The 55564-nt window shown below is 65.8% G+C and carries 54 protein-coding genes (2 of these 54 running past the window's edge); 28 read left to right on the top strand and 26 right to left on the bottom strand.

The window, feature by feature from the left end:
* Together H3005_RS07870 and H3005_RS07865 are read left to right on the top strand one after the other, a co-directional pair.
* On the top strand, positions 1-1281 hold the 3' portion of the coding sequence (locus H3005_RS07870) for an oligopeptide:H+ symporter (RefSeq protein WP_191077864.1). It extends 285 nt beyond the left edge of the window; 1281 of the gene's 1566 nt are visible here — the last part of the coding sequence; its start codon lies off the left edge, out of view; it ends in the stop codon at positions 1279-1281.
* A 7-nt stretch (positions 1282-1288) separates the two neighbouring features.
* The gene (locus tag H3005_RS07865) at positions 1289-1915 is read left to right on the top strand and encodes a rhomboid family intramembrane serine protease (protein ID WP_025876742.1); all 627 of its coding nucleotides are present in this window, start codon (positions 1289-1291) and stop codon (positions 1913-1915) included.
* A gap of 58 nt (positions 1916-1973) precedes the next feature.
* On the opposite strand, the gene H3005_RS07860 is transcribed toward H3005_RS07865, so the two are convergent.
* The gene (locus H3005_RS07860) at positions 1974-2135 is read right to left on the bottom strand and encodes a hypothetical protein (RefSeq protein ID WP_165780990.1); all 162 of its coding nucleotides are present in this window, start codon (positions 2133-2135) and stop codon (positions 1974-1976) included.
* 208 nt (positions 2136-2343) lie between these two features.
* Between H3005_RS07860 and H3005_RS07855 the strand changes: the two genes are divergently transcribed.
* From H3005_RS07855 to cfa, 3 genes are read left to right on the top strand one after another with little or no spacing between them, the layout of a single operon-like run.
* Positions 2344-2646 carry a GNAT family N-acetyltransferase gene (locus tag H3005_RS07855; protein ID WP_089236171.1) on the top strand — a complete coding sequence of 101 codons (303 nt, stop codon included), beginning with the start codon at positions 2344-2346 and terminating at the stop codon, positions 2644-2646.
* 36 nt (positions 2647-2682) lie between these two features.
* Entirely contained in the window at positions 2683-3564 is an 882-nt protein-coding gene (locus H3005_RS07850) for a DUF3298 and DUF4163 domain-containing protein (protein WP_191077863.1), read from the top strand.
* Positions 3565-3583: 19 nt separating this feature from the next.
* A complete protein-coding gene (gene cfa, locus H3005_RS07845; RefSeq protein ID WP_191077862.1) occupies positions 3584-4702 on the top strand; it encodes a cyclopropane fatty acyl phospholipid synthase in 1119 nt (372 codons plus the stop codon).
* A 139-nt stretch (positions 4703-4841) separates the two neighbouring features.
* Here cfa and H3005_RS07840 read toward each other — a convergent pair whose 3' ends face one another.
* Positions 4842-7007 carry a M3 family metallopeptidase gene (locus tag H3005_RS07840; RefSeq protein ID WP_191077861.1) on the bottom strand — a complete coding sequence of 722 codons (2166 nt, stop codon included), beginning with the start codon at positions 7005-7007 and terminating at the stop codon, positions 4842-4844.
* Between the two features lie 162 nt (positions 7008-7169).
* Between H3005_RS07840 and H3005_RS07835 the strand changes: the two genes are divergently transcribed.
* Complete coding sequence (locus H3005_RS07835; protein ID WP_191077860.1) at positions 7170-7649, top strand: glutathione peroxidase; 480 nt, start codon at positions 7170-7172, stop codon at positions 7647-7649.
* 111 nt (positions 7650-7760) lie between these two features.
* Here the strand turns inward: H3005_RS07835 and H3005_RS07830 are convergent, their stop codons facing one another.
* From H3005_RS07830 to H3005_RS07815, 4 genes are all read right to left on the bottom strand, one after another.
* On the bottom strand, positions 7761-8540 hold the full coding sequence (locus tag H3005_RS07830; RefSeq protein ID WP_100552998.1) for a ferredoxin--NADP reductase: 780 nt from the start codon (positions 8538-8540) through the stop codon (positions 7761-7763).
* Positions 8541-8619: 79 nt separating this feature from the next.
* The gene (locus H3005_RS07825) at positions 8620-10491 is read right to left on the bottom strand and encodes an ABC transporter ATP-binding protein (RefSeq protein ID WP_191077859.1); all 1872 of its coding nucleotides are present in this window, start codon (positions 10489-10491) and stop codon (positions 8620-8622) included.
* A 244-nt stretch (positions 10492-10735) separates the two neighbouring features.
* On the bottom strand, positions 10736-11185 hold the full coding sequence (locus H3005_RS07820; RefSeq protein WP_100554153.1) for a carboxymuconolactone decarboxylase family protein: 450 nt from the start codon (positions 11183-11185) through the stop codon (positions 10736-10738).
* Positions 11186-11218: 33 nt separating this feature from the next.
* A complete protein-coding gene (locus H3005_RS07815; RefSeq protein WP_100552996.1) occupies positions 11219-12118 on the bottom strand; it encodes an RNA polymerase sigma-70 factor in 900 nt (299 codons plus the stop codon).
* Positions 12119-12266: 148 nt separating this feature from the next.
* Between H3005_RS07815 and H3005_RS07810 the strand changes: the two genes are divergently transcribed.
* The 4 genes from H3005_RS07810 to H3005_RS07795 all read left to right on the top strand — a co-directional run bounded on the left by H3005_RS07810 (position 12267) and on the right by H3005_RS07795 (position 15358).
* Entirely contained in the window at positions 12267-13784 is a 1518-nt protein-coding gene (locus H3005_RS07810; RefSeq protein ID WP_100552995.1) for a fumarate hydratase, read from the top strand.
* A gap of 109 nt (positions 13785-13893) precedes the next feature.
* Entirely contained in the window at positions 13894-14310 is a 417-nt protein-coding gene (locus H3005_RS07805) for a hypothetical protein (protein ID WP_133120086.1), read from the top strand.
* 14 nt (positions 14311-14324) lie between these two features.
* A complete protein-coding gene (locus tag H3005_RS07800) occupies positions 14325-14669 on the top strand; it encodes a hypothetical protein (protein ID WP_100552994.1) in 345 nt (114 codons plus the stop codon).
* Between the two features lie 53 nt (positions 14670-14722).
* Positions 14723-15358, top strand: coding sequence for a glutathione S-transferase family protein (locus H3005_RS07795; protein WP_191077858.1), 636 nt, complete (start codon positions 14723-14725; stop codon positions 15356-15358).
* Positions 15359-15446: 88 nt separating this feature from the next.
* Here H3005_RS07795 and arsC read toward each other — a convergent pair whose 3' ends face one another.
* From arsC to H3005_RS07780, 3 genes are all read right to left on the bottom strand, one after another.
* Complete coding sequence (arsC, locus tag H3005_RS07790) at positions 15447-15788, bottom strand: arsenate reductase (glutaredoxin) (protein ID WP_100552992.1); 342 nt, start codon at positions 15786-15788, stop codon at positions 15447-15449.
* Positions 15788-16942 (bottom strand): phospholipase A, encoded by a 1155-nt coding sequence (locus H3005_RS07785; protein WP_032978835.1) that lies wholly within the window; start codon positions 16940-16942, stop codon positions 15788-15790. Before H3005_RS07785 ends, arsC begins: the two co-directional genes overlap by 1 nt.
* 122 nt (positions 16943-17064) lie before the next feature.
* Positions 17065-17550: a DUF456 domain-containing protein gene (locus H3005_RS07780; protein WP_100552991.1), complete on the bottom strand. Its 486-nt coding sequence runs from the start codon at positions 17548-17550 to the stop codon at positions 17065-17067.
* 237 nt (positions 17551-17787) lie between these two features.
* Between H3005_RS07780 and H3005_RS07775 the strand changes: the two genes are divergently transcribed.
* Positions 17788-17997, top strand: a complete 210-nt coding sequence (locus tag H3005_RS07775; protein ID WP_025876765.1) for a cold-shock protein — start codon at positions 17788-17790, stop codon at positions 17995-17997.
* A gap of 88 nt (positions 17998-18085) precedes the next feature.
* On the opposite strand, the gene H3005_RS07770 is transcribed toward H3005_RS07775, so the two are convergent.
* Both H3005_RS07770 and H3005_RS07765 read right to left on the bottom strand, forming a co-directional pair.
* Entirely contained in the window at positions 18086-18583 is a 498-nt protein-coding gene (locus H3005_RS07770) for a glycine zipper 2TM domain-containing protein (protein WP_100552990.1), read from the bottom strand.
* A gap of 130 nt (positions 18584-18713) precedes the next feature.
* Complete coding sequence (locus H3005_RS07765; RefSeq protein ID WP_100552989.1) at positions 18714-19148, bottom strand: cytochrome c; 435 nt, start codon at positions 19146-19148, stop codon at positions 18714-18716.
* Between the two features lie 79 nt (positions 19149-19227).
* Between H3005_RS07765 and H3005_RS07760 the strand changes: the two genes are divergently transcribed.
* Positions 19228-20055, top strand: coding sequence for a tRNA threonylcarbamoyladenosine dehydratase (locus tag H3005_RS07760; protein ID WP_089236156.1), 828 nt, complete (start codon positions 19228-19230; stop codon positions 20053-20055).
* 79 nt (positions 20056-20134) lie between these two features.
* Here the strand turns inward: H3005_RS07760 and H3005_RS07755 are convergent, their stop codons facing one another.
* Together H3005_RS07755 and H3005_RS07750 are read right to left on the bottom strand one after the other, a co-directional pair.
* Positions 20135-20908 (bottom strand): TatD family hydrolase, encoded by a 774-nt coding sequence (locus tag H3005_RS07755; protein WP_191077857.1) that lies wholly within the window; start codon positions 20906-20908, stop codon positions 20135-20137.
* Positions 20905-21120, bottom strand: coding sequence for a DUF6116 family protein (locus H3005_RS07750; protein WP_100460497.1), 216 nt, complete (start codon positions 21118-21120; stop codon positions 20905-20907). The genes H3005_RS07755 and H3005_RS07750 overlap by 4 nt, the downstream gene beginning before the upstream one ends.
* Positions 21121-21283: 163 nt before the next feature.
* On the opposite strand from H3005_RS07750, the gene H3005_RS07745 reads away from it, so the two are divergent.
* The 11 genes from H3005_RS07745 (at position 21284) to H3005_RS07695 (ending at position 34906) form a co-directional block, all read left to right on the top strand.
* Complete coding sequence (locus tag H3005_RS07745) at positions 21284-22123, top strand: glycine zipper 2TM domain-containing protein (protein WP_089236153.1); 840 nt, start codon at positions 21284-21286, stop codon at positions 22121-22123.
* Positions 22124-22225: 102 nt separating this feature from the next.
* A complete protein-coding gene (locus H3005_RS07740; RefSeq protein ID WP_099821139.1) occupies positions 22226-22774 on the top strand; it encodes a GNAT family N-acetyltransferase in 549 nt (182 codons plus the stop codon).
* Between the two features lie 163 nt (positions 22775-22937).
* Positions 22938-23597, top strand: coding sequence for a glutathione S-transferase family protein (locus H3005_RS07735; protein ID WP_191077856.1), 660 nt, complete (start codon positions 22938-22940; stop codon positions 23595-23597).
* A 90-nt stretch (positions 23598-23687) separates the two neighbouring features.
* A complete protein-coding gene (locus tag H3005_RS07730) occupies positions 23688-25967 on the top strand; it encodes a thiamine pyrophosphate-dependent enzyme (protein WP_100552986.1) in 2280 nt (759 codons plus the stop codon).
* 3 nt (positions 25968-25970) lie between these two features.
* The gene (gene asnB, locus H3005_RS07725) at positions 25971-27914 is read left to right on the top strand and encodes an asparagine synthase (glutamine-hydrolyzing) (RefSeq protein ID WP_100552985.1); all 1944 of its coding nucleotides are present in this window, start codon (positions 25971-25973) and stop codon (positions 27912-27914) included.
* Between the two features lie 66 nt (positions 27915-27980).
* Positions 27981-28541, top strand: a complete 561-nt coding sequence (locus H3005_RS07720; RefSeq protein ID WP_100552984.1) for an NAD(P)H-dependent oxidoreductase — start codon at positions 27981-27983, stop codon at positions 28539-28541.
* Between the two features lie 213 nt (positions 28542-28754).
* Entirely contained in the window at positions 28755-30185 is a 1431-nt protein-coding gene (locus H3005_RS07715; RefSeq protein WP_100552983.1) for a replicative DNA helicase, read from the top strand.
* 201 nt (positions 30186-30386) lie between these two features.
* Positions 30387-32630, top strand: a complete 2244-nt coding sequence (locus H3005_RS07710) for a TonB-dependent receptor (RefSeq protein WP_100552982.1) — start codon at positions 30387-30389, stop codon at positions 32628-32630.
* Entirely contained in the window at positions 32630-34219 is a 1590-nt protein-coding gene (locus H3005_RS07705) for an alkaline phosphatase D family protein (protein WP_100552981.1), read from the top strand. The genes H3005_RS07710 and H3005_RS07705 overlap by 1 nt, the downstream gene beginning before the upstream one ends.
* 211 nt (positions 34220-34430) lie before the next feature.
* Complete coding sequence (locus H3005_RS07700; protein ID WP_100552980.1) at positions 34431-34649, top strand: hypothetical protein; 219 nt, start codon at positions 34431-34433, stop codon at positions 34647-34649.
* A complete protein-coding gene (locus H3005_RS07695; RefSeq protein ID WP_100552979.1) occupies positions 34646-34906 on the top strand; it encodes a hypothetical protein in 261 nt (86 codons plus the stop codon). Before H3005_RS07700 ends, H3005_RS07695 begins: the two co-directional genes overlap by 4 nt.
* Positions 34907-34945: 39 nt before the next feature.
* Here H3005_RS07695 and H3005_RS07690 read toward each other — a convergent pair whose 3' ends face one another.
* From H3005_RS07690 to purB, 7 genes are all read right to left on the bottom strand, one after another.
* Positions 34946-35182, bottom strand: coding sequence for a hypothetical protein (locus H3005_RS07690; RefSeq protein ID WP_100552978.1), 237 nt, complete (start codon positions 35180-35182; stop codon positions 34946-34948).
* A 277-nt stretch (positions 35183-35459) separates the two neighbouring features.
* The gene (gene lpdA / locus H3005_RS07685; RefSeq protein WP_100552977.1) at positions 35460-36896 is read right to left on the bottom strand and encodes a dihydrolipoyl dehydrogenase; all 1437 of its coding nucleotides are present in this window, start codon (positions 36894-36896) and stop codon (positions 35460-35462) included.
* 63 nt (positions 36897-36959) lie between these two features.
* Entirely contained in the window at positions 36960-38159 is a 1200-nt protein-coding gene (gene sucB, locus H3005_RS07680) for a dihydrolipoyllysine-residue succinyltransferase (protein ID WP_089236140.1), read from the bottom strand.
* Between the two features lie 39 nt (positions 38160-38198).
* A complete protein-coding gene (locus H3005_RS07675) occupies positions 38199-41030 on the bottom strand; it encodes a 2-oxoglutarate dehydrogenase E1 component (RefSeq protein ID WP_100552976.1) in 2832 nt (943 codons plus the stop codon).
* Between the two features lie 186 nt (positions 41031-41216).
* Positions 41217-42119: a GNAT family N-acetyltransferase gene (locus H3005_RS07670; protein WP_100552975.1), complete on the bottom strand. Its 903-nt coding sequence runs from the start codon at positions 42117-42119 to the stop codon at positions 41217-41219.
* Between the two features lie 3 nt (positions 42120-42122).
* The gene (locus H3005_RS07665; protein ID WP_100552974.1) at positions 42123-43520 is read right to left on the bottom strand and encodes a cupin domain-containing protein; all 1398 of its coding nucleotides are present in this window, start codon (positions 43518-43520) and stop codon (positions 42123-42125) included.
* 745 nt (positions 43521-44265) lie between these two features.
* Positions 44266-45633 carry an adenylosuccinate lyase gene (gene purB, locus H3005_RS07660; RefSeq protein ID WP_100552973.1) on the bottom strand — a complete coding sequence of 456 codons (1368 nt, stop codon included), beginning with the start codon at positions 45631-45633 and terminating at the stop codon, positions 44266-44268.
* Positions 45634-45928: 295 nt separating this feature from the next.
* Here purB and H3005_RS07655 point away from each other — a divergent pair, with 295 nt between their 5' ends.
* Positions 45929-47368, top strand: coding sequence for a class II fumarate hydratase (locus tag H3005_RS07655; RefSeq protein ID WP_191077855.1), 1440 nt, complete (start codon positions 45929-45931; stop codon positions 47366-47368).
* Positions 47369-47450: 82 nt separating this feature from the next.
* On the opposite strand, the gene H3005_RS07650 is transcribed toward H3005_RS07655, so the two are convergent.
* The 6 genes from H3005_RS07650 to H3005_RS07625 form a co-directional block, all read right to left on the bottom strand.
* Positions 47451-47876 (bottom strand): hypothetical protein, encoded by a 426-nt coding sequence (locus H3005_RS07650; protein ID WP_100552971.1) that lies wholly within the window; start codon positions 47874-47876, stop codon positions 47451-47453.
* Between the two features lie 106 nt (positions 47877-47982).
* Positions 47983-48585, bottom strand: a complete 603-nt coding sequence (locus H3005_RS07645; RefSeq protein ID WP_100552970.1) for a DUF2884 family protein — start codon at positions 48583-48585, stop codon at positions 47983-47985.
* Positions 48586-48615: 30 nt separating this feature from the next.
* Complete coding sequence (locus tag H3005_RS07640) at positions 48616-49500, bottom strand: DUF2807 domain-containing protein (protein WP_100552969.1); 885 nt, start codon at positions 49498-49500, stop codon at positions 48616-48618.
* Positions 49501-49523: 23 nt separating this feature from the next.
* Positions 49524-50546, bottom strand: a complete 1023-nt coding sequence (locus H3005_RS07635; protein ID WP_100552968.1) for a hypothetical protein — start codon at positions 50544-50546, stop codon at positions 49524-49526.
* The gene (locus H3005_RS07630) at positions 50543-51433 is read right to left on the bottom strand and encodes an ABC transporter ATP-binding protein (protein ID WP_191077854.1); all 891 of its coding nucleotides are present in this window, start codon (positions 51431-51433) and stop codon (positions 50543-50545) included. Before H3005_RS07630 ends, H3005_RS07635 begins: the two co-directional genes overlap by 4 nt.
* Positions 51433-51792, bottom strand: a complete 360-nt coding sequence (locus H3005_RS07625; protein WP_012511573.1) for a GntR family transcriptional regulator — start codon at positions 51790-51792, stop codon at positions 51433-51435. The genes H3005_RS07630 and H3005_RS07625 overlap by 1 nt, the downstream gene beginning before the upstream one ends.
* Before the next feature lie 624 nt (positions 51793-52416).
* Here H3005_RS07625 and H3005_RS07620 point away from each other — a divergent pair.
* From H3005_RS07620 to H3005_RS07605, 4 genes are all read left to right on the top strand, one after another.
* A complete protein-coding gene (locus H3005_RS07620; protein WP_100552965.1) occupies positions 52417-53004 on the top strand; it encodes a glutathione peroxidase in 588 nt (195 codons plus the stop codon).
* 96 nt (positions 53005-53100) lie between these two features.
* Positions 53101-54078 carry an FKBP-type peptidyl-prolyl cis-trans isomerase gene (locus H3005_RS07615; protein ID WP_100552964.1) on the top strand — a complete coding sequence of 326 codons (978 nt, stop codon included), beginning with the start codon at positions 53101-53103 and terminating at the stop codon, positions 54076-54078.
* Positions 54079-54101: 23 nt separating this feature from the next.
* On the top strand, positions 54102-55451 hold the full coding sequence (locus H3005_RS07610) for a UDP-glucose/GDP-mannose dehydrogenase family protein (RefSeq protein ID WP_191077853.1): 1350 nt from the start codon (positions 54102-54104) through the stop codon (positions 55449-55451).
* Positions 55444-55564, top strand: the 5' portion of a protein-coding gene (locus H3005_RS07605; protein WP_025876828.1) for a SlyX family protein. The gene runs 119 nt beyond the window's last position; only the first 121 of its 240 coding nucleotides appear in the window; it begins with the start codon at positions 55444-55446; the stop codon falls past the right edge of the window. The genes H3005_RS07610 and H3005_RS07605 overlap by 8 nt, the downstream gene beginning before the upstream one ends.

The following is a 55564-nucleotide window of genomic DNA, read 5'->3' as shown; positions in this document are numbered from 1 at the left end:
TGGTTCAGCCTGGTCTACTGCATGGGCCACTTGTGCCTTGCGTTGTTCGAGGGCAGCCGTGAGGGCTTCTTCCTCGGCCTGGGCCTGATCGCGCTGGGTGCCGGTGGCATCAAGCCGCTGGTGGCCTCGTTCATGGGCGACCAGTTCGACCAGAGCAACAAGCACTTGGCCAAGATCGTCTTCGACGCGTTCTACTGGATCATCAACTTCGGCTCGTTGTTCGCCTCGCTGCTGATCCCGCTGGTGCTGAAGAACTGGGGCCCGCAGTGGGCGTTCGGCATTCCGGGCATCCTGATGTTCATTGCCACCTTCGTGTTCTGGCTGGGCCGCAAGCGCTATGTGCTGGTGCCGCTGCCGCCGAAGGACCCGCATTCGTTCGCCAATGTGGTGCGCACCGCGCTGACCGCGCGCGTCGCCGGCCAGGGCCGTCCCGGCCTGGTCATTGCCGTGGTCGGGCTGGTGCTGGCCGTGGCCTCGTTCGGCCTGGTCGGCTCGCTTGGCATCGTGATCTGCCTGTGCCTGGCGCTGGTGTCGATCCTGGCAGGCATCGGTGGCGGCACCTGGCTGCAGCTGGACCGTGCGCGCGGCCAGCACCCGGCCGAAGCCGTGGAAGGCGTGCGCTCGGTGCTGCGGGTGCTGGTGATCTTCGCGCTGACCACCCCGTTCTTCTCGCTGTTCGACCAGAAGGCCTCGACCTGGGTGCTGCAGGGCCAGCAGATGCAGATGCCGAGCTGGTTCACCGCCTCGCAGATGCAGGCGCTGAATCCGCTGCTGGTGATGATCCTGATTCCGTTCAACAACCTGGTGCTGTACCCGGCCCTGCGCCGTTTCGGCTTCGAGCCGACCGCGCTGCGCCGCATGACCGTTGGCATCGCCTTCAGCGGCCTGGCCTGGATCGTGGTGGGTGGCATCCAGGTGGTGATGGACGGTGGCAACGCGATGTCGATCTTCTGGCAGATGCTGCCGTACGCGCTGCTGACCTTCGGTGAAGTGCTGGTCTCGGCCACCGGCCTGGAGTTCGCCTACAGCCAGGCACCGCAGGCCATGAAGGGCGTGGTGATGAGCTTCTGGAACCTGACCACCACCATCGGCAACCTGTGGGTGCTGCTGTCCAATGCCGCCGTGCGCAATGACACGGTCACCCACAGGATCGCCAGTACGGGCCTGAGCGAGGCGGCATTCCTGATGTTCTTCTTCGCCGGTTTTGCTTTCGTCGCGGCGTTGGCCTTCGGTTGGTATGCGAAACGCTATCGTATGGTCGACAACTACCGCACCGCCTGAGCCTGACATGACCCCCGTCAATCTGCTGTTGATCGCCATCACCGCCATCCTGTCGTGGATGGCGTTCAACAACCGCAAGCTGGCCGACCGCCTGATCCTGTGGCCGCCGGCGGTGGATCGCCACCGCCAGTACGACCGCCTGATCACCTACGGCTTCATCCACGCCGACTGGTCGCACCTGATCTTCAACATGATCACCCTGTTCTTCTTCGGGGGATTCATCGAGAGCGTGATGGTGCAGCTGACCGGCAGCTACCTGGTCTATCCGGCGTTCTACGTCGGTGCGCTGCTGGTCTCGATCCTGCCCAGCTACCTGAAGAACCAGAAGAACCCGAACTACCTCAGCCTCGGTGCGTCCGGGGCGGTGTCGGCGGTGCTGTTCGCCTTCATCCTGATCAAGCCGTGGTCGATCATCCTGGTGTTCTTCATCCCGGCGCCGGCGATCGTCTATGCCGCGTTCTACGTCGGCTACAGCATCTGGATGGACAAGCGCGGTGGCGATCGCATCAACCACAGCGCGCACCTGGCTGGTGCGGCGTTCGGCGTGATCTTCATGCTGGCCATGCAGCCGAGCATCTTCAGTCACTTCCTGCGCGAGCTGTCCAACCCGACCTTCCGCCTCGGCGGCGGCTGAGGGTGGCTGGGGTCGGATCCACGGGATCCGACCCCCGGGGCTGCGGCCCCGCTCCGGGTCAGGCCCGGGTTTCCTGACCGTAGGTATCGAGCAGGCGGGAGAACACTTCCTCGCCGATGCTCTGGAACGCCTGGTCTTCGGTCTGTCCCTCCACGGCCAGTTGCAGCAGGCCCTCCAGCAGGGCGTGATCGGTATCGGAATGGGAATCGCTGGGGTGCATCGCGGGCCTCCACGGCAGATCGCTTGGTCGACTGTCGCAAGGGGCATGCCAGCCTGGCGCACCCCTGCAGAGGGGTTAGCGGCCGGCCGGGCTGCAGCTTGAGGGCGATAACTGACGCAGCAGGCACAGACTTGTCCCTGTTCAGGCTTCACGCGATCATGGCGCCCGTCTGCGCACCATCCACGCAGTCGCCGCAGGAGACAGTCCCATGGCTTCGGTCACGCCCCCAGGTCTGGCTTACGAGGTCGAACACGATCAGGTCAACCACCGGTTCACCGCCCGCGTGCGCGGGCAGGTGGCACTGCTGGACTACCAGATCAAACGCAGGCGGATGGTCATCACCCATACCGAAGTGCCCGAGCCGATCGCCGGCCGTGGCATTGCCGGTGAGCTGACCCGGGTCGCACTGCGTTTCGCCCGGGAGCAGAAGTACAAGGTGGTGCCGGCATGTGCCTATGCGGAGGCCTTCCTGCAGCGGCACGAGGAGTATCACGATCTGCTTGTGGGCTGAATCCAGCGGGCCACGCTTCAGCCAGGGCAGGCGATGATGTATGAACATGAACAGGGGATCCCGATGAAGATTGGAAACAACCGGCCACTGCACGCCAGCGTGCTGGCCGGCGCTATGGGCGTGCTGTTGCTGGCCGGTTGCCAGCGCGAGAACGAGGCGGCACCGGCCACCGACGCCGCGCCTGCGGCCGAAGCCACTGGCACCGCCGAGACACCCGCAGCGGAAGCGCCGTTGGATCTGCGCGATGTGATCGAGAACAATGAACGTGAAGTGGTCGGCATCAGCTACCCGGCGGGCATCGATCGCTATCCGGGGCTGGCGCGCGCGCTGCAGGCCTATGCCACCTCCGCCCGCGGCGATCTGCAGCAGGCGCTGGACGGGCTGGGCAACGACAAGCCGACCATGCCCTATGAGCTGTCGCTGAGCTTCGAGAAGCTGCTGGAGACGCCGCAGCTGGTGGTGGTCAGTGCCGACGGCAGCCGCTACACCGGTGGCGCCCACGGCGAACCGCTGGTTGCGCGTTTCGTATGGCTGCCGGCGCAGCAGCAGATGCTGAGCGCCGACAAGCTGGTGACTGACGCCAAGGGCTGGAAAGCGATCAGCGATTTCGTCGCCGACCAGCTGCGTGAGCGCGTGGCCACCCGCCTCAGCGGCGAGGACATGGACCCGTCGCAGCTGCAGGAATCGCTGCGCAATGCCTCGCGGATGATCGCCGACGGCACCGGTCCGCAGGCCGATAATTTCAGCCAGTTCCAGCCGCTGACCGACGACAAGGGTCAGATCACCGCGCTGCGCTTCGTGTTCCCGCCCTACCAGGTGGGTCCATACTCGGATGGCACCCAGACCGCCGATGTACCGGCCTCGGTGGTGTTGCCGCACGTGGCCAAGGACTACGTGGAGCTGTTCGCGCGCGGGTAACCGCAGACGAGGAGGTGTCGTGGATACAGGGTTGCAGGAGCGGGTCACCGGCCTGCTCCACGAAGCCGGGGTCCAGATCGATGGAACCCGGCCGCAGGATATCCAGGTGCATGACCCGCGCTTCTTCGCGCGGGTCATGGCGCACGGCTCGCTCGGCCTGGGCGAGAGCTACATGGACGGCTGGTGGGATGGCAACGTCCTCGATGAATTCCTGTTCCACCTGATGCAGGCGCACCTGGACGAGCGGGTGCACGGCTGGCGCGAGGTGGCCGACTCCCTGAAAGCGCGCCTGTTCAACCTGCAGGCCGGGCAGCGCAGCTATGAAGTCGGCCGTCGCCACTACGACCTCGGCAATGACCTGTACCAGGCCATGCTCGGCCAGCGCCTGGTCTACAGCTGTGGTTATTGGCGCAACGCCAACGATCTGGATGCGGCGCAGGAAGCCAAGCTCGATCTGGTGTGCCGCAAGCTCGGGCTGCGCCCCGGGCAACGCGTGCTGGATATCGGCTGCGGTTGGGGCGAGGCGCTGAAGTTCGCGGCCGAGCGCTACGGTGTCAGTGGCGTGGGCATCACCATTTCGCAGGAGCAGGCCGACTACGCGCGTGAGCTGTGCGCTGGCCTGCCGATCGAGATCCGGCTGCAGGACTATCGCGAACTGGACGAGCCGTTCGATGCGATCTTCTCGATCGGCATGTTCGAGCACGTCGGCGACAAGAACTACCGCAGTTTCTTCGACGTGGCGCGACGCTGCCTGTCGCCGCGTGGCCTGCTGCTGTTGCACACCATTGGCAGCAACATCTCGCGCCATCGCACTGATCCATGGATCGCGCGCTACATCTTCCCCAACTCGATGCTGCCATCGGCGGCGCAGATCAGCCGCGCGTTTGAAGGGCGTTTCGTGCTGGAGGACTGGCACAACTTCGGTACCGACTATGACCTGACGCTGCAGGCGTGGCGACGCAATGTGGAAGCGGCATGGCCGACACTGGATGCGCGACGCTATGACGAGCGGTTCCGTCGCCTGTGGCGGTTCTACCTGGCCGGATCGATGGCGACGTTCCGCAGCCGGCATGCGCAGTTGTGGCAGCTGGTGCTGTCGCCGCAGGGCGTGCCGGGGGGATATGTGGCGCCGCGGTGATCTGGAAGAGCATCCACGCATGGCGTGGATCTACTGGGATCACGCAACCCTGCGGCAGATCCACGCCATGCGTGGATGACGCGTAAAAAAACCGCCCGGTCTCCCGGGCGGTTTTCATTTCACGCTACGGTGCCGGCGATCAGTTGCCGGTGCCGGTCAGGCCACGCTTTTCCAGCAGCGGTTCGATCTGCGGCTCGTGGCCGGCGAAATCGCGGAACAGCTGCATCGCGTCCACGCTGCCACCCTTGGACAGCAGGGTCGCGCGGAAGTGGTCGCCGTTCTTGCGGCTCAGACCGCCGTTGTCGCGGAACCACTTCTGGGTGTTGGCGTCCAGCACTTCCGACCAGATGTAGGCGTAGTAGCCGGCCGAGTAGCCGCCCATGATGTGGCTGAAGTACGGGGTCTTGTAGCGCGGCGGAACCGGCGCGTAGTAGATGCCGTCCTTCTCCAGCGCGGCGCGCTCGAAGGCCATCACGTCCTTGGCGGCCGGCACCTGGTCCGGGCCGATCTGGTGCCAGCGCTGGTCGAGCATGGCGGCACCGAGGTACTCGGTGGTGGCAAAGCCCTGGTTGAACTTGGCCGCGGCCAGCACCTTGTCCAGCAGCGCCTGCGGCATCGCCGAACCGTTCTGGTAGTGCTTGGCGTAGTTCTTCAGGATGGCCGGGTTGTCGGCCCACATCTCGTTGACCTGTGAGGGGAACTCGACGAAGTCGCGCGGCACCGCGGTGCCCGAGAAGTACGGATACTTCACGTTCGAGAACATGCCGTGCAGGGCGTGGCCGAATTCGTGGAAGGTGGTGCTCACTTCATCCCAGGTCAGCAGGGTCGGCTGGCCGGCCGGCGGCTTGGGGATGTTCAGGTGGTTGGCCACCACCGGCTTGAAGCCGGTCAGCTTGGACTGCGAGACGTACGAGTTCATCCATGCACCACCGCGCTTGGAGGCGCGTGCGTACGGGTCGAAGATGAAGATCGCCAGCTGGCTGCCGTCGGCATCGAACACGTCATAGACGGTGACGTCATCGTGGTACACCGGCAGGTCGGTGCGCTGCTTGAAGGTCAGGCCGAATTCCTGGTTGGCGGCGTAGAACACGCCGCTTTCCAGCACGTTCTTCATCTCGAAGTACGGCTTCAGCTGCGACTCGTCGAAGTTGTACTTGGCCTGGCGCACCTTCTCGCTGTAGAACGCCCAGTCCCACGGTTCCAGCTTGAAGGTCGGCTTGCCGGCGGCCTTCTGTTCCTGGTCGATCATCGCCTGCAGGTCGGTGGCTTCGCGCTTGGCATTGGCCACCGCGGCCGGGGCCAGCTTGCCCAGCATCGCGTTGACCGCTTCGGGGGTCTTGGCGGTCTGGTTGGTCAGGTTGTAGGCGGCGAAGTTGGCAAAGCCCATCAGCTTGGCCTTGTCGGCGCGCAGCTGCATGATGCGCGCGACCAGCGCGGTGTTGTCGAACTCACCGCCGCGGCTGCCGCGGGTGGTCGAGGCTTCGTAGATCTTCTGACGCAGGGCGCGGTTGGCCAGGTTGGTCAGCGGCGGCTGGCCGGTGGTGTTGAGCAGGGTGATCACGTACTTGCCGTCCAGGCCACGGGCCTTGGCGGCTTCGGCGGCGGCGGCGATCTGTTCCTTGGACAGGCCGTCCAGTTCCTTGACGTCGTTGACGGTGATCGCTGAGGCGTTCACCTCCGACTGCACGTTCTGGCTGAACTTGGTGCCCAGGTTGGCCAGCTCGGCGTTCATTTCCTTCAACTTGGTCTTGTCGGCCTCGGACAGCTTGGCGCCGGCGCGCACGTAGTTGTCGTAGTACTTCTCGACCAGGCGCACGCCTTCAGCGTCCAGGCCCAGGGTGGTGCGGCTGTCATACAGCGCCTGGATGCGCGCGAACAGCTTGCCGTTCAGCGCGATCGCATCGCTGTGCGCGGCGAACTTCGCCGAGTATTCGGCCTGCAGCTTCTTGCGGGTGTCGTTGGTATCGGCGCCGACCAGGCTGAAGAAGACGGTGGTCGCGCGGTCCAGGGTGTCACCGCTCTTTTCCAGGGCGATGATGGTGTTGTCGAAGGTCGGCTTGGCCTTGGTGTTGGCGATCGCCTCCACTTCCTTCAGCTGCTGCGCCATGCCGGCGTCGAACGCCGGGGCGAAGTCGCTGTCCTTGATCTTGTCGAACTGCGGGAAATGCAGCGGCAGCGGGCTGTCGGCGAAGAACGGATTGGCCTGCAGGGCGTTGGCGGCGGCCTGGGTGGCGGCGCTGGCCGAATAGGCGGGCAGGGCAAGGCCGAGGGTCATGGCCACGGCAAGGGCAAGGCGGGTGGTCAAGGTCGATACTCCGGTAAGGCAAACAAGGGCCCGAGGGTAACCCGGCCCGGCGCGCCTGCACTTGTGTCAAAAGGCATGTTGGCAACGCAGCCCTGCTGCAGAGTCACTCCATGGCTGGCTGCCCGGGTACCATGGAGAGCACCGCCCTCCAGGCCCTTTGCCATGACCACCGCCTACGATTTCAGCTTCCGCGACCTCGACGGCCAGCCGCAGGCGCTGGCGCAGTACCAGGGCCGTCCGCTGCTGCTGGTCAACGTGGCCAGCCGCTGTGGTTTCACCCCGCAGTACACCGGGCTGGAACAGCTGTGGCAGGACTACCGTGATCGCGGCCTGGTGGTGATCGGCTTTCCCTGCAACCAGTTCGGCGCGCAGGAACCGGGCGATGCCGCGCAGATCCGCCAGTTCTGTTCGATTGATTACCCGGTCAGCTTCCCGCTGTCGCAGAAGATCGAGGTCAACGGCGAGGGGGCCGACCCGCTGTGGGCGTGGCTGTCGCACGAGAAGCGCGGGTTGCTGGGCATCGCCCGCATCAAGTGGAACTTCAGCAAGTTCCTGGTCGATCGCGAGGGGCAGGTGGTGGATCGCTATGCGCCGACCACCAAGCCGGAGCAACTGCGCGGCGGCATTGAAGCGCTGCTGTAGCCGCTCTCTGTAGAGCCGAGCCCACGCTCGGCTTGCGCGCGCAGCGTGCGTGCCTGCCATGGTCGGCCGGCAGAGCAGCCGAGCGTGGGCTCGGCTCTACCACAGCCCGGCTTATTTCTCGACGAACGCGCGCTCGAACACGTAGTGGCCGGGCGTACCGATGCGCGGCGAGGTCTGGAAGCCGCGGCTGTCCAGCACGGTGCGCAGGTCGGCCAGCATCTGCGGGCTGCCGCAGATCATCGCGCGGTCGTTTTCCGGGCTCAGCTCCGGCAGGCCGAGGGTGCGCTGCATCTCGCCGCTTTCCATCAGCTGGGTCAGGCGGCCCTGGTTCGGGAACGGTTCGCGGGTCACCGCCGGGTAGTACAGCAGCTTGTCACCGACCATTTCGCCTAGGAACTCATGCTCGCGCAGTTCCTTTTCGAAGTAGTCGCGGTAGGCCAGATCCTTTTCGTAGCGCACGCCATGGCACAGGATCACCTTGTCGAATCGCTCGTAGGTTTCCGGGTCCTTGATGACCGACAGCCACGGCGCCATGCCGGTGCCGGTACCCAGCAGGTACAGGTTCTTGCCGGGGTGCAGGTCGCTGATCAGCAGGGTGCCGGTGGGCTTCTTGCCGACCAGCACCTTGTCGCCCGGCTTGATGTGCTGCAGGCGCGAGGTCAGCGGGCCGTCCTGCACCTTGATGCTGAAGAACTCCAGGTGCTCTTCCCAGTTGGCGCTGGCGATGGAGTACGCGCGCAGCAGCGGCCGCGCGTCGGTCTCCAGGCCGATCATCACGAACTGGCCGTTCTCGAAGCGGAAACCGCTGTCACGGGTGAGGGTGAAGCTGAAGTAGGCGTCGGTCCAGTGGCGGACCTCAAGCACCGTTTCGGCGCCGAAAGCGGAGGACATGGGCGTATCTATCGGAAGTCGTCGGGACAATTCTATCTCAAATGAGACAGGTTCTCATTAGGCGGAACGAGAGGCGTTCTCAGCGGTAACCTGCCGCCTGCAGTTCGAACAGCTCGGCATAGCGGCCGCCCTGTGCCATCAGCTCCTGGTGGGTGCCGCTGGCCTCGATCCGGCCATCGGCCAGTACCAGGATGCGGTCGGCCATGCGCACGGAGGAGAAACGGTGGGAAATCAGCACTGCGGTGCGATTATCCGCCAACTCCCTGAACCGCTGGAACACCTCGAACTCGGCGCGGGCATCCAGCGCCGCGGTGGGCTCATCCAGGATCATCACCTGTGCATCGCGCATCCACGCGCGGGCGATGGCGATCTTCTGCCACTGGCCACCGGACAGGTCCACGCCCTGCTTGAAGCGGCGGCCGATCTGCTGGTCGTAGCCGCCGGGCAGGGCAGCAATGACTTCCTCGGCCATTCCGCGGCGGGCGGCATCGGTGATCCGCGCACGGTCGTCCATCGCTTCCACCTGGCCGACACCGATGTTCTCGCCGGCACTGAGGTTGTAACGCACGAAGTCCTGGAAGATCACGCCGAGATTGGCGCGCAGGTCGTCCAGGTCGTAGTCGCGCAGGTCGCGGCCATCGAGCAGGATGCGGCCTTCGTCCGGTTCGTACAGGCGTGCCAGCAGCTTGACCAGGGTGGTCTTGCCCGCGCCGTTCTCACCGACCAGTGCCAGCACTTCGCCCGCGTGCAGCTGGAAATCGAGGTGACGCACGGCCCATTGCTCGGCATCGGGATAGCGGAAGCCCACGTCCTCGAACACGAAGCCTTCGCGGATCGGCTGCGGCACGCGCACCGCGTCCTTGCGCGAGTGGATTTCCGGTTCGATCTGGAAGAACGAATACAGGTCGTCGAGATACAACGCCTGGCTGGCCACCTGCGAGAAGCCGATCAGCAGGCCTTCCAGCAACTGGCGCAGGCGCAGGAAGCTGCCGGCGAGGAAGGTCAGATCACCGATCGAAAAATCGCCGCGCACCGTGCGCCAGGCGATATAGGCATACGCGGTGTAGTAGCCCAGCGTGCCCAGCGCGGCCAGCAGCGTGCCCCAGAACGCACGCCGCCGGGCGAGCGCGCGGTTGGCCAGGAACAGCGCCGCCGACAAGCTGCGGTAGCGGTCGACCAGGAACCGGTGCAGGTTGAAGATCTTTACTTCCTTGGCCGTTTCCACGCTGGCGCCGAGCTGGCGCAGGTAGTCCAGCTGGCGGCGTTCCGGCGTCCACAGGAAGTTGAGGCTGTAACCGGCCGCATTGAAGTGCGATTCGCCGATGAAGGCCGGCACCAGCGCCAGCGCCAGCAGCAGGATCAGCCACGGCGCATAGACCAGCAGGCCGACGGCCAGGCTGGCGACGGTGATCGCATCCTGCACCTGGCCGAACAGCTGGCTCATCAGGTTCATCCGGCCCATGGTCTGGCGCCGCGCACGGTCCAGCTTGTCCTGCAGGTCCGGATCCTCGAAGTCCTCCAGGTCCAGGGTGGCCGCGTGTTCCATCAGGCGCACGCTGGTGACGTTGGCGAACAGTTCCGACAACAGCGCATCGGCGTAGCTGACCAGACGGCCGAGCAGGTCCGAGGCGATGGCCAGGCCCAGTTCCAGCGCCAGCAGGCCGAGCAGCGGATTGAGCAGCCCACTGGACAGCGCCTCGCCCAGCGGCGGGAAGCCGGCATCGTGCTGGCTGAGGTGCAGCGCGGTATCGATGATCAGCTTGCCGACGTACAGCATCGCCACCGGCAGCAGCGCACGGATCAGGCGCAGGCCAAGGCTGGCCAGGGTCAGGGCGCGGCTGGTCTGCCACACCTGGCGCAGGAACGGCGGCAGGTTGCGCATCGCCTTGAAGCGTTGACGCAGGCTGGGTTTCTTGGCGCCGGCAGCGCCGGCAATGGGGGAAGCAGGCATGCCGCTATTGTGCGCGCCTGATACGTGCAGGTGGGGTCAGCGCAGCCGTGTGGCTGACACCGGGGTCAGATCCCTTTGCGCGGCAAAGGGCTCTGACCCCAGCGACCCACATCGGGTCAGAGCCCTTCGCAGTGCGAAGGGGGCCGACCCACCTCCATCCACGCATGGCGTGGATCTACTGTGTCGACCAAGGTCGACACCTACCAACAGCTGCAGGAACCTGACCCAGCCGGCTGGCCCCCTTTTACGGCAGCGGCGGCAGCAGCCCGGCGCCCAACCGGTTCCAGGCATTGATCACCGCGATACCCATGCTCAGGTCGCTGATGCCCTTCTCATCGAAGTGCGGCGCCAACGCATCGAACGTCGCCTGCGACGGCGCACCGTCGGTCAACCGGGTCAGCGCCTCGGCCCAGCCCAGCGCCGCGCGCTCGCGGTCGTCGAAGAAGCGGCTTTCGTGCCAGGCAGGCAGCGTATCCAGCTTGCGCGGTTCGATGCCGCCCTTGCGCAGCGTGGTGGCATGCATGTCCATGCAGTAGCCGCAGCCGTTGAGCTGCGAGACGCGCAGGAACACCAGTTCCATCAGGGTCGGATCGATCGAACTGTCATGCACCGCCTTGCTGGTGGCCAGCAGACCCTTGAAGGCTTCGGCTGCGAGGCGGGTGTAGGGAACGCGGGGAGAGGCATGGTTGGACATCTTCAGCTCCACGGCGGCCACCATGGCCGCCTTTCAGTACAAGGACGCCGCAGCATCGCTGCGCGTGACAACCGCAGGCAGTTTTTCTGGATTCAGCACGCTGTAGAGATTGGCGATGCGGCCATCGACCACCTCGATGGTGGTGATCGAGTGCAGGTGGTCGCCTTCGAAACGCAGGATCGCCGGCTCGCCGTTGACGTAGCCGAGCTGTGCCGGATGCGCTGCGCCGCGGCGGGCGATCGCCCAGTACAGGCGGCCAATGCGCTCGGCGCCCAGCAGCGGACGCACCGCCGCGGTAACCACGCCACCGCCATCGGAGACCAGCAGCGCATTGGCATGCAGCAGCGCCTGGATCGCTTCGCTGTCACCGCGCTGGGAGGCATCCATGAAGCGCGCCAACAGTTGCCGGTGCTGGCTGGCGTCGGCGTTGAAGCGTGGCCGCCCCGCCTGCAGGCGCTGCCGGGCACGGTGCACCAGCTGCCGGCAGTTGGCCTCGCTGTGGCCGATCAGATCGGCGATTTCGCGGTAGTCATGGTCGAAGGCTTCCTTCAGCAGGAACGCGGCGCGCTCTTCCGGGCCGAGCTGCTCGAGCAGGGTCAGGAAGGCCACCGAGACATCGTCGGCCAGCGCGTGCAGCTGCGCCGGGCCGGGCGCCGGATCAGGTTCGAGGGTGATCGCCAGAGGTTCAGCCAGCCACGGGCCCACGTAGTGCGCGCGTTCGCGCTTGGCCGTGCGCAGCCGGTCCAGGCCCAGGCGGGTGGTGGTGGTCACCAGCCAGGCCTCGGGGTCGACGATGGCCGCCGTATCGGTGCCTGACCAGCGCAGCCAGGCATCCTGGACCACGTCTTCGGCGTCGGTGCGGCTGCCCAGCAGGCGGTAGGCCAGCGCCATCAGGCGCGGGCGGTGGGTATGGAAGGCGGTTTCGGCGTTCATATGGGCAAGGACGCCGGGGCAGGCGCGGGTGTGACAGAGGGCAGGGCTCAGATCTTGCCGGCCGGCGGCCGGCACTGCCACCCCGCGGCCGAGGGAGGGGGTAAAATGGGCGGATTACCCCCGCCAGCCTTCAGCAAGCGAGCAATCCGTGACATCGATCAAGCAGGAAGACCTCATCCAGTCCGTCGCCGACGCGCTGCAGTACATCTCGTACTACCACCCGGTCGACTACATCAAGAACCTTGCCGCCGCCTACGAGCGCGAGGAGTCGCCGGCAGCGAAGGAGGCGATCGCGCAGATCCTGATCAACTCGCGGATGTGCGCCGAAGGCCACCGGCCGATCTGCCAGGACACCGGCATCGTCACTGTGTTCCTGGAAATCGGCATGGACGTGCGCTGGGATGACGCCACCATGGGCGTGGAGGACATGGCCAACGAGGGCATCCGTCGCGCCTACCTGTACCCGGACAACAAGCTGCGCGCTTCGGTGCTGGCCGATCCGGCCGGCAAGCGCATCAACACCAAGGACAACACCCCCGGCGTGGTCAACGTCAAGGTGGTGCCGGGCAACACCGTCGAGGTGATCGTCGCCGCCAAGGGCGGTGGTTCGGAAGCCAAGACCAAGTTCGCCATGCTCAACCCGTCCGACTCGATCGTCGACTGGGTGCTGAAAACCGTGCCGACCATGGGCGCAGGCTGGTGCCCGCCGGGCATGCTCGGCATCGGCATCGGTGGCACCGCCGAGAAGGCGATGCTGCTGGCCAAGGAAGCGCTGATGGAGCCGATCGATATCACCGAGCTGCAGGCCCGCGGTGCGTCCAACCGCATCGAAGAGCTGCGCCTGGAGCTGTACGAGAAGGTCAACGCGCTGGGCATCGGTGCGCAGGGCCTGGGTGGTTTGACCACGGTGCTCGACATCAAGATCAATGACTACCCGACCCACGCGGCCAACCTGCCGGTGGCGTTGATTCCGAACTGCGCCGCCACCCGCCACGCGCACTTCACGCTGGACGGCAGTGGCCCGGTGATGCTGGACCCGCCGTCGCTGGAAGACTGGCCGAAGCTGACCTATGACGCCTCCAAGGGCACCCGCGTGGACCTGGACACGATCACCCCGGAAGACGTGGCCAACTGGAAGCCGGGCCAGACCCTGCTGCTCAACGGCAAGCTGCTGACCGGCCGCGACGCCGCGCACAAGCGCATGGTCGACATGCTCAACAAGGGCGAGCAGCTGCCGGTCGATCTCAAGGGTCGCTTCATCTACTACGTCGGTCCGGTCGATCCGGTGCGCGACGAAGTGGTGGGCCCGGCCGGTCCGACCACCGCCACCCGCATGGACAAGTTCACCGAACAGGTGCTGAGCGAAACCGGCCTGCTGGGCATGGTCGGCAAGGCCGAGCGCGGCCCGGCCGCGATCGAAGCGATCAAGAAGCACAAGTCGGCCTACCTGATGGCCGTCGGTGGTTCGGCCTACCTGGTGTCCAAGGCGATCAAGGCGGCCAAGGTCGTCGGCTTCGCCGACCTGGGCATGGAAGCGATCTACGAGTTCACCGTGGAAGACATGCCGGTGACAGTGGCCGTCGATTCCACCGGCGAGTCGGTGCACAAGACCGGCCCGCGCGAATGGCAGGCCCGCATCGGCAAGATTCCTGTCGTGGTGGAGTGATCGGCGCGGCGTCGTCCACGCCTGTCCGATTGCAGAACGGCGCCCTGGTGGCGCCGTTTTTCGTTTAACGCATGCGCAGGCGCTGCTTTGCTAGGGTGTGCGCGTTGCCATGGAAGGGAAGCTGCTTGTGCGTCAAGGAACAAGTGCAGTTCTTGTTGTAGTTGCCATCCTGTTGCTGGCGGGCTGCGCGCCGCAGTACTACGTGGAGCAACCCACCAGCGAGGCAGGCCGCGTGTGTGCGGCAGGGTGCGCACAGCGGCATCTGCAATGTGCGGGTCAGGCGCGCTCGATGGCCGAAACGGCGCAGCAGAGCTGTCAGGCGGACAAAGCACGTGTCATCGACAAGTGCAGCGATATCGCTGACGAAAAGATGCGGCATCGTTGCGAGGGCGCACGTGGCGCCGGCGCGTACTGCGCCGTTGCAGCCGATACGCGCGCCTGTGATGCGACCCGGGCCCAGTGTGTACTCGATTGCGGCGGATCGGTAAGCGAAACCCGTTCTTCCGGCAGTCTTCCGGTCTATTGAACAAGGAGTGTCCTGTGAACCTGTTGCGCAGCCTTTGCTTTGTCGGCCTGCTGGTTCTTGCCGGATGCAGTACATCGTCTTTGTCGTATGACGGTGGGGGCGGCTTCAGCGCCGGTGCCCAGTGCCAGATGCAATGCCAGGCCAGCTATCGCAGCTGCATGGCCGAGGACCAGGGGATCGGCAGCCGCCAGTCCAGTTGCGAGCAGCAGGTGGCACCAACGCCGGACAAGCGCTGCAAGGACATCGAGCATCCGGAACTGCGACGTTCCTGCGAATTGAAAGCGCACGACTGCACGCTGCGGGCGCCGATGATGGGCTGCGGCGAGCGTCGTGATACCTGCATGAGCAGCTGCGGCTGACCACGCCGGTGACAGCGCGCATAATCAGCCGTTCCCCGCACAGGACCGGTCATATGCGCACCACCTTGTATGGTTCCACCAGCACCGCCTCGCTGGTGGTGCACTGGCTGCTGATCGAGCTGGGTATCGAGCACGAACTGGTGCTGCTCGATTTCGACACGCGCGAGCACAAGTCGGCCGACTACCTGGCCCTGAATCCGGCCGGCAAGGTGCCGACCCTGCTGATCGACGGCCAGGTGCTGACCGAGGCGGCCGCGATCGCGCTGTATCAGGCAGACCGTCATCCGCAGGCGGGGTTGTTGCCTGCCGTCGGCACGCCGGCACGCGGCGAGGCCTATCGTTGGATGTTCTGGTGTGCCAACACCGTGCAGCCGGCGTACCGCGCCTGGTTCTACGCGCATGAAGCGGCGGGTGGCGAGTGCATCGACGGCGTGCGTGCGATGGCGCGGCAGCAGCTGGAAGCGGCGTGGCAGCACGTTGCCACGCACCTGCAGAGCGGCGGCCCCTACCTGCTTGGCGATGCGCCGAGCGTTGTCGATTTCATGCTGGTGATGTTGATGCGCTGGTCGCGCAACATGCCCACGCCCAGCGACCACTGGCCGGTGTTGAAGGCGTATGCGGACCGCCTGAAGGCGCGCCCGGCGTTCGCCGAGGTCTATCGCCGCGAAGGCATCACCGACTGGCGGTAAATCGTTCTGTAGAGCCGAGCCATGCTCGACTGCATTTAGCACGCGGATCGCAGCCGAGCATGGCTCGGCTCTACCAAAGCGGGGCGGGTTACAGGATCTCCAGCACCGTTTCCGGGGGCCGGCACAGGCGGGTGCCCTTGGCGGTGCGTACTACCGGGCGGTTGATCAGCCGTGGGTGGGTGGCCATCGCGGCCAGCAGGGCGTCGTCGTCGCTTCCCTGCAGGCCCAGTGCGGCGAACTCGGGTTCCTTGCTGCGCACCAGTTCGGTCGCTGTCAGGCCGGATTCGGCCAGCACCTGGCGCAGCGTGGCCACGTCGGGTGGGTTGCCCAGATACTCGATCACCACCGGTTCGACACCCGCGTCGCGGATCAGTTTGAGCGCCCCGCGCGAGTTGCTGCACGCGGGGTTATGCCAGATGGTCACCTCCATCAGAACCATTCCAGCAGCGACACGCCCACGCCGACATAGGTCGCCTTGTGGTTGTAGTCGATCAGGCTTTCGCCATAGCCGTCGAAGATCTGCACATGGCCGCGCAGCAGGTTGCTGATCGGGAAGCCGTAGTCCAGCTGCAGGGCGCCGTGCGAGCGGTCACCGGTACGCAACGAGTGACGCGCCATCAACGAGACCTCGTGACCCTTGTGGTTCCAGGTCAGGGTCGCGTCGCCGCGGCCCATGTAGTCCTCGATGTCCGGGTTGTTGTCGTCGCTGCGGGTCTCGGGAATGCGGTACCAGGGACGCAGCACCAGTGCCCAGTTCTCGCGGTCCAGGCCGACATTCAGGATCACCCGGTTCCAGCTGCGCGACAGCGGATCGGCACGGCCGTTGGACTGGTGGTTGAGGCTGATGCCGGTCATCCGCCCACGCCAGCCACCGATCGAGTAGCCGTTGCGGAACACCATCATCACTTCCGGCTCGTAGTTGGTCTCGCGGAACGGGCGCGAGTCCTCGCCGTTGTAGGCCTGCCAGCGCGAACTCTGGGTGTAGCCGGCCCAGATGTCGCCGTTGTCGCCGAACAGGTTCTCGGCGATCTTGGTCTTGAAGCTGATCTGGAATTTCAGCTCGGCACTGTCCAGCACCTGCGGGGTGGTCACGCTGTTGGCCGGGTTCGGCGAGTGCGGCATGGTGTTGCGATCGCTGGTCCAGAAGGCCGGCAGCAGGTACACGGGCTTGTACGCACGCAGCTGGAACGGGCCCAACTTGGAGTCCTCGGCCAGTTCCCAGCGGCTGTCCAGCAGCGAACCACGGCCGGCATTGGCAAGGGCGCTGTCTGGAGCTTCGGAACGGAACAGATCGCTGACACGTTCGCGCAGTTTTTCTTCACCCTGGCTTACCCGCGTGGTGTCGCGCTGCTCGCGGCGTGCCTGTGCTGCGGCTTCGGCGGCCGCATCAGCTTCGGCGGTGGCCTGCGGCGTGCGCCCGAACTGGCGGTCGTAGCAGGCCAGACGTGCCGCATCGGTAGTGATGGCTGCGCAGGCGGCCGGCGACGCCTCGGCACTGGGCGCGAATTCCTGCGCTGCCAGTGGCGCGCTGGCCAGGGCCAACGCCAGCGGTGCAAGGCGGGGGAACAACGGAGAGAGGGTCATTGCAGCAGGCCCTTCGGAATGAATGCGGAAAGAGGGACAGTGTGGCGGCTGCATCCGGTAACGGCCAGCCCCACGGGTTTATGCCCGGCGTGTGCGTGCGCGCTGCGTGAAGGCCGCCTGCCTCACAGGAACCAGGCGAAGGCGAACAGGCCCAGCATCGCGATCACCAGCGCCAGCTTCAGCGCCAGGCCCAGCAGGATGCCGAACCACGTGGCCAGCCCGACCTTGGTCGAGCGGCCGAGCTCGCGGGTATGCCAGTACTCGCCCAGCAGGGCGCCGAGCAAGGGCCCGGCGAACAAGCCGATCGGCATGAAGAACAGGCCCACGATGCTGCCGATGAAGGTGCCCCACAGTGCTTTGCGGCTGGCGCCCACGCGCTTGGCGCCAACCACGGTCGCCAGCACGTCGACCAGCAGCGACAGCGCGGTCAGTACGCCGAGGATCAGCAGGGTCGGCCAGCCGACATGGACGAAGCCATCTGCCCACGCAGCAAGTACCAATCCGACGAAGACCAGCGGGATGCCCGGCAGGGCCGGCAGGACGATGCCTGCGATGCCGATCAGGACAAAAATGACCGCTAGCAGATACAAGATGAATGAGAGGTCCATGCTGTCCAGTATGGTTGTGTTTTTGGGGTTGACAGTGAAAGGTTTTTGCCAGTTGCTTTTTCGTTTTGGTCGGGTTAAGTTGCAGTCGCTGAGCTTGGCAAGGTCACCGTGGATCGTGGCCTGATGAAGCAAGATCGTTCCGATCCGCTGCATCGATGCACCTCGCTTCCCCCTTGCTTGTCAGCCGCCCAACAGGCGTATCCAACAACAAGTAGAGAGTCAAAGGGAGTTAGTGAGATGGCTGATCGTGAGAACGGTACCGTGAAGTGGTTCAATGATGCCAAGGGCTTCGGCTTCATCAGCCGGCAGAATGGCGAGGACGTGTTCGTGCACTTCCGTGCCATCGAGACCCAGGGCTTCAAGAGCCTCAAGGAAGGCCAGGCTGTGAGCTTTGAAGTCGTGCAGGGCCAGAAGGGTCTGCAGGCCGACAAGGTCCAGCCGGCGTAATACCTGCCGCTCGCCGGCATGAAAAAGGCCCGCGCAAGCGGGCCTTTTTTTGTTGCTCCGGTTCTGTTCGGCCGGGGCCCGCTTCGGTTCAGCGCAGGATGACCTTGCCGTTGACCACGCGGACATAGGTGTTTTCGCGGATGCCGCCGAGGTCGCGCTGGTTGACCACGATGGTGCGGCCGTCATCCATGCGCACGCTGATGTCATAGGTATCGCTGGTCACGTTCTTCTGGATCTGGTTGCCCGCCAGTGCACCACCCACGGCGCCGGCGGCGGCGGCGATGTTCTTGTTGCCGCGGCTGCCGCCGGTGTGGTCGGAGATCTCATGGCCGGCGACCGCGCCGACGATGCCGCCGAGGATCGCGCCGGTGGCGGAAGGCGCGGTACGGCCAGACTGCACGGCATTGATGCGGGTGACGATGCCGCAGTCGGCGCAACGGCCCTGGTTGTAACCGGAGTTGTTGCCGTAGCCGCCGTTGTTGTAGCCGTTGTTGTTGTAACCACCACCGCCATAGCCCGGCGAGGTGGCACAGCCGGCCAGGCCGACGGTTGCGATGACACTGGCGGCGATGAGCTGGATCTTCATGGGGCGTCTCCTGGCCGTGAAGGCGGGTGCGTTGGGTGGTACTGCGTCATGCAGCAGGGTGAGCGAATCCTCCTCTTTTCAACGTGAACAAGGCGCCAACCACATCGGCCTTCGCCCACTCGAAGATGAATCAGCGGAAATCCTGATGACAGGCCCGGCAATCGTCCTTCAGGGCCTGCACCTGCTGCGCCAACGCAGTGCAGTCGGTGGGAGGGCTGGCCAAAGCCGCATTGAGGTCGGCGCGGTACTTGCTGGCGTGCTGCTGGAACTGCCGGCTGTCCTTCAACCCGGGGAAGGCCAGGTCCAGGTCGTTGGACAGCAGTCGCAGCACCTGCAGGCGCGGGACGCTGTCGCCCAGGCTGCAGCGGTTCTGCTGCTGCGCCTGCAGCAGCAGATCCGCCTGCCGCTGCATCACCTGCATCAGGCTGTCCGGAAACGGATCGCGGCGCGCCTGCAGGGCACGGCCGACCATCACCGTGGCAATCAGGCCGATCATCAGGCCCAGACCGAGTACGAACAGATAGCGGTAGGCGGTGGACGGGCGGCGGGGTGGGCTGGCACTCATGGCGGGCGCTCCGGGCGTGCAACGTTGGGTTCGGTGTCGGCGTGCAGTAGTCAGGGGATCTGCACGCTAAAATAGCCCGATGAACGAACAGGTCAAACAACGCTTCGCCGGCATCGAACGGCTGTATGGCGTCGGCGCGCTCGAGCGCCTGCAGGGCAGCCGTGTCGCCGTGGTCGGCATGGGCGGCGTGGGCTCGTGGGTGGTGGAGGCGCTGGCGCGCTCGGCGGTCGGCCATCTGGCCCTGATCGATGCCGATGACATCTGCGTATCCAATACCAACCGCCAACTGCCGGCGCTGGAGGGCAACTACGGGCGCAACAAGGCCGAGGCCATGGCCGAGCGCTGCCGGGCAATCAATCCGCAGATCGAGGTCGACGCCGTGCAGGCGTTCCTGACCCCGGCCAACATGGCCGAACTGCTGGACCGCGGTTTCGACCTGGTGATCGACGCCTGTGACAGCTTCCGGGTGAAGGTGGAAACCATCGCCTGGTGCCGCCGCCGCAAGCTGCCGTTGCTGACCGTCGGCGCGGCCGGCGGCCGCACCGATCCCACCCTGGTGCGCATCCGCGATGTCTCGCGCACCGAGCATGACGCGATGCTGGCGCTGATCCGCAAGAAGCTGCGCAGCGAATTCAACTTCCCGAAGAATGCCAAGCGCTATTTCGGCGTGCCGGCGGTGTATTCGCTGGAGAACGTGAAGTATCCGCAGGCCGATGGCAGCGTCTGTGGCCTGCGGCCGAACCTGGGCGCGGATGCCGCCCTGAAGCTGGATTGCGGCGCTGGTCTGGGTGCGGCCACCCACATCACCGGCGCGTTCGCGTTCGCGGCGGTGGGCAAGGCGCTGGAGATGCTGCTGGAGCCGAAGAAGGTGAAAGCCGAAGCGGTTGAGGCAGAGGCCGGGGTGTGATCGGGTAGTGCCGGCCGCTGGCCGGCATCTGCGCTGATTCAAGCGTTCCGGGGTTGCCGGCCAGCGGCCGGCACGATCGTTACGGTGCGGGCAGGCTGAACAGCCGCCGCGCGTTGTCCGTGGTGGCCCGCGCCACGTCTTCAATGTCCATTCCGCGCAGCGCGGCGACGTGGCGGGCGATGACCGCCAGCCGCGCCGGCTCGTTGCGCTGGCCACGGATACCCGCGTCGGGCTGGTCCGGCGCATCGGTCTCCAGCAGCAACTGCTGCAGTGGCATCTCGCGGACAAGCCGTTGCAGGCGCTGCGCGCGCTCGTAGGTCAGTGGTCCGCCCAGGCCGAGCAGGAATCCCAGTTTGTGCAACTGCGAGGCCTGTTCCGGGCTGCCGGAAAAGCTGTGGACCACCCCGCGCAGGCCACCGATGCGGCGGATCGCGGCGATCACCGCATCCACTGCACGGCGGGCATGCACGATCACCGGCAGATCGAACTCGCGCGCCAGCTTCAGCTGGCCGAGGAAATAGTCCTGCTGGGCCTCGGCATCCAGGCCCTCGACGAAGAAATCCAGTCCGCATTCGCCGATCGCGCAGGGTCGCTCCTGCTCGATCCATTCACGCAGCTGCGGCAGGTGTTCAGGCCGGTGCTGGTCCAGGAACATCGGGTGCAGGCCATAGGCGGGGTAGAGGCCCGTCGCCTGCTGGCAGACCGCGCGCAGCTTTGGCCAGCTGACCGCAGTGACAGCCGGCACCACCTGCCACTGCACGCCGGCAGCGCGTGCGCGGTCGATGACCGCCTCGCGGTCACCGTCGAATTCGTTGGCGTCCAGATGGCAGTGGCTGTCGACCAGCAGGTTCAACGCTGCTCCAGCGGCGGTGGCGTGGTCGCGCTGCGGCTCTTCCAGTTGGCCAGCAGCAGCGTGCCCAGGCCCAGCATCAGTTCGTCGACGAACGGAATCGGGTCGGGGATGAACAGGGTCAGCGCGAACAGGCCGGCGGTCAGCTTGAACAGGGTGGGGTAGCGCAGCCGGCGCGCCCATTGCAGGACCGGCAGCAGCATCGGGTTGGCCATGACGGGGTCCTCCTGGGGGAATGTGCAAACGCTACCACGGGCCCAGCATTTCCCGATGCTGAATGGGTTACGGCGGTGAGCAGGAAATGTGGAGATTCCGTTCAGGCACCGCATGCTGCAATCTGGCCTGAGAACGTTGCGGACGGTCCGCAAGGAGCAGGTCATGAAAAGCACAACTACAACTGTCCTGGTCGCAGCGGGCGCGCTGCTGGTCGGTGGTATCGCAACCGCCGCCTTCATGAAGAGTGGCGACAAGTCGCCTGAGCAGCTGAGCGCCGGAAACCCGAGTGAATCTCGTCTGGTCGATGGCAATGCCACCGACGATGGCGCGCGTGGCGACGCAGTGGACGCCACTGCGCCGCGGGGTCTGGAATACGCCGATGTGCTGAAGGTCGATCCGATCACCGAGAAGCAGAAGGCCTATGCCACTGTGATCGGCACCGATCCGGTGCGCGAGACGTCCACTACCCAGACCCCGCATGAGGTCTGTCAGGACGTGGTGGTGCAGGAGCGCCTGCCCGAGCGTGATGGCAACGTCGGTGGCACCGTGGTCGGTGCCGTGGTCGGCGGCCTGCTGGGCAACCAGGTGGGCGGCGGCAACGGCAAGAAGGCTGCAACTGCCGCCGGTGCCGTGGCCGGTGGCTTCATCGGCAACCAGGTCGACAAGCGCCACGTGGGTGGCCGCGTGGTCAACCGCACCGAGCGCCAGTGCCACACCGAAACGGCGACCTCCGAGTCGAGCCGTGTCACCGGCTACAACGTGACCTACCGCAATGAAGACGGCACCACCGGCACCATGCGCATGGGCAGCAAGCCGGGCAACCGCATTGCCATGGGCACCAGCGACGTGGTCAAGGGCTACAACGTGACCTACCGCTACGACGGTGCAGAGAAGACCGTGCGCCTGGACAACAAGCCGGCCAGCGATCGCCTGCCGGTGGTGGATGGGCAGCTGGTCACCCAGACCGCCGCCGCCGCGGATTCGACGGCCAACCGCCAGTAATCCCAGGCTACGACGCAGCATCGAACAGGCCGGCTTTTGCCGGCCTGTTTTTTTTGCAGGGATGGGGTTCATCCACGCGTGGCGTGGATCTACCATGACCCCATGAGCATCTTCGACCTGCGCATCGAAACCGAACGCCTGATCCTGCGCCCGCCGCAGCGGCAGGACTACGCACCCTATCTGGCGTTCTGTGCCGACGAAGAGGTGATGCGCACGCTGGGTGGCGTGCAGTCACCCTCGGTGGCATGGCGCGGCTTCTGCAGCCTGGCCGGCGCGTGGCAGCTGTTCGGCTTCTCGATGTTCAGCGTGATCGAGAAATCGAGCGGCGAATGGATCGGTCGCATGGGACCGTGGCAGCCGCAGGACTGGCCCGGTACCGAGGTCGGTTGGAGCATCCGCCGTGCCAGCTGGGGCAAGGGCTATGCACCGGAGGCGGCGATCGCCGCCATCGACTGGGCGTTCGATACGTTGGGCTGGGACGAGGTGATCCACACCATCGCCGAAGACAACGAGAACTCGAAAGTGGTTGCGCGCAAGCTGGGCAGCACGCTGCTGCGCATGGGGCAGTTGCCACCGCCGTATGAAGGCAAGCCGTTGGAAATCTGGGGGCAATCGCGCGAGCAGTGGCAACAGCGCCGTTCGCCGTTGTAGGGCCGAGCCCATGCTCGGCTGCATTCGGCGAGCAGCAGCCGAGCACGGGCTCGGCTCTACAGGATGCATCGCCCGCCATGCTGCACCCGCGCTTGGCAATCGCCAGGCTGCTTGCCAGACTGCGGGCAGCCGGCTGCAGGCCGGAACCTCACTGGAGCAGGCAATGGTGGAAGAGCGCATTCCGTTGACGGTGCATGGCATGTCGGTCTCGGGCAATTGCCACAAGGTGCGCCTGCTGCTGGAACAGCTGGGAAGCCGCTACCGTTGGGTGGAGGTGGACAGTGCCCACGGCCAGACCCATAGCGCGGAATTTCTCGCTCTCAACCCCAACGCCAAGGCGCCATTGATCGTGCGCGACGACGGCCGCGTGCTGACCGAATCCAATGCGATCCTGTTCTGGCTGGCCGAGGGCACGCCGTACCTTCCGGCCGACGGTTGGCAGCGTGCGCAGGCATTGAGCTGGATGTTCTTCGAACAGTACACGCACGAGCCCTGCGTGGCGGTGGCACGCTTCATCCGCGGTTGGACACCTTCCGACTCACCACGCCGTGCTGAACTGCCGCGCCTGCATGAGCGCGCTGCCAGCGCGCTGGCGGTGATGGAACAGCATCTGCAGCAGGCGCAGTGGTTCACCGGCGCCGACTACGGTATCGCCGATATCGCCCTGTTCGCCTATTCCGATGTCGCCGCCGACGGTGGCATCGCGCTGGATGCATTCCCGCAGGTGCGGGCCTGGTTGCAGCGGGTGCGCGCGCAGCCTCGCTTCGTGGCCATGCCTGCGGTGACCGCCGAGGTGCGCGCGCGGTTCAACGCACCGGATTGATTCCCCTGCAGCGTCGGGCGTGCTCGACCGGTGGAAAGGGTCGAGCAGGCCTGGCGCCACGGTTCGCAACAACGGCACGGAGGGTGTTCGATGTTCGCTGTGGTTCCAGATCCCATTCCCGCACGCATGCGCGGTCTCAACCGCGCCGAAGTCTGTGACGTCAATTTCCTCGAGGCCGTACGCGCCTGGCGCGGTATGCCGCGACCGCGCCCGGCGCCGGATGCGCCGATCCTGCCGGGCAGCACCCTGACGGCCGCCGCCTTCGGCGAACTGTTCGAATCGCAGCTGCTCAGTCGCCAGCTGGACCTGATGGCGCGCGTGCTGCGCGTGCAGAACAAGGTCTTCTACACCATCGGCTCGTCCGGTCACGAAGGCAACGCGCTGCTTGCGCGCGCCTGCCGGCACACCGATCCCGCCTTCCTGCACTACCGTTCCGGCGCCTTCATGGCCGAGCGCGCACGGCTGGTGCCAGGCATGGATCCGGTTCTCGACGCCGCGCTGTCCTTCGCCGCCAGTGCCGACGATCCGGCCAGTGGCGGCCGCCACAAAGTGTGGGGCAGCAAACCGCTGTGGGTGCTGCCGCAGACCTCGACCATCGCATCGCACCTGCCCAAGGCGCTCGGTACCGCGCTGGCGATCGAAAGTGGCAGGCGCCTGAGCCAGCCACTGCCGATTCCAGCCGACAGCATCGTGATGTGCTCCTTCGGCGATGCCTCGGCCAACCATGCCACCGCGCAGACTGCGTTCAATACCGCGATGTGGTCGGCCTACCAGAAGCTGCCGGTGCCGATCCTGTTCGTGTGCGAGGACAATGGCCTTGGCATTTCGGTGAAAACACCTGAAGGATGGATCGCAGAGCGCTTCAGCCGGCAACCGGGCCTGGACTATTTCTTCGCCGATGGCCTGGACCTGGCGGCCGGGCACGCGCAGGTGCAGGCGGCGGTCGAGCATTGCCGGCGCACGCGTCGGCCTACCTTCCTGCACCTGCGGACCACGCGGTTGATGGGCCATGCCGGTACCGACTTCGAGGTGGAATGGCGTGCGCTGGCGGAGCTGTGCACGGCCGAGGCGCAGGACCCGCTGCTGCGCTCGGCGCAGATCGCACTGGAATCGGGCTGGATGGATGCGGCCGGCGTCGAGGCCGCCTATGAAACCCTGCGCGCGCGCTGCATGGCCGCTGCCATTGATGCCGATACGCGTCCGAAGCTGCAGACATTGCAGGAAGTGATCACGCCGTTGGCACCCTATACGCCGGCAGCGGTACAGGCCGAGGCCGAGCGCGTGGCGCCCGTCGAGGCCCGGCAGGCGCTGTACGGCGGTGCCGACGCGCTGCCCGAGCGGCAACCGCCGCGGCACCTGGCGATCCAGATCAACCACGGGCTGCAGGAACTGCTGGGCAAGTATCCGCAGGCGCTGCTGTTTGGCGAGGACGTCGCGCAGAAAGGCGGCGTCTACACGGTGACGCGCGACCTGCTGCGCCGTTTCGGCCCGCGCCGGGTATTCAACACGCTGCTGGACGAGACCCTGATCCTGGGCATGGCCCAGGGGCTGGCCAACATGGGCATGTTGCCGATTCCGGAAATCCAGTACCTGGCCTACCTGCACAACGCCATCGACCAGCTGCGTGGCGAGGCCTGCTCGCTGCAGTTCTTCTCCAATGACCAGTTCCGCAACCCGATGCTGGTACGGGTGGCCGGGCTGGGCTACCAGAAGGGGTTCGGCGGCCATTTCCACAACGACAACTCGATCACGGCGCTGCGTGACATCCCGGGGCTGGTGGTGGGCTGTCCGTCGCGTGGCGATGATGCGGTGATGATGCTGCGCACATTGGCGGCATTGGCCCGCGTGGATGGCCGGGTAGCGGTGTTCCTGGAACCGATTGCCCTTTACATGACCAAGGATCTGCACACGGCCGGCGATGGCCAGTGGTTGTTCGACTACCCCGCACCCGGGCAGGCGCTGGTGCTGGGCGAGGGCAGGGTGTACGCGCCGGATGCCACCGATCTGGTGATCTTCACCTACGGCAACGGTGTGCCGATGGCGCTGCGCGCAGCGACCGCTATCGAGCAGCAGCTGGGCTGGCAGGTGCGGGTGGTCGACCTGCGCTGGCTGGTGCCGTTGAATGCCGCCTTCATCGGCGCCCAGGCCGCCACCGCGCAACGGGTGCTGGTGCTGGACGAGGGGCGGCAGAGCGGGGGCGTCGGCGAGGGCGTGATCACCGCGCTGGTCGAGGCCGGCCATGGCCACCTGCCGGTGCGCCGGGTCTGTGGTGCCGATACCTATACGCCGCTGGCGGGGGCAGCAATGTTCGGGCTTCCAAGCGACAATGCGGTGATTGGCGCCGCCCTCGACCTGGCGCAGGAACCCTGATGCATGTGTGGATTGGCGGGAATGTTGTTGCCGGCGGCTCAGACGCCGGCCGAGGTCCTGCAGGCGCAGGCGCTGGCCATGGGCCAGGCGCTGCACCATCGCGGGCCGGATGACGGCGGTACCTGGGTCGATGCCGCCGCCGGCATCGCCCTGGCCCACCGGCGCCTGAGCATCCTCGATCTTTCACCGCTGGGCCACCAGCCGATGGCCTCGGCCGACGGCCGCTATGTGATGGCCTACAACGGCGAGGTCTACAACTTCGCCGAGCTGCGCGCGGAACTGGAACCCTTGGGCCATGCGTTCCGTGGCCATTCCGATACCGAGGTGCTGCTGGCCGCGATCCTGCAGTGGGGCGTCGAGGACACCCTGCAGCGCGCCAACGGCATGTTCGCCATTGCCTTGTGGGATCGCCAGGAACAGTGCCTGTGGCTGGCCCGCGACCGGGTCGGCAAGAAGCCGCTGTACTACGGCTGGGCCGGTGATGCGCTGGTGTTCGGCTCCGAGCTGAAGGCGCTGTGGCAGCACCCGGATTTCGACAACGATATCGACCGCGATGCGCTGACGCTGCTGCTGCGGCTGGACTACATCCCCGCACCGCACAGCATCCACCAGCGCTGCTACAAGCTGATGCCCGGCCGCGTGCTGCGGCTGGATGCGGCGGCGGTGGCGGCAGGGGCCAGCGCCCATCGCCCAGAGCAGGCACAGCGTCCGTACTGGGACGCGCGTGCGCGCATGCAGGCTGCACTGGCCGCGCCGTTCCAGGACCGCATCGAGGAGGCCGAGGAGCAGCTGGATGGCCTGCTGCGGGATGCGGTGGCGCTGCGCATGGTGGCCGATGTGCCGGTGGGCGTGTTCCTGTCCGGCGGCACCGATTCGTCGCTGGTGGCGGCGCTGATGCAGGCGCAGAGCGGGCAGCCGGTGCACAGCTTCAGCATCGGCTTCAGCGGCTCCCACCACGACGAGGCGCCGTTGGCCAGGGAAGTGGCCACCCATCTTGGCTGCGATCACACCGAACTGTACGTCAGCGGCGCCGATGCGCTGGCGGTGGTGCCGCAGCTGCCGGCAATGTTCGATGAACCCTTTGCCGATGCCTCGCAGGTGCCGACCGCGCTGGTCGCCCGCCTCGCCCGGCAGGGCGTGACCGTCGCGTTGTCCGGTGACGGTGGCGATGAACTGTTTTTCGGCTATACCCGCTATGTACGCGCGCTGCGCAACTGGCAGATGCTGGGACGGGTGCCAGCGCCGCTGCGGCGCTGGATGGGCGCGCGTGCACACCAGCAGGGTGAAGCGTCGCGCACCGGCGGGTTGGCCGCGTTGCTGGCCGAAACCGGCGCGCGCGGCATCGGCGATGTGTATCGCAACCGCATTTCGCGCTGGCGCGATCCGGCGGCGGCGGTGATCGGTGCACGCGAGGCGGGCAGCTTCTACGATCTGGCCGATCCGCTGCATGGTGCCGGTACGCCGGCCGACGCGATGATGCTGGCCGACTTCGTCAGCTATCTGCCCGACGACCTGCTGTGCAAGGTCGACCGTACCTCGATGGCGGTCAGCCTGGAGGCGCGCGCGCCCTTGCTGGACTGGCGCGTGGCCGAATTCGCGTGGTCGCTGCCGCTGGGCTTCAAGCGCAGTGAATCGACCAGCAAGGTGCTGCTCAAGCGCGTGCTGGGGCGGTACGTGCCGCAGTCGATGGTGCACCGGCCCAAGCGGGGATTCGGCGCGCCGGTCAGTGATTGGCTGAAGGGCGATCTGAAGCCCTGGGCGGACGAGCTGCTGCAGCCGGCGCGGCTGGAACGCGAGGGCGTGCTGTCGGCTGCGGCCGTGCAGCCGCTGTGGCAGCAGTTCCTGGGTGGCCAGCGCAAGTGGCACACGCACCTGTGGAACGTGCTGATGTTCCAGGCCTGGCAGGACCATTGGCGGCAGGTGCGCGCAGGCGTACAGCGCGGCTGATCTTCACCGGTGGGGAAGGGCGCGGCCGCTAGGCTGGCTCTTCCGCACCGTGAGGAGTATGTCCTGATGTCCGTCCCCACCATTGCCGTTTTCGTCGGCAGCCTGCGCAAAGAGTCCTGCAACCGCAAGCTGGCGCACGCGCTGGAGAAGCTGGCCGGTGACAAGGCGCGCTTCCAGTACGTGCAGATCGGCGACCTGCCGCTGTACGACCAGGATTTCGACGCCAGCTACCCGGCGCAGGGCACGCGCCTGAAAGACCAGGTGCGTGCCGCCGACGCCGTGCTGTTCGTTACCCCTGAGTACAACCGTTCCGTGCCCGGTGTGTTGAAGAATGCGATCGACATCGGCTCGCGCCCCTACGGCGACAGCGCCTTCGCCGGCAAGCCAGCGGCCGTGATCGGCGCCTCCCTCGGCCAGATCGGCACGGCGGTGGCCCAGCAGCACCTGCGCAACAGCCTGGCCTTCCTGGACATGCACGTGCTTGGCCAGCCCGAGGCGTTCATCCACTTCAAGGATGGCCTGATCGATGCCGACGGCACGATCCACAATGAGGGCACGCAGAAATTCCTGCAGGGCTATGTGGACCGGTTCCTGGCGCTGATCGCGGTACATGCCAAGGGCGATTGACGCCAGCGGCCGCGGTCGCCATCTGCGATAATGCTCCGCTGCGGGCGTCGCAACGACGCCCGTCGCAGGCAATGCGACGCCTCCGTGCCAGTCTGGACAGGCTCAGGCGGATATCCCCCGTTCTTCCACGGCTTATCCACAGATTTGTCCATGGCCGCCGGGGTCGGCGCATGCCTACACTGGTCTGGCCCCTTTCGCAGGAAACACCGCAGCATGTCCGCCCGTTCCGGCTTCCGTTCCAACCGCAGAGAGCGCGGCGAAGGCTTCGATCGCGATCGCGATGAATCGCGTATCGACCAGTTGCGCGTGCCGCCGCACTCGGTGGAGGCCGAACAGGCGGTGCTGGGCGGCCTGATGCTGGCACCGGACGCCTACGACCGGGTCAACGACCAGCTGACCGAGGGTGACTTCTACCGCCGCGACCACCAGATGATCTACCGGGCGATCCGCGAGCTGTCCGAGCGCGAGCGCCCGTTCGATGCGGTGACCCTGGGCGAGTGGTTCGAATCGCAGGGCAAGATGGAGCTGGTGGGCGATGGCGCCTATCTGATCGAACTGGCCAGCACCACGCCGTCGGCGGCCAACATCGTGGCCTATGCGGAGATCGTGCGCGACAAGGCGGTGCTGCGGCAGCTGATCCAGGTCGGCACCGACATCGTCAACGATGGTTTCCAGCCCGAGGGCCGCGACAGCAGCGAGCTGCTGTCCGCTGCGGAAAAGAGCGTGTTCGCCATTGCCGAACAGGGCGCGCGCGGCCGTACCGACTTCGTGGCCATGCCCGGTGCGTTGAAGGACGCGTTCGAAGAGCTGCGCAACCGCTTCGAGAATGGCGGCAACATCACCGGCCTGCCGACCGGCTACACCGATTTCGATGCGATGACCGCCGGCCTGCAGCCGACCGACCTGATCATCCTTGCCGCGCGTCCTGCGATGGGCAAGACCACCTTCGCCCTGAACATCGCCGAGTACGCGGCGATCAAGTCGAAGAAGGGCGTGGCGGTGTTCTCGATGGAAATGTCCGCATCGCAGCTGGCGATGCGCCTGATCTCCTCCAATGGCCGCATCAACGCGCAGCGCCTGCGTACCGGCCAGCTGGAGGACGAGGACTGGAGCCGGGTGACCGGTGCGATCAAGATGCTGAAGGAAACCAAGATCTTCATCGACGATACGCCGGGCGTGTCGCCGGAGATCCTGCGTTCCAAGTGCCGCCGCCTCAAGCGCGAGCACGACCTGGGCCTGATCGTGATCGACTACCTGCAGCTGATGAGCGTGCCGGGCAACAGCGAAAACCGCGCGACCGAAATTTCCGAGATCTCGCGTTCGTTGAAGGGCCTGGCCAAGGAACTGCACGTGCCGGTCATCGCGCTGTCCCAGCTCAACCGCTCGCTGGAAACGCGTACCGACAAGCGCCCGGTGATGGCCGACCTTCGCGAATCGGGCGCAATCGAGCAGGATGCGGACATGATCGTCTTCATCTACCGCGACGATTACTACAACAAGGAAAATTCGCCGGACAAGGGCCTGGCCGAGATCATCATCGGCAAGCACCGTGGTGGCCCCACCGGCTCGTGCAAACTGAAGTTCTTCGGCGAGTACACCCGTTTCGACAACCTGGCCCACGACTCGGTCGGTTCGTTCGAATAACCGATGATTCCGGCGTGCCCTGTAGAGCCAAGCCCATGCTCGGCTCTTTCCGTTCGGGCGCGCGACGTCATGTAATCCATCCGGATCGCCAAAAATCCGTATGTGGCGTGTAAATGACATGTAACGCAACGCTTCTACGATTCCGCCGCTGCTGCTCTTTTGACGCCGCCCTTCGGCGTCCAGCGCGCCCAAGGAATCCCCATGTCTTGCCATGCTCCGCTTCGCCGCAATCTGCTGGCCCTGCTGGTCTGTGCCTCACTGCCTTCGCTGGCCGCCGCTGAAACCGCTCCTGCCGTCGACGCACAGTCGGCCACTACCCTGGATTCGGTCTCGGTGATCGGCCGGGGCGAGGCACGCCAGGTCCAGCGCGTGACCGCCGAGGACATGAAGGTGCTGCCACCCGGCGCCAACCCACTGAAGCTGCTGGCCAGCAAGCCGGGCGTGCATTTCGAATCGGCCGACGCCACCGGTGCCTACGAGTGGTCCACCAGCATCAGCCTGCGCGGCTTCAACCAGAACCGCCTGGGCTACACGCTCGATGGCATCCCGCTGGGCAACATGAGTTATGGCAACAGCAACGGCCTGCACATCAGCCGCGCGGTGATCAGCGAGAACCTGGGCGGTGCCGAGGTCTCCACCGGCATCGGCGCGCTGGGTACGCCGTCGACCAGCAACCTGGGCGGCGTGTTCCAGTTCTATTCCATCGATCCCTCCACCGAGTACGGTGTCGTGCTGGCGCAGAGCCTGGGCAGTGACAGCGCACGCCGCAGCTATGCCCGCCTGGAAACCGGCGAACACCAGGGCTTCGCCGCCTACCTGTCCGGTGCGTATTCGGAGAGCGACAAGTGGAAGGGCAAGGGCTCGCATGAACTCAAGCAGTTCAACGGCAAGGCGACCTACAACTTCGGCGTCGACAGCCGCATCACCGCGCTGTTCAACGCCTCGCGCCGGGTTGAGGCCGATTACCAGGACCTGTCGCTGGAGATGATCGATCGCCTGGGCTGGAACTGGGACAACTATGCGCCGGACTGGAACCGTGCCCTGGCCGCTGCGCGTGGCCAGTACAGCGGCGGCGTCAACAGCCCGTGGGATGCGTACTACTCGGGTCACGGCCTGCGCAACGATGATGTCTCCAGCATCGCCGGTGACTTCGGCCTCAACGAGACGATGCGCCTGAAGGTCAACGTCTACAACCACAGCAACCGCGGTCAGGGCCACTGGTTCAGCCCGTCCAATCCGTCCAACCCGGGCACCAGCCGCGAGATTCCGATCTCGATCCGAACCACCGAATATGCGATCGACCGCACCGGCGTGACCTCGGCGTTCACCTGGAACGTGGGTGGCCATGAGCTGGAAGGGGGCCTGTGGTACGAAGACAACGGCCACAGCGTGCAGCGCAACTTCTACTACATCGATGGGCCGATCACCGACGACTTCTTCCTGCGCAACCCGGACCAGCGCGTGTGGCACCAGCGCTACACCACCATCACCCGTCAGTTCTACGTGCAGGACCGCTTCCGCCTGTTCGATGACCGCCTGACCATCGACGTCGGCGCCAAGTCGCCCAATACCCGCACCAGCGTGCGCACGCCGCTGGGCAGCTACGCCAGCAACAGCAGCCTGACCGCGAAGAAGGGGCTGCTGCCGCAGGCCGGCTTCAACTTCAAGCTGGACGAGCGCAATGAAATCTTCGGTTCCTATGCGAAGAACATCGCGGCCTATGCGCTGGGCGTGGGCAGTCCGTTCAATGTTCCGCAGGTGGCGTTCGATGCCAGTGCCAAGGACCTGAAGCCGGAACAATCGCGCACCATCGAACTGGGCTGGCGCGGCTACGGCCGTGGGTATGAAGCCTCGGTCGCGGTGTACGACGTCAAGTTCGACAACCGCCTGCTGGCCATCGCCCAGTGCGTCGGCATCCTGGGTTGCCCGGCGCTGTACTCCAACGTCGGCTCGGTCACCAGCCGCGGTGCCGAGGCGACCCTGCAGCTGAAGCCGATGCAGGACCTGGTCTGGTCCAATGCGCTGTCGTGGAATGACAGCAGCTACGACAACGACTACGTCAACAACGGTGTGGTGCCGACCCGCGGCAAGAAGACGGTCGACACGCCGGAATGGATGTTCGCCAGTACGCTGGCGTGGACGCCGGGCCCGTGGGACCTGCGCCTGGCGGCCAACCACGTAGGCAAGCGCTACGTGACCTACACCAATGACGTCTCCGTGCCGAGCTACTGGCTGATCAATGCGTCGGTGGCCTATGACGTGGGCAAACTCGGCCCGGCGCAGAACCTGACCCTGGCGCTGAACCTGACCAACCTGGCCGACAAGCAGTATCTGGCGACCATCAACACCAACGGCACCTACGCCGCTGATCCGACCCGCAGCCTGGCGACCATGCAGGTCGGTGCGCCGCGGCAGGTGATGGCCACCGCAACCGTGCGCTTCTGATGAAGCGCATCGCCGATCCGGAAACCCGTCGTCGTCTGCTGCGCCTGGCCTGGCAGGGGACCGGAGCGGCGATCGCACTGGCGGCCATGCCTGGCGTAGCCGCCACCGGTCCGCGGCCACGACTGGGGCGCGATCCGTTCACCCTCGGCATCGCCGCGGGTGATCCGGATCCGCAGGGCGCGGTGCTGTGGACGCGTCTCGCACCGGATCCCCTCAACGGCGGCGGCATGCCGTCGCGCGCGATCCCGGTGCGCTGGTTCATTGCCGAAGATCCGGCGATGCGTCGGCTGGTGCAGCGTGGCGTGGCGGCGGCCGTGCCGGAGCTGGCCCATTCGGTGCACGTGGAAGTGACCGGCCTGCGCCCGGGGTGCGATTACTACTATCGATTCGCCTGCGACGGCGGCGAGGAGAGTCCGGTCGGGCATTTCCGCACCGCGCCGCTGCCGGATGCGCAGTTGCAGCAGCTGCGGCTGGCGCTGTGTACCTGCCAGGCCTGGAACAGCGGCTACTACCCGGTACTGGCGGATATCGCCCGCAGCGATGTCGATCTGGTGCTGCATGCCGGTGACTACCTGTACGAATACAGCCCGTTGCAGAACGCCCGTGGCAGCACCCTGGATGCACAGCGCTTCAGCGGTGAAACGCTCAGCCTGGAGCGTTATCGCGACCAGTACGCGCTGTACAAGCTCGACCCGGACCTGCAGGCTGCGCACGCCGCGCACGCCTTCGCGGTGATCTGGGACGACCACGAAGTGCAGAACGATTATTCCGGGATCCATCCGGAAAAGAGCGACGTGCCGACCGAGGACTTCATCGTTCGTCGTGCCGCTGCGTACCGCGCGTTCTACGAACACCTGCCGATGCGTAGCACGCCGGCCGGCAACGGTGGCCTGCGCGTGCACCGCCGCCTGCGCTACGGCGACCTGGCCCAGCTGACGTTGCTGGATTGCCGTCAGTTCCGTCCGGCCAATCCCTGCGGCGTCGGCGAATCGCCACGCTGTGAAGCGGCGCTGGATCCGCGCATGAGCATGCTCGGCGTGGGGCAGGAGGCCTGGTTCGCGCAGTCGATGGCGGCCGCGGCGGGAACACGCTGGAACGTGGTGGTGCAGCAGCTGCTGATGGCGCAGTTGCGGTTGGAGCAGGGCACGCCGCGCGAACGTTTCTGGAACGACGCCTGGGATGGTTACCCGGCCGCCCGCAAGCGCTTGCTGCAGGCGATGCAGGCCGGGGGGGAGGGCAACGCCATCGTACTGGGCGGCGACTGGCACTCCACGTTCGTCAATGACCTGAAACTGGATTTCGATGCCGCGGACGCGCCGGTGATCGCCACCGAGTTCATCGCCCCGGCGATCAGCAGCGGTGGCGATGACACGCCGTATGGCCCGTACTACGGCCCGTCGATCCCGCAGAATCCGCACATCCGTTATTTCGATGGCGACCGGCGTGGCTGGTGGAAGCTGCAGTTGAACCGGCAGACCGTGGACGCGGAACTGCGCTTCGCCGACAGCGTGCTGCGGCGCGATGCGGAAGTTCGCACGGCCGCCCGGTTCCAGGTGAGCCACGGTCGCCCGGGGGCCGTGCCGGTGTAATGGCGGGTGCGGACCTCCTCGGTGGGTGCGGACCTTGGTCCGCACACTCATGCAACCCGCCGGGCATGGCCCGGCGCTACCGGGCAGAGGCAGGGCGCAGATCGAACGGTTTCATCGCCCCCAGCCGGGTTTCGTCGCAAACCGTTTGCCCGGGCTGGGGCAGGGCGCCAAGGTGACGACAGGCGGCGGGGTGCCGCCGAGGGAGCCTGTGATGAAGACCTTGTTCGCGCTCGGTGTGTGGTGCCTGCTGTTCGTGCTGTGCTGGCCGTTGGCGATCCTGGCGTTGGTGGCCTGGCCGTTCGTGTGGCTGCTGAGCCTGCCGTTCCGCCTGGTCGGCATCACGTTCTCGGCGCTGTTCGCCTTCCTGCGCGCGCTGTTCATGCTGCCGGCACGGTTGCTGGGTGGTGGCCGCGGCGCGGTGACGGCATGAGGCCGCTTGCCATCGCGACGCTGGCGCTGCTGATGGTGGCGCCGGCCTTGGCCAAGGAACCGCCGTCGGCCTACCTTGAGCGTCAGCACGCTGCCGGCAAGGCGGAAGTCAAAACGACCGACAAGGAAGTGGGGAAGGAACGCTGCAGGGTGGTGAAGGAATGGAAGGTGGGTGAGGTGATCGCCCAGCACCGGATCTGTGACGATCCGCCAGAGCTGGACGCCACGGACCGGAAACGGACCCCGCAGCAGCGTTGAAGCAGGAGGCCGATCTTCGGTCAAGCAGCATCAGACGAATCAGCCCGATGGCGGTCGCGCGATGGCCAACGACCGGACCAGCTCTTCGCCGGTAGCGGCGATTTCGAAATCCACGCCGTTGAAGGTTACCGAATTGCCGTTTGCCAGCGCATACGTCGGCAGGCCTTCGACCAGGCTTGTGCCGGGAAGAATCGTTGCGTCGAAGTGCGGCCAGAACTTGAATACCAACACTCTTCGGCCATCTTCGCCGCGGGTCTCGATTCGTTCGTTTTCCATGGAGATCTCCACTGTCTGAGCAGCCCCACGAGCAGGTGCGGGAGCACCACCTGTCGCGCATCCGTGGCTTGGCGATGCAACGCGACCTCAGGGCTGAGCCTACAGCACTGGAGGTCGACGCCCGTGTGAGGGCGAGGGTGACACCGCTTGCCTGCCACGCGCCGAGTGCCAATGGGCTCCGCCCTTGTGCTGCAGTCATCGTGCAACAAAAAACCCCGCCGAGGCGGGGTTTTCAGCATCCGGGGATGCCAGCCAGCGGCCGGCACCATCAGATGGATCAGTTCGCCTTGTGGATCGCGCGCTTGCTCACGGCCATTGCCGCGTCGTGCACCACTTCCGACAGCGACGGGTGGGCGTGGCAGATGCGCGCCAGGTCGTCGGCCGAACCGCTGAACTCCATGGTCAGCACGCCTTCGTGCACCAGCTCGGACACATTGGCGCCGACCAGGTGCATGCCCAGGATGCGATCGGTTTCGGCGTGGGCCAGAACCTTCACGAAGCCTGCCGGCTCGATCATCGCCACGGCACGGCCGTTGGCGGCGAACGGGAAGCTGCCGGCCTTGTACGGAATGCCCTCGGCCTTCAGCTGCTGCTCGGTCTTGCCGACCCAGGCCAGCTCCGGCTCGGTGTAGATGACCCACGGAATGGTGTCGAAGTTGACGTGGCCCGGCAGGCCGGCGATCAGTTCGGCAACCGCGATGCCTTCCTCGAAGCCCTTGTGCGCCAGCATCGGGCCGCGCACGCAGTCACCGACCGCCCAGACGCCGTTGACGCCGGTGTGGCAGTGCGCGTCGACTTCGATCTGGCCACGCTCGTTGATCTTGACGCCGGTACCTTCGGCCAGCAGGCCCTTGGTGGCAGCGCGACGGCCGACGGCTACCAGCAGCTTGTCCACCACCAGCGACTTCTCGCCTTCGGCGTCGGTGTAGGTCAGGGCGACTTCCTTCTTCTTGCCCTTGCCGGTCACTTCGGCCTTGGAGACCTTGGCACCCAGGCGGATGTCCAGGCCCTGCTTCTTGAATTCCTTGGCGGCGGTCTTGGCCACTTCGGTATCAGCCGCTGCCAGGAAGTCCGGCAGCGCTTCCAGGATGGTCACTTCCGAACCCAGGCGCTTCCACACGCTGCCCAGTTCCAGGCCGATCACACCGGCGCCGATCACGGCCAGGCGCGCCGGCACTTCGGTGAAGTCCAGGCCGCCGACGTTGTCGACGATGGTGTCGCCGTCGAACTTGGCGAACGGCAGTTCGATCGAGTCCGAACCGGCGGCGATGATGACGTTGGTGCCCTTCAGCTCGACGACCGAGCCGTCATGCTGGGTGACCTTGACCACGTTGCCCGGCTGCAGTTCGCCGAAGCCGTAATAGGCGGCGACCTTGTTGGCCTTGAACAGCATGGCGATGCCGCCGGTGAACTGCTTGACGATCTTGTCCTTGCGGCCAACCATCGCCTCGACGTCCATCTTGGCATCCTTGAAGCTGATGCCGTGGTCGCCAAAGATGTGGCCCATGTTCCAGAACTGGCGCGAGGAATCCAGCAGCGCCTTGGACGGGATGCAGCCCACGCGCAGGCAGGTGCCACCCAGGGCCGGCTTGCCGTCCTTGCCCAGCGCTGCATCGATGCAGGCGGTCTTCAGGCCAAGCTGGGCCGCGCGGATGGCAGCGTGGTAACCGGCCGGGCCGGCACCGATGACGACGACGTCGAATTGTTCAGCCATTGAAATAGTCCTTGTTGCATTACCAGAACCCCTCCGCGCAGGCGCGGAGGGGCGGGAGGTCTCTTACAGGCCGAACAGCATGCGGCCCGGGTTTTCCAGCTGGTTCTTGATGTCCACCAGGAACTGCACCGAGTCCTTGCCGTCGATGATGCGGTGATCGTAGGACAGCGCCAGGTACATCATCGGCGCGATCACGACCTGGCCGTTCTGGGCGATCGGGCGCTCCTTGATGGCATGCATGCCGAGGATGGCGCTCTGCGGCGGGTTGATGATCGGGGTCGACAGCAGCGAACCGAAGGTGCCGCCGTTGGTCACGGTGAAGGTGCCGCCCTGCAGTTCTTCCAGGCTCAGCTTGCCGTCACGGGCCTTCTTGGCGTAGTCGGCGATGGTCTTTTCGATGTCGGCGAACGACATGCGCTCGACGTTGCGCAGCACCGGCGTGACCAGGCCCTTCTCGGTCGACACGGCGATCGAGATGTCCGAGTAGCCGTGGTAGATGATGTCTTCGCCGTCGATCGAGGCATTGACCAGCGGGAAGCGCTGCAGCGCGTTGGCGGCAGCCTTCACGAAGAAGCTCATGAAGCCGAGCTTGATGCCGTGAGCCTTGACGAATTCGTCCTGCAGTTCCTTGCGCGCCGCCGAGACCTTGGACAGGTCGACTTCGTTGAAGGTGGTCAGCATGGCGGTGGAGTTCTTCGACTCCATCAGGCGCTCGGCGATGCGCTTGCGGATGCGGGTCATCGGCACGCGTTCTTCTGGACGTGCGCCACCGGCCTTGCCGGCGCCGCCGTTGCGGGCGAAGTTGACGATGTCTTCCTTGGTGACGGCGCCACGACGGCCGGTGCCATCGACGTCGGCCGGATTCACGCCTTCGGTGATGGCGCTGAAGCGGGCGCCCGGCGGCAGTGCATCGGCAGCCGACTTGGCAGCCGGGGCCGGAGCAGCGGCGGCGGCCGGAGCAGCAGCGGCCGGAGCGGCCTCGGCCTTCTTCTCTTCGGCAGCCGGAGCCGGGGCAGCGGCCACGGCGCCTTCTTCGATGATCGCCACGACCTGGCTGGAGGTCACGGTCGCGCCTTCGGCGAACTTGATTTCCTTGATCACGCCATCGACCGGCGACGGCACTTCCAGGACGACCTTGTCGGTTTCCAGGTCAAGCAGGTTTTCGTCGCGCTTGACGGCGTCGCCCACCTTCTTGTGCCAGGTGGCGATGGTGCCGTCGGCGACGGATTCGGGCAGTACCGGGGCTTTGACTTCGGTGGCCATGCGGGAGCTTCCTGGTTTGTCTTCTAAATAGGGGGAGAGTTATTCAGCGAACGAGTCGTTGAACGGGTTGACCAGTGCATCGGCGACCAGCTGCTGCTGTTCGCGGACGTGGTCAGCCATGTGACCGGCAGCCGGCGAAGCCGAACGTGCGCGACCGGCGTAGTGCAGGCTCTGGCCATCGGCCAGGCAGAACTGCAGGTGGTGGCGGATCTGGTACCACGCCCCCTGGTTCTGCGGTTCTTCCTGCGTCCACACCACGTCGGTGGCCTTGCCGTACTTCTTCAGTTCGGCAGCCAGCAGCGCACGCGGGAACGGATACAGCTGCTCCACGCGGATGATCGCCACGTCGTCCTGGCCACGCTTGGTCTGGTCTTCCAGCAGGTCGTAGTAGACCTTGCCCGAGCACAGCACCACGCGCTTGACCTTCTTGGCATCTGCATTGGCGTCGCCGATCAGGTGCTGGAACTCGCCATTGGCCAGCTCGTCCAGGGTCGACACGGCCAGCTTGTGGCGCAGCAGCGACTTGGGCGACATCACCACCAGCGGCTTGCGGGTGGTCAGGTGCTGCTGGCGACGCAGCATGTGGAAGGCCTGCGCCGGGGTCGACGGCACCACCACCAGCATGTTCTCCAGCGCGCACAGCTGCAGGAAGCGCTCCAGGCGCGCCGAGCTGTGTTCCGGACCCTGACCTTCATAACCGTGCGGCAGCAGCAGGGTCAGGCCGGAAATACGGCCCCACTTTGCTTCGCCGGCGGCGATGAACTGATCGATCACCACCTGGGCGCCGTTGGCGAAGTCGCCGAACTGGCCTTCCCAGATGCACAGGGTGTTCGGATCGGTGGTCGAGAAACCGTACTCATAGGCCATCACGGCTTCTTCGCTGAGCAGCGAATCGATGATGGTGGCCTTCTCCGGCGAATCCACCAGCTGCCGCAGCGGCAGGTAGTAGTTGTCGGTCTTCTGGTCGTGCAGGATCGCGTGGCGGTGGGTGAACGTACCGCGGCCGACGTCCTGGCCGACCAGGCGCAGGGCACTGCCTTCGTCCAGCAGGGTGGCGTAGGCCAGGTTCTCGGCAAAGCCCCAGTCGCCCGGGATCTCGCCAGCGGCCATCCTGCGACGGTCGTCGTACACCTTGGACACGCGCGAGTGCAGCTGCACTTCTTCGGGCACGGTGTTGATCAGCTTGGCCAGCGCGACCAGCTTGTCCTTGTCGACCTTCGTCGACACCGGGTCGGACAGCTTGCCTTCCAGCAGCTTGGGCCAATCAACGAACAGCGGGCTGGTCGGCGGGGTCTTTTCGACCTTGGCCAGCTCGGTGGTCACTTCACCGGCATCGAGCTTCTCACGGTACGCATCGACCATCGCCTTGCCGGCACCGGCGGCGATCACGCCCGCCTTTTCCAGCTGCTCGGCGTACATCTCGCGGGTGGTGGCGTGCTTGCGGATCACCTGGTACATCAGCGGCTGGGTGATCGCCGGCTCGTCGGCCTCGTTGTGGCCCCAACGGCGGTAGCACATCAGGTCGATGACCACGTCCTTGGCGAACTTCTGGCGGAACTCGAAGGCCAGCTGCGCGGCGAATACCACCGCCTCCGGATCATCGCCGTTCACGTGCAGCACCGGTGCGGCGATCATCTTCGCCACGTCGGTGGCATAGCGCGTGGAGCGCGTATCCAGTGGATTGGAGGTGGTGAAGCCAACCTGGTTGTTGACCACGATGTGCACGGTGCCGCCGACGGCGAAGCCGCGGGCCTGCGACATCTGGAACAGCTCCATGACCACGCCCTGGCCGGAGAAGGCCGCGTCGCCGTGGATCAGGATCGGCATCACCTGCTTGCGCGCGGTGTCCTTGCGGCGTTCCTGGCGCGAACGCACGGAACCGGCAACTACCGGGTCGGCGATTTCCAGGTGCGACGGATTGAACGCCAGCGCCAGGTGGACCGGGCCACCTTCAGTGGCGACGTCGGCGGAGAAGCCCATGTGGTACTTCACGTCGCCGGCCGAGGCGTGCTCGTCGTGCTCGAACTTGCCTTCGAATTCGTCGAACAGCTTGCGCGGGTTCTTGCCGAGGGTGTTGACCAGCACGTTCAGGCGGCCACGGTGGGCCATGCCCACCACCACGTCCTTGACGCCATCCTTGCCGGCGCTGCGGATGATGGTGTCCATCATCGGGATCAGCGAGTCGCCGCCTTCCAGCGAGAAGCGCTTCTGGCCGACGTACTTGGTGTGCAGGTAGCGCTCGAGGCCTTCGGCGGCGGTCAGGCGCTCCAGCGTACGGCGCTGGGTGTCAGCGTCCAGCTGGTAGTTGCCACCGGCCAGTTCCAGCTTCTTGTAGATCCACTGGCGCTGCTCGACCTCGGAGATGTGCATGAACTCCGCACCGATCGAACCGGTGTAGGTCGCCTTCAGGCGCGCCAGCAGGTCACGCAGCTTCATGCGCGGCTGACCGCCCACGCCGCCGGTGCTGAACTCGCTGTTGAGGTCAGCATCGGACAGGTTGTGGAAGGGCAGGCCCAGGTCCGGGGTGTTGACCGGAGCGGCCAGGCCCAGCGGGTCCAGGCGGGCGTCCAGATGACCACGCGAACGGTAGGCGGTGATCAGGCGACCGACATTGCGCTCGCGCTCATCGCCTGCACCGGTGCCGGTGCCTGCTTTCAGCGCATCCTTGGCCGCGTCCGCGATGTGGGAAATGACGGCCGAGTGCGGAATGTCGCCTGCTTCGCGGCCCTTGAAGCCGTCGAAGTAGGTTTTCCATTTGGGATCGACACTATCCGGGGAGACCAGGTACTGCTCGTACAGGTCCTCGACATAGGAGGCGTTGCCGCCGGCGAGTTGCGAAGATTGCGCAAACTGCTTCAGTTGATTGTCCACGATGGAGGGTGCTGATTCGCTTTGTGGGGTATGGCTTCAGAAGGACCCGGCACGAAGATGAATAGCCATGCACGGGCGCGTTCAAACGGCCAAATTGTACCCCCATCCGGACACGAAGGGGCAGCGACGAGGGCATCGGGCGTCCCCCGGTGTCGGTCCCAGACAGGTTGAGCGCACCGGTCGCGGTCAGATGCCGAGTGCGCGCAATTCGCTGCATTCGCGCGAACGGTCCCAGACACGCTGCAATTGCTGCTCGAACGGCTGCGAACGTGCCGGCAGCGCGATTGCGGATTCGCCGTCGAGGCGATGACCGATGAGACGAAAGTAGAAGTCGCCTGCATCGTTGAGCAGACAGGCCGAGGCCAGGGCGCGATCGATCGGATCGGCCACCTCACGGAACTGGATCACACTGGGAAGGCGCTGGAACAGCGCCAGCAGCGGCGCACCGGCGCTGGCGATGGCGGCGGCGTCATGCACGATCACCCGCAGCTGCTTGTCGTGGCGGGCAGTGACGAAGCGGCGCAGGGCCGCCTGCAACGGTGGCGCATCCAGCAGGCCGGGGTCCAGCTGCCGGCTGTGCAGCCACAGCCGGCGGCGTGCGCGGTGGATGATGGCCGTGGTGATCGCCACCGCTTCAGCGCGGCTGTCGATGGCGGAAACGGCTTGCAGCCGGCGGCGCATCTGCTGGTGGCCGATGCCGGCTTCTTCGAATTCCGGGCCTTCCGGCAGGAAGCCCAGGCGGGCGTAGAAGTCGCGCGCCGGCAGCTGTGCATGCAGGTGCAGCTCGGCCAGGCCGAGCTGGTGCCCGGCCTGTACCAACGCCTCAAGCAGGGCCTCGCCGACGCCGAGACCGCGATACGCAGCCAGCACCGCCATGCGGCCGATACGACCATCCGGCGCCAGCCGCCCGGTGCCGACCGGTTGCCCGTGGGCATCCAGCGCCAGCACGTGGGCGCAGACCGGGTCCAGGGCATCGCGCTCCAGGGCGGCATCGATGCCCTGTTCCTGCACGAACACCCGCTGGCGCACGTCGTGGATGGCGACGTGGGCCTCGGCATGGCGTACCTGCTGGACCCGGAGGGCAGTCATGGCTCAGCCGCGGCTGGGGTCGCTGTCGTCTTCGTTGTGGTCGTCGAAGTTGACGATCACTTCAATGCCGTCGTCGTGCACGGTCACCAGATGGACGTCATCGGACATGGCGTCAGCGTCGATGACCTCGACCTGCTCGCGGCCCTCGATCACCTCACCCAGCACCGCTTCCTCCTCGTCGGCATACACCTCGTTCGGATCGATCAGCTGGAACACGCCGCCGACCAGCAGCTGCTGGAGTACTGCGCGGCCCTTGTCGGACAGGCCGCGGTAGGCGGCAGCATCGAGCTGCTCGGCACCTGCCAGGCGTTGTGCGTCCTTGATCGGCAGGGCGAAATCCTGGCCGCTGACATACAGGCTGGCGCCACGCTTGGCCCGGCGCCAGGCCAGTCGCGCCCACGGGTGACGCTGCAGCAGCAGGCCCGACTGCAGGGCCTCGAGCACTTCTTCCTGCGGCGGTGCGGCCTGGTGGGCCATTACCTCGCCGGCGGCGCGGTAGGTGGTGATGAAGCGGCCGAACCAGTCACCCAGCTTGTCGGGGTCGTTCATGCGGATGGCGTTGAGCGCGGTGATTACCCGCGCCATTGCCACGGTGTCGATTTCGTTCGGGTCGGCCGGTGCCTTCAGGTCGGCATCCTGGTAGCGGATGTTTTCGTCGGCATCGGCGATCAACGTGTCCAGATAATCACTGATCAGCTCGGCCGAGGACGGCGCGCGCATGCCGAACGAGAACGTCAGGCAGGGGTCTTCGGCGACGCCGTGATGCGGCACGTTCGGCGGCAGGTACAGCATGTCGCCCGGCGCCAGCACCCAGTCGTGGGTCGGCTTGAACACCTGCAGCAGCTTCAGTTCCACGTCGGGGCGGAAGCCCAGCGGCGGGCGCTTGCCCTTGATCGATTCGCTGGCATCGATCTGCCAGCGGCGGTGGCCATGGGCCTGCAGCAGGAACACGTCGTACTGGTCGACATGGGCGCCGACCGAGCCACCGGTGGCGGCGAAGCTGATCATCACATCGTCCATGCGCCAGCGCGGCAGGAAGCTGAAGTGTTCGATCAGGGCGCGCACGTCCTTGTCCCACTTGTCCACGTCCTGCACCAGCAGGGTCCAGTCGTGGTCGGGCAGGGCCGGGAAGATGTCTTCCTGGAACGGGCCGCTGCGCACGCGCCAGCTGTCCTGGGCCTTGTCGTGCTCGATCAGGCGGGCCAGCACGCCCTCTTCGCAGGCCAGGCCCGCCAGGTCTTCCGGCTGTACGGGGGTCTGGAAGTCGGTGAACGCGTTGCGGATCAACAGCGGGCGTTTCTGCCAGAAGTCGCGCAGGAACACGGCCGGGGACATGCCCAGCGGCTGGCCACGACGGGCGTGGACTTCGATAAGGGGGGAGGTGGACTTGCGGGCGGCCATGGGGGAGTTCCTTGCAGCGGAAAGCGGGAGGGGCGGCGTGGCGGGCCACCAAGGCCTCCATTGTCCGACGTTCGTTGGGATTGCGCACGTGTGGTGGTTTGTCGCGGGGTTCCGGCCAACGGCTGAGCCCCTCGTGGCGGTCGGGTTCAAAGCAAAAGCCGCGCTTGGCCGGGCGGGTGGGCTGCGCGGGGGGCGCTGCAAGTACGTCCTTGTAAGCTTGGCCGCCGCATCCATGCGGCGGACACCCCCGCGCAGCCCACCCGCCAGGCCCCTGACAGTTTCCTACGGGGCCCGCCACGGAATGGAAAGAAGAAAATCAAAGGCAAGAGCGGGTCGCGCGCTGCGCTTGCTCGTGCATCTGTAGAGCCGAGCCCACGCTCGGCCTGCTGTTGGAACAAGCAGCCGAGCATGGGCTCGGCTCTACAAAGACCCCAAAACCAAAGAGGGACGCGGCGAAGCCGCGTCCCTCTTTCAAATTCCGTCCCGACAACCCAATGCTCTTCGATCCGTCACCGGGAATCTGTCAAAGGTGGGGCGGGTTGGGTTCGCGGGGGTGTCCGCGGCATGGATGCCGCGGCCAAGCCCCCAGGGACGGGTTTACGGCGTCCCCCGCGAACCCAACCCGCCCCGCCAAACACGGCAAAAACCCAGAGCCGCTTTTGACGTTGCAGTTGCTGTTGCCGTTGCCTTGGCAGTACAAGCCTGCCGCAGGCAGCGCACGCGGCCGCCGCCGCAAGGAAAACCCTTAAATCTTTTTCGCCAGCGACTCGGCCAGGCCGGTATAGCTGCCCGGGGTCATCTCCAGCAGACGCTGCTTGGCCTCGGCCGGCAGCTCCAGTCCCTGCACGAACGTGCGCATCGACTCGGCCGTGATGCCCTGGCCACGGGTCAGCGCCTTCAGCTGCTCGTACGGATTCGGCAGGCCATGGCGGCGCATCACCGTCTGCACGGCCTCGGCCAGCACTTCCCAGGCCGCATCCAGATCGGCGTCGAGGCGCTGCGGGTTCACTTCCAGCTTGCCCAGGCCCTTGGCCAGCGAATCCAGCGCCACCTGGCTGTGGCCGAATGCGGTGCCCAGCGCGCGCAGCACGGTGGAATCGGTCAGGTCGCGCTGCCAGCGGCTGATCGGCAGCTTCGCGCTGAAATGCTCGAACAGCGCGTTGGCGATGCCGAAGTTGCCTTCGGCGTTCTCGAAATCGATCGGGTTGACCTTGTGCGGCATCGTCGACGAACCGACTTCGCCTTCCTTCAGGCGCTGCTTGAAGTAGCCCAGCGAGACGTAGCCCCAGATGTCGCGGGCCAGGTCGATCAGGATGATGTTGGCGCGACGGGCGGCATCACCGATTTCGGCGATGTTGTCGTGCGGCTCGATCTGCGTGGTGTACGGGTTGAACACCAGGCCCAGGCCGGTGACGAAGCGCTCGGCGAAAGCCGGCCAGTCCACGTCCGGGTAGCTGGCGACGTGTGCGTTGTAGTTGCCGACCGCGCCGTTGATCTTGCCGGTCAGTTCGACTGCGGCAATCTGCCGGCGCTGGCGCTCCAGGCGGGCGACCACGTTGGCCAGCTCCTTGCCCAGGGTGGTCGGCGAGGCGGTCTGGCCGTGGGTGCGCGACAGCATCGGCTGGCCCGCCTGGGCGTGGGCCAGCGTGCGCAGTGCATCGGCGATGCCGTCCAGGGTCGGCAGCAGCACGTCGCGACGGGCCTGTTCCAGCATCAGGCCGTAGCTGAGGTTGTTGATGTCTTCGCTGGTGCAGGCGAAATGCACGAATTCCAGCGCCGGGGCCAGCTCGGCATCGTCCTTCAGCTGTTCCTTGATGAAGTACTCCACCGCCTTGACGTCATGGTTGGTGGTGCGCTCGATTTCCTTCACGCGCGCGGCCTGGGCCGGGCTGAAGCCGCTGGCCAGTGCACGCAGGCGGGCGATGGCAGCATCGGAGAATGCGGCCAGCTCGACGATGCCCGGCTCGGCGGCCAGGGCCAGCAGCCACTCCACTTCGACCGTGACACGGGCCTTGATCAGGCCGTACTCGGAGAAGATCGGGCGCAGGGCGTCGACCTTGCCGGCATAGCGGCCATCGAGCGGGGACAGGGCGAGCAGGGCGGATTCGGACATGTCGGCAGGGCTGGGACGAGCGGCGGGGGCCATATTCTACGACGTGCCGGGCGGGAGCGCCCTGCAGAGCCGAGCCTACGCTCGGCTGCTCCTCAGGCGCCAGACCGCAGATGCAGCCGAGCGTGGGCTCGGCTCTACAACACAATCGGCCCTTCGGATGAAACGATCTGGCCCGTCCTCGCCATCCCACGCTGCGGACAAGGGAGTATCGTTGTCGCAGCCGCCAGCCCGGGAAGCGACACCCTGCCAGCCGCCGCTTCCCTTTCCCCAACCGAAGTAGTGCGGAGTTGATGCAATGAGCAAAGCTGCAAGCAAGAGCGCCCCCAAGGGTTTCCGGATCGAGCACGACAGCATGGGCGAGCTGCAGGTGCCTGCCGACGCCCTGTGGGGCGCGCAGACCCAGCGCGCTGTACAGAATTTCCCGGTGTCGGGCCAGCGCATGCCGCGCGGCTTCATCCGTGCACTGGGTCTGGTCAAGGGAGCCGCCGCCGGCGTCAACGCCGAGCTGGGCCACTTGCCCAAGACCGTAGCCAAAGCCATCCAGTCTGCCGCCGCCGAAGTGGCTGACGGCACGTGGGACGCGCAGTTCCCGATCGATGTTTACCAGACCGGCTCGGGCACTTCCTCGAACATGAATGCCAACGAGGTCATCGCCACGCTGGCCAACCGCGCCGGCAAGGCAGGCAAGACCACCGTGCACCCGAACGATCACGTCAACCAGGGGCAGAGCTCCAACGACGTGATTCCGACGGCGCTGCGCGTGTCGGCCGTGCTGGCCACCCATGAGCAGCTGCTGCCGGCGCTGGTGCACCTGCGCAGGACGCTGGACAAGAAGGGCCGCAGCCTGCGCAAGGTGGTCAAGACCGGCCGCACCCACCTGATGGACGCGATGCCGCTGACCTTCGAACAGGAATTCGGTGCGTGGTCGGCGCAGCTGGCCTCGGCACAGGAGCGCATCGAGGACAGCCTCAAGCGCGTGCGCCGCCTGCCGCTGGGCGGTACCGCCATCGGCACCGGCATCAATGCCGACCCGCACTTTGGCGTGCAGGTGGCCAAGGCACTGAAGCAGCAGACCGGCTTCAAGTTCGACAGCGCCGAGAACAAGTTCGAAGGCCTGGCCGCGCAGGATGATGCGGTGGAACTGTCGGGCCAGCTCAATGCGCTGGCGGTGGCCCTGATCAAGATCGCCAACGACCTGCGCTGGATGAATGCCGGTCCGCTGGCGGGCCTGGGTGAGATCGAACTGCCGGCGCTGCAGCCGGGGTCCTCGATCATGCCGGGCAAGGTCAATCCGGTGATTCCGGAGGCGACGGTGATGGCCTGCGCACAGGTGATCGGCCACCACACGGCGATCACTGTGGCCGGCCAGACCGGCAACTTCCAGCTCAATGTGACGCTGCCCTTGATCGCGGCGAACCTGCTTGATGGCATCGGCCTGTTGGCCAATGTGTCGACCCTGCTGGCCGACAGCGCCATTGCCGGGCTGAAGGTGCGCGAAGACCGTGTGGCCGAAGCGCTGGCACGCAATCCGATCCTGGTGACCGCGCTGAACCCGATCATCGGCTACGAGAAAGCCGCAGCGATCGCCAAGCGTGCCTACAAGGAACAGCGCCCGGTGCTGGACGTGGCGCTGGAAGACAGTGGCCTGGCCGAATCGGAGCTGCGCCGGCTGCTGGATCCGGCCGCGTTGACCGCCGGTGGCATCCAGGCCGGTGGCGGTGGTGCCGGCGGCTGATCTGGAATCTGCACTCTGTAGAGCCGAGCCTATGCTCGGCTCTACAAACGGAAACGCCGCCCGGGAGGGCGGCGTTCTCGTTTCAACGACGGTCGGCGACGATGTTGCCGAAGGTCTCGGTGTAATCCTTGAACTCGGGAATGGTCTGCACCAGGTCCGGCGGAATCACCTGCATGCCTTCCGGTGGCACGATCTTCACCGGCTGCATGTTGGGGTCGGCCGGTGCGGCCACCAGCGTGTTCTGGCGCAGCACCTGCAGCGTGCCGAACATCGTCTGCAGCATCTGCTTCTGCTCGGCGTTGAGCGGGATCAGGATCTCGTCGATCTTCATCTGCCCGTCGGGCAGGATGATGATGTTCGGCGCCGGCTGGCGACGCACGGTCACGATGCTTTCGCTGACCGAGATCTTCGGTTTGCCGCGCTCGGCGCGGTGGTTGCGGTAATCCTGGTCACAGCCGACCAGGCCCAGGCAGAGCAGGGCGGCCAGCAGCAGAAACAGCTTTTTCATGGCGGTTCAATGAGGTGCATCCGGGGCCGCCATTGTAATCCCGCCGGGGCGCAGCGGCCGGCAACGCCTGCGCGCTGCCGGCCGGGTGCGCTGATCTGTCACAGGGTCAGCGGTTGACGACGGTGTCCTTGCCGCAGTCGTCCACATCGCTCTGGTCCATCGTGGCGTAGGGCTTGAACGCCGGCAGCGAGGCCGCCAGGGCCTGCTGGCTGACCAGCATGGCCGGCATGCGGTCGCAGATGCGCTTGGCCTGCGCCTCGATCTTGGCGGCCTCGGCGTTGATCCGCTTCTCGATGCCTTCGCTGTCGCCGCTGAAGATGCCCTTCAGTGCTTCACCGGCAGCGTTGGCGCCGAGCTTGGCGCCGGCCAGACCGATATTCATGCCATCCATCGCCACTGCCACCACGTGGCCGCGGTAATCGAGCAGCTGGCGGCGCTGGCCATCGTCCAGCGTTACCTGCTTGCCGCCGATCAGCAGCTGTCCCTGCGGGGTGATTTCCGCGCGCGGCTGGTTGTCGGCGGAGATCTTGATGTTGCCCTCGGCGATTTCCTTGCGGGCATCGTCCATCGCTTCCTTGACGGTCTGGCCGACGCCACCGGCGGTCTCGGCCACCGCCTTGCCGGCGGTCTTGTCGGGGCTGGAGGTGCCGCCACAGGCGATCAGCGGCAGGCACAGCAGGGCAGCAGGCAGCAGGCGCAGCAGGTTCATGGCATTCCCCTCGAATCGGATGGTTGGGCGTTACTTGCCGCGCGGCAGGGTGACGGTGCCGGCCACACTGCGATGCTGGACGTCGCCGCTGCCGCTGTGCTCGACGGTGAGATTGCCGCGCACGCCATCGACATCGATATCACCCGAGCCGTGGCTGCGTACACGGACATTGCCGCCGACCTGCTCGATCTCGACATTGCCGGAGCCGACCACGCCGATCTCGACGTTGCCCTGCACCTGCTTGAAGCCGATGTCGCCGGAGCCGACGGTGTCCAGCCGCGCGTTGCCACGCACGTCGGTCACCTTCAGGTCACCGGAGCCGACGGTGCCGATGCTGGCATCGCCGCCGATGTTGCGGGCGTTGACGTCGCCAGAACCCAGCGAGAGCAGGTTGAACGATGCGGCGCCATCAACGTCCAGGTCGCCCGAGCCCACGGCGGCATGCACGCTGCCACGGGTGCCGCGGGCGATGCCATCACCGGAGCCCACGTCCATGCTCAGCGACTGCGCGTTCTCGATGCTGCCATCGCCGGAACCGATCTTGAACTGCAGCGGCAGGTTGTCCGGCACGCTGCCACGGATGTCCAGCCAGGCATAGCTGTTGCCCATCGACAGCGAGCCGCGGCTGTCGCGGCGCAGGCTTACCACCAGCTTGTCGCCCACGCGCCGCTGGTCCAGCACCAGTTGGTCCAGCCAGTCCTTGTTGGACGCGCAGGCGCGGCCCTCGAGCTGGCCGCCGCCAGCGCTGGCGACCACCTTCAGGTCATGCTGGTTGATCTCGAACACCACCGCCTTGGCGCCGGCCGTGTCGATCTTCAGCGCGCGTGGCGCGGAGAACTTGCAGTTCGGTGCATCGGCGGCCAGCGCCGACAAGGGCAACAGCAACAGCGCACTACAGGCAATCAAGGAACGCATGGGTGGTGCCTCCAGGTTGAAGATCAGATTTCGCCAGCGCGCTTGCGCAGGCGGATGGCGATGAAGATGAAGACCACGCCGAAGGCCGCGCCGATCCACAGGCCGGGCATTGCCAGCGACTTCAGCTGCGCGGCGGGCGACATCAGGGCAACGATCGAGTTCAGATCCTGCCTGGATTCGCCGCCGGCGCGGTACAGCAGGTCCATCCCCGGCATCGCACCCAACAGCAGGCGGCCGACGATGTGCTGCCAGAACCAGCCGGTGGTCAGGTCGAACAGGTGCATCAGCTTGGTGGTGCTGACGATGATGCCGGCGAACAACGGCAGCATGACCGCCCACAGGAACGGCTTGCTCTTGGCCCAGGCCGAGCACAGCAGCAGCCAGCCGGCGGTAGGCAGCGCCCACAGGGCGTACACCGGGATGGACACGAACATGCCCAGCACCAGGCTCATCGGGTTGGCCGGGCCGACGATCAGCTGCATCGCGTCGCCGCCGTGCGAGACCACTACCAGGCACAGAACCAGCATGAACACGAGCAGGGTCAGGCTGGACGCGATGATGGCGATGAGCGGTGCGACGATCAGTGCACTGAACACCTTGGACAGCACGGTCTGGGTGTCCGACAGCGGCAGCGATTTCCAGAACAGGATGCTGCGGTCGCGGCGGTCGTCATACAGCGCGCCCAGGCAGTAGAAGAACACCACGAATGCGAGCACGATCAGCGGCCAGGACGAGGTTAGTACCATCGCCAGGTCGAGGCCGTTGCCCAGGTCGGCCATGTCCTTGGTGCTGATGTCGCGGGTCAGCACGGCCAGATCCAGACCGTTGATGTTCACGTTCTCGCCGTCGATGTGCAGGCCGCCATCGCGTGCGGCACGATGCAGGGCGAACAGGCCCAGGCCGATGCCGATGCCGCTCATCAGCAGCGAGACGATACCGGCGATCACCGGGGCGTACAGGAAACCACCGCGGTTTTCCCAGTATTCGCGCTTGAGCAGCCAGCGCAGGGTGCCTGCAGGGCTGACAGGATGGTTGACGGCATTCATGCGTAGGTCCCCTTCATGACAGCGACGAACAGATCGGCAAGGCCGGCGTTGCGGGTTTCACCCAGGCTGGCCAGCTGGCTGCGTGGCACGCCGTCGAACAACAGGACCGTCTTGCCGAAGGCCTGGCTGCGCTCGTCGATGGGCTTCAGTGCGCGGGCGGTTTCAAGCTGGTCGGCGCCGACCAGCAGTTCGGTATAGCGCTCGCCGACCTCGTCCATTTCCGCATTGAGCACGATGCGACCGTCGCGGATGAACATCACGTCGGTGAGGATGTGCTCGATCTCCTCCACCTGGTGGGTGGTGACGATGATGGTCTTCTGCTCGTCGAAGTAGTCTTCCAGCAGGCGCTGGTAGAACTCCTTGCGGTACAGGATGTCCAGGCCGAGCGTGGGTTCGTCCAGCACCAGCACCTTGGCGTCGATGGCCATCACCAGGGCCAGGTGCAGCTGCACGATCATGCCCTTGGACAGTTCGCGCACGCGCTGCTTCGGCTGCAGCTTGGTGTTGGCCAGGAAACGCTCGCAGCGGGCACGGTCGAAGCGGGGGTGCACGCCGGCGACGAAGCCGATCGCCTCACGCACCTTCAGCCAGCGCGGCAGCACGGCGACATCGGCGATGAAGCAGATGTCGTTCATCAGATCGTCGCGATGCGCGCGCGGGTCACGGCCAAGCACACTCAGCTCGCCTTCCACCGAGGTCAGGCCGAGCACCGCCTTCAGCGCGGTGGTCTTGCCGGCACCATTGGGGCCGATCAGGCCGATGATGCGGCCTGCCGGAATGGAGAAGCTGGCGTTGTCGAGCGCGAGCGTGTTCTTGTAAGCCTTGCGAAGGCCACGGGCGGTAATGACAGCGTCGCTTGGTACAGCGGTAGTGGGACTGGCATTCATCAGAATTTCCCCTGGGGCAACAATTCGTCGAGACTCAGGCCCAGTCGCTGGATGCGCTCCAGAACGGCCGGCCATTCTTCATTGAGGAAGCGTTCGCGCTCGCTGCTGCGCAGCTGCGTGGCCGCCTGTTCGGTCATGAACATGCCCAGCCCGCGGCGCTTCTCGACCAGGCCTTCATCGGCCAGCTCCTGGTAGGCGCGCGAAACGGTGATGGGGTTGAGCTGGTAATCGGCGGCCACCTGGCGCACCGAGGGAAGGGCATCGCCCGGCTTGAGGATTCCGTCAAGCATCATGGCGATCACGCGTTCCTTCAGCTGGCGGTAGATGGGAGCGCCGTCGCTCCACTGGATGTCGCTCATATTCAGCTCCGTGGGGTCAGCGGCTGTGCGAACGAGAAATACGGCATGGACAGGGAGCTGTGCAGCCGACGCGGGGGGGAGGGGGAGGGAGCGGCATTCCCTGCCGGGGGTACTGCTGCGTCCTGCGTACTGTCTTCGGAGAGGGCGGGGGAGGAAGCGGCCGGTGGGGCCGGCATGGCCAGCCAGACCAGGACGAACAGGGTTGATACCGCGGTGACCGCGGGGGCGGTGAGGCTGCGACGCATCCGGGTGTTCATGGTTCCCCCCTGTCTCAGGTGACTGGTGTTGTATGCAACTATAACACCGGCACGCCTGTGTGCAAGTCCTGCCCCTACCCAACTGATGGCAGGGGTGGTCATGGCACCGAAATAATTATTCAACCATTTGATTTTCATTGAAAAAACTAAATTTCGGAGGGCTGTTCTCGGCCAACCTCCCATTCAGTCATGTCCATGCTATGTCATCAGCTGAGGACGGAGACGCGTTGCCGGCGACTTCCGCCACGCCGTGCAAAGCGCAACAGCGCCTGTGCTCCAGAGGGGGGCAGACCCCGGTGCTATAGTTCGGCCGATTCCCGGCCGGCCACGGCCGGACCCCTGGAACGGCTACCGCGGAACGTCTCCCATGCCCTTGTCGACTGCCTCCTCGCGCCGCCTTCGCGGCCTGTCCCTGTTGACCCTGCTGGCCGCAGGCCTGGCCACGTCGGCCGGCGCGTTTGCCGCCGATCTGCTGGATCTGTCGTATCGGCCGCTGGCGGGCAAGCAGCAGGTCAACCTGCAGCAGCGTTACCACGGCCAGGTGCTGCTGGTGGTCAATACCGCAAGCAAGTGCGGCTATACCCCGCAGTACGAAGGTCTGGAAGCGCTGCAGAAGCAGTACGCCGGCAAGGGATTTGCAGTGCTCGGCTTCCCGTCCAACGATTTCAAGGGGCAGGAGCCCGGTGACGAAAAGCAGATCCAGGATTTCTGCACGCTTACTTATGGTGTGAAGTTCCCGATGTTCGAAAAGGTGCACGTGACCGGCGCGCAGGCTACGCCGCTGTATCAGCGCTTGACCGCCGCCACCGGCGTGGCGCCCGCCTGGAATTTCCACAAGTATCTGGTCGGGCGCGATGGCAGGGTCATTGCCCAGTTCGCCAGCAAGGTCACCCCGGATGATCCGCAGCTGAAAGCGGCCATCGACAAGGCGCTTGCAGCACCAGCTGCACATTGAATGCCGGCATGGATGCCTCGACATCGACGGCATGCGTGCGACAATACGTGTTTTCGCGCCGACGTCGGCGTCCAGTCACTTCCAGGAATGCAGCGAATGAAAATGGGAATGCGCGGCGCCGCGGCGTCGGTTCTGATTCTGGCGATGGGCACCTCCGGTGTCGCCCTGTCGCAACAACCGGCCGCTCCCTCGGCCGCCAAGGAGACCGCACCCTTGAATTCCCCCAAGCAGAAGCTCGGCTACGCCATTGGTCTGGATGTGGCCAAGTCGTTCGCGCCGATCGCCGATGAAATCGATGCGGCCGCACTGCGCACTGCCGTTGAACGTTCCTTCGAAGGCCTGCAGCCGCAGATCACCCAGGAACAGGCCAAGGCCACCGATGCCGCCCTGCGCCAGGTCGTGATGGCCCGCAGCGGCCAGCAGGTGCCGGGCGTTGCGCCGGGCTCGCAGCCGGCGAAGGTCGACCGGGTCAAGGTCGCGCAGATGATCGGCTCCTATTCGGTGGGGCCGTCGCTGGCACAGCTGAAGGACGATATCGATACCGCCTCGCTGTTTGACGCGATCAACACTGGCCTGAGCAAGGGCCAGCCGAAGATGACCGAAGCCGACGCCACTGCCACCATCCAGGCGTTCATGGGCGCCAAGCAGGCCGAGATGCAGGCCAAGGCCGCACAGGCCGCTCAGACCAACCGTCAGGAAGGCAACGCATTCCTGGCCAAGAACAAGACCCAGCCGGGCGTGGTGACCACCCCGTCGGGCCTGCAGTACCAGGTGATCCGTCCGGGCAGCGGCGAGCGTCCGTTGCCGTCCAGCAAGGTGCGCGTGAACTACGAAGGCAAGCTGCTCAACGGCACCGTGTTCGACAGTTCCGCAGGCCGTGGTCCGGCCGAGTTCGGTCTGGACCAGGTCATCAAGGGCTGGACCGAGGGCGTGGCCCTGATGCCGGTCGGCTCGAAGTACCGCTTCTGGATTCCGGGTGAACTGGCATACGGCGAGAACGGCACCCCGGGTGGTCCGATCGGTCCGAACGCCACCCTGACCTTCGACGTCGAGCTGCTGGGCGTTCTGCCGTAAGCCACCACGGAGTCAGTACGGATATGCGCGTTGCGATTTTTGGTACCGGCTATGTAGGCCTGGTGACCGGCACCTGCCTGGCCGACGTCGGCCACCAGGTGGTCTGCGTCGATATCGACCAGACCAAGGTGGATGGCCTCAACCGGGGCATCATCCCGATCTACGAGCCCGGCCTGGAGCCGATGGTGAAGGCCAACCACGCCGCGTCGCGGCTGGCGTTCACCACCGACGCGGCGACCGCCATCGGCCACGGCCAGGTGGTGTTCATCGCCGTGGGCACGCCGCCGGACGAGGATGGCAGCGCCGACCTGCAGTACGTGCTGGCCGTGGCCCGCACCATCGGCCGGTACATCTCGGTGCCGACGGTGGTGGTCAACAAGTCGACGGTGCCGGTGGGCACCGCCGACAAGGTCCGTGCGGCCATTGCCGAGGAACTGGCAGCGCGTGGCGCGGATATCGCCTTCGATGTGGTGTCCAATCCCGAATTCCTGAAGGAAGGCGACGCCGTTGCCGACTGCATGCGGCCTGACCGCATCATCATCGGTGCGACCAGCGCCGAGTCGGTCGCCGTGATGCGTCGCCTGTACGCACCGTTCAATCGCAACCACGATCGCGTGGTGGAGATGGACGTGCGTTCGGCCGAGCTGACCAAGTACGCCGCCAATGCAATGCTGGCAACCAAGATTTCGTTCATGAATGAAATCGCCAACATTGCCGAGCGCGTGGGCGCCGACGTCGAGCAGGTCCGCCAGGGCATCGGTTCGGACCCGCGCATCGGCTGGCACTTCATTTATCCGGGTGCCGGTTACGGCGGTTCGTGTTTCCCCAAGGATGTGCAGGCCCTGGCCCGTACCGCGCAGCAGGCCGGCCTGGAGCCGAAGCTGCTGAACGCGGTGGAGGCGGTCAATGAATCGCAGAAGGGGCACCTGTTCGCCCTGATCCAGCGGCATTATGACAAGGGCGAAGACGAAGGCGTGCGCGGCAGGACGTTTGCCGTGTGGGGCCTGGCGTTCAAGCCGAACACCGACGACATGCGCGAGGCCTCCAGCCGCCGCCTGCTGGCCCAGTTGTGGGAAGCCGGTGCAACGGTGCGTGCCTACGATCCGGAGGCGATGCATGAATCGCAGCGGATCTTCGGCGAGCGCGACGATCTGGTGTTCTGTGACAGCGCCGACGACGCGCTGCAGGGCGCCGATGCATTGGTCGTGGTGACCGAGTGGAAGCAGTTCCGCAGCCCCGATTTCCAGATGCTGCGCGAGCGGCTGAAGGATGCGGTGGTGTTCGATGGCCGCAATCTGTACGAGCCGGCCGAAGTCGAGGCCGCTGGCCTTGCGTATTACGGCATAGGCCGGGGACGTTCGCTGCATGTCTGAAGTGCCGACCGAACGCGAGCAGGCGCTGGAAGCGCGCCTGGTCGAACTGGAGATGCGCGTGTCCTTCCAGGAACACGCGCTGGCCGAACTGAGCGATGCGCTGGCAGACGCGC

Source organism: Stenotrophomonas sp. Br8 (genome assembly GCF_014763005.1).
GTDB lineage: Bacteria > Pseudomonadota > Gammaproteobacteria > Xanthomonadales > Xanthomonadaceae > Stenotrophomonas > Stenotrophomonas lactitubi.
Note: the sequence above shows the minus strand (reverse complement) of the source record. Positions and strands in the feature narration are given on the sequence as shown.

Bases quoted from the DNA above. Each gene is read 5' to 3' on its own strand.
- H3005_RS07865 (WP_025876742.1), top strand. From the start codon at position 1,289: ATGACCCCCGTCAATCTGCTGTTGATCGCCATCACCGCCATCCTGTCG.
- H3005_RS07860 (WP_165780990.1), bottom strand. From the start codon at position 2,135: ATGCACCCCAGCGATTCCCATTCCGATACCGATCACGCCCTGCTGGAG.
- H3005_RS07855 (WP_089236171.1), top strand. From the start codon at position 2,344: ATGGCTTCGGTCACGCCCCCAGGTCTGGCTTACGAGGTCGAACACGAT.
- H3005_RS07850 (WP_191077863.1), top strand. From the start codon at position 2,683: ATGTATGAACATGAACAGGGGATCCCGATGAAGATTGGAAACAACCGG.
- H3005_RS07835 (WP_191077860.1), top strand. From the start codon at position 7,170: ATGACCACCGCCTACGATTTCAGCTTCCGCGACCTCGACGGCCAGCCG.
- H3005_RS07830 (WP_100552998.1), bottom strand. From the start codon at position 8,540: ATGTCCTCCGCTTTCGGCGCCGAAACGGTGCTTGAGGTCCGCCACTGG.
- H3005_RS07825 (WP_191077859.1), bottom strand. From the start codon at position 10,491: ATGCCTGCTTCCCCCATTGCCGGCGCTGCCGGCGCCAAGAAACCCAGC.
- H3005_RS07820 (WP_100554153.1), bottom strand. From the start codon at position 11,185: ATGTCCAACCATGCCTCTCCCCGCGTTCCCTACACCCGCCTCGCAGCC.
- H3005_RS07815 (WP_100552996.1), bottom strand. From the start codon at position 12,118: ATGAACGCCGAAACCGCCTTCCATACCCACCGCCCGCGCCTGATGGCG.
- H3005_RS07805 (WP_133120086.1), top strand. From the start codon at position 13,894: ATGGAAGGGAAGCTGCTTGTGCGTCAAGGAACAAGTGCAGTTCTTGTT.
- H3005_RS07795 (WP_191077858.1), top strand. From the start codon at position 14,723: ATGCGCACCACCTTGTATGGTTCCACCAGCACCGCCTCGCTGGTGGTG.
- arsC (WP_100552992.1), bottom strand. From the start codon at position 15,788: ATGGAGGTGACCATCTGGCATAACCCCGCGTGCAGCAACTCGCGCGGG.
- H3005_RS07785 (WP_032978835.1), bottom strand. From the start codon at position 16,942: ATGACCCTCTCTCCGTTGTTCCCCCGCCTTGCACCGCTGGCGTTGGCC.
- H3005_RS07780 (WP_100552991.1), bottom strand. From the start codon at position 17,550: ATGGACCTCTCATTCATCTTGTATCTGCTAGCGGTCATTTTTGTCCTG.
- H3005_RS07775 (WP_025876765.1), top strand. From the start codon at position 17,788: ATGGCTGATCGTGAGAACGGTACCGTGAAGTGGTTCAATGATGCCAAG.
- H3005_RS07770 (WP_100552990.1), bottom strand. From the start codon at position 18,583: ATGAAGATCCAGCTCATCGCCGCCAGTGTCATCGCAACCGTCGGCCTG.
- H3005_RS07765 (WP_100552989.1), bottom strand. From the start codon at position 19,148: ATGAGTGCCAGCCCACCCCGCCGCCCGTCCACCGCCTACCGCTATCTG.
- H3005_RS07760 (WP_089236156.1), top strand. From the start codon at position 19,228: ATGAACGAACAGGTCAAACAACGCTTCGCCGGCATCGAACGGCTGTAT.
- H3005_RS07750 (WP_100460497.1), bottom strand. From the start codon at position 21,120: ATGGCCAACCCGATGCTGCTGCCGGTCCTGCAATGGGCGCGCCGGCTG.
- H3005_RS07745 (WP_089236153.1), top strand. From the start codon at position 21,284: ATGAAAAGCACAACTACAACTGTCCTGGTCGCAGCGGGCGCGCTGCTG.
- H3005_RS07740 (WP_099821139.1), top strand. From the start codon at position 22,226: ATGAGCATCTTCGACCTGCGCATCGAAACCGAACGCCTGATCCTGCGC.
- H3005_RS07735 (WP_191077856.1), top strand. From the start codon at position 22,938: ATGGTGGAAGAGCGCATTCCGTTGACGGTGCATGGCATGTCGGTCTCG.
- H3005_RS07730 (WP_100552986.1), top strand. From the start codon at position 23,688: ATGTTCGCTGTGGTTCCAGATCCCATTCCCGCACGCATGCGCGGTCTC.
- asnB (WP_100552985.1), top strand. From the start codon at position 25,971: ATGTGTGGATTGGCGGGAATGTTGTTGCCGGCGGCTCAGACGCCGGCC.
- H3005_RS07720 (WP_100552984.1), top strand. From the start codon at position 27,981: ATGTCCGTCCCCACCATTGCCGTTTTCGTCGGCAGCCTGCGCAAAGAG.
- H3005_RS07715 (WP_100552983.1), top strand. From the start codon at position 28,755: ATGTCCGCCCGTTCCGGCTTCCGTTCCAACCGCAGAGAGCGCGGCGAA.
- H3005_RS07710 (WP_100552982.1), top strand. From the start codon at position 30,387: ATGTCTTGCCATGCTCCGCTTCGCCGCAATCTGCTGGCCCTGCTGGTC.
- H3005_RS07705 (WP_100552981.1), top strand. From the start codon at position 32,630: ATGAAGCGCATCGCCGATCCGGAAACCCGTCGTCGTCTGCTGCGCCTG.
- H3005_RS07700 (WP_100552980.1), top strand. From the start codon at position 34,431: ATGAAGACCTTGTTCGCGCTCGGTGTGTGGTGCCTGCTGTTCGTGCTG.
- H3005_RS07695 (WP_100552979.1), top strand. From the start codon at position 34,646: ATGAGGCCGCTTGCCATCGCGACGCTGGCGCTGCTGATGGTGGCGCCG.
- H3005_RS07690 (WP_100552978.1), bottom strand. From the start codon at position 35,182: ATGGAAAACGAACGAATCGAGACCCGCGGCGAAGATGGCCGAAGAGTG.
- lpdA (WP_100552977.1), bottom strand. From the start codon at position 36,896: ATGGCTGAACAATTCGACGTCGTCGTCATCGGTGCCGGCCCGGCCGGT.
- sucB (WP_089236140.1), bottom strand. From the start codon at position 38,159: ATGGCCACCGAAGTCAAAGCCCCGGTACTGCCCGAATCCGTCGCCGAC.
- H3005_RS07670 (WP_100552975.1), bottom strand. From the start codon at position 42,119: ATGACTGCCCTCCGGGTCCAGCAGGTACGCCATGCCGAGGCCCACGTC.
- H3005_RS07665 (WP_100552974.1), bottom strand. From the start codon at position 43,520: ATGGCCGCCCGCAAGTCCACCTCCCCCCTTATCGAAGTCCACGCCCGT.
- purB (WP_100552973.1), bottom strand. From the start codon at position 45,633: ATGTCCGAATCCGCCCTGCTCGCCCTGTCCCCGCTCGATGGCCGCTAT.
- H3005_RS07655 (WP_191077855.1), top strand. From the start codon at position 45,929: ATGAGCAAAGCTGCAAGCAAGAGCGCCCCCAAGGGTTTCCGGATCGAG.
- H3005_RS07650 (WP_100552971.1), bottom strand. From the start codon at position 47,876: ATGAAAAAGCTGTTTCTGCTGCTGGCCGCCCTGCTCTGCCTGGGCCTG.
- H3005_RS07645 (WP_100552970.1), bottom strand. From the start codon at position 48,585: ATGAACCTGCTGCGCCTGCTGCCTGCTGCCCTGCTGTGCCTGCCGCTG.
- H3005_RS07640 (WP_100552969.1), bottom strand. From the start codon at position 49,500: ATGCGTTCCTTGATTGCCTGTAGTGCGCTGTTGCTGTTGCCCTTGTCG.
- H3005_RS07635 (WP_100552968.1), bottom strand. From the start codon at position 50,546: ATGAATGCCGTCAACCATCCTGTCAGCCCTGCAGGCACCCTGCGCTGG.
- H3005_RS07630 (WP_191077854.1), bottom strand. From the start codon at position 51,433: ATGAATGCCAGTCCCACTACCGCTGTACCAAGCGACGCTGTCATTACC.
- H3005_RS07625 (WP_012511573.1), bottom strand. From the start codon at position 51,792: ATGAGCGACATCCAGTGGAGCGACGGCGCTCCCATCTACCGCCAGCTG.
- H3005_RS07620 (WP_100552965.1), top strand. From the start codon at position 52,417: ATGCCCTTGTCGACTGCCTCCTCGCGCCGCCTTCGCGGCCTGTCCCTG.
- H3005_RS07615 (WP_100552964.1), top strand. From the start codon at position 53,101: ATGAAAATGGGAATGCGCGGCGCCGCGGCGTCGGTTCTGATTCTGGCG.
- H3005_RS07610 (WP_191077853.1), top strand. From the start codon at position 54,102: ATGCGCGTTGCGATTTTTGGTACCGGCTATGTAGGCCTGGTGACCGGC.